The organism is Deinococcus piscis (genome assembly GCF_014653275.1).
Lineage (GTDB): Bacteria > Deinococcota > Deinococci > Deinococcales > Deinococcaceae > Deinococcus > Deinococcus piscis.
The window spans coordinates 1-54165 of sequence record NZ_BNAL01000018.1 but is presented as its reverse complement, the minus strand read 5'-3'; the positions used below and the strand labels follow the sequence as shown (position 1 = coordinate 54165).

The 54165-nt window shown below is 66.1% G+C and carries 58 protein-coding genes and 3 tRNA genes (1 of these 61 only partly in view); 36 read left to right on the top strand and 25 right to left on the bottom strand.

The window, feature by feature from the left end:
• Positions 1–699: the 5' end (the start) of a polyribonucleotide nucleotidyltransferase gene (pnp, locus tag IE158_RS08130; RefSeq protein WP_189643158.1), read on the bottom strand. 1686 nt of this gene lie to the left of the window's left edge; the window shows 699 of its 2385 coding nt (coding positions 1–699); it begins with the start codon at positions 697–699; its stop codon lies beyond the left edge, outside the window.
• A 41-nt stretch (positions 700–740) separates the two neighbouring features.
• Between pnp and IE158_RS08125 the strand changes: the two genes are divergently transcribed.
• Positions 741–1604, top strand: coding sequence for an isoprenyl transferase (locus IE158_RS08125; RefSeq protein ID WP_189643157.1), 864 nt, complete (start codon positions 741–743; stop codon positions 1602–1604).
• Positions 1605–1856: 252 nt separating this feature from the next.
• On the opposite strand, the gene IE158_RS08120 is transcribed toward IE158_RS08125, so the two are convergent.
• Entirely contained in the window at positions 1857–2327 is a 471-nt protein-coding gene (locus tag IE158_RS08120) for an EVE domain-containing protein (RefSeq protein ID WP_189643156.1), read from the bottom strand.
• A gap of 56 nt (positions 2328–2383) precedes the next feature.
• On the opposite strand from IE158_RS08120, the gene IE158_RS08115 reads away from it, so the two are divergent.
• Genes IE158_RS08115 through IE158_RS08100 form a run of 4 tightly spaced genes read left to right on the top strand, consistent with a single transcriptional unit; the run spans position 2384 to position 6308 of the window.
• Positions 2384–4435, top strand: coding sequence for a molybdopterin oxidoreductase family protein (locus IE158_RS08115; protein WP_189643155.1), 2052 nt, complete (start codon positions 2384–2386; stop codon positions 4433–4435).
• 28 nt (positions 4436–4463) lie between these two features.
• Positions 4464–4940 (top strand): GNAT family N-acetyltransferase, encoded by a 477-nt coding sequence (locus IE158_RS08110; RefSeq protein WP_268248068.1) that lies wholly within the window; start codon positions 4464–4466, stop codon positions 4938–4940.
• Between the two features lie 4 nt (positions 4941–4944).
• Entirely contained in the window at positions 4945–5481 is a 537-nt protein-coding gene (locus IE158_RS08105) for an NUDIX hydrolase (RefSeq protein ID WP_189643153.1), read from the top strand.
• Complete coding sequence (locus IE158_RS08100) at positions 5460–6308, top strand: serine hydrolase (protein ID WP_373295833.1); 849 nt, start codon at positions 5460–5462, stop codon at positions 6306–6308. The genes IE158_RS08105 and IE158_RS08100 overlap by 22 nt, the downstream gene beginning before the upstream one ends.
• A gap of 49 nt (positions 6309–6357) precedes the next feature.
• Here IE158_RS08100 and IE158_RS08095 read toward each other — a convergent pair whose 3' ends face one another.
• A complete protein-coding gene (locus IE158_RS08095; protein ID WP_189643152.1) occupies positions 6358–7428 on the bottom strand; it encodes a M42 family metallopeptidase in 1071 nt (356 codons plus the stop codon).
• A 41-nt stretch (positions 7429–7469) separates the two neighbouring features.
• On the opposite strand from IE158_RS08095, the gene apaG reads away from it, so the two are divergent.
• The 3 genes from apaG (at position 7470) to IE158_RS08080 (ending at position 9389) form a co-directional block, all read left to right on the top strand.
• Positions 7470–7877 carry a Co2+/Mg2+ efflux facilitator ApaG/CorD gene (gene apaG / locus IE158_RS08090; RefSeq protein ID WP_189643151.1) on the top strand — a complete coding sequence of 136 codons (408 nt, stop codon included), beginning with the start codon at positions 7470–7472 and terminating at the stop codon, positions 7875–7877.
• Between the two features lie 84 nt (positions 7878–7961).
• Complete coding sequence (locus IE158_RS08085; protein ID WP_229839002.1) at positions 7962–8588, top strand: single-stranded DNA-binding protein; 627 nt, start codon at positions 7962–7964, stop codon at positions 8586–8588.
• A gap of 6 nt (positions 8589–8594) precedes the next feature.
• Positions 8595–9389 carry a metallophosphoesterase gene (locus tag IE158_RS08080; RefSeq protein WP_189643150.1) on the top strand — a complete coding sequence of 265 codons (795 nt, stop codon included), beginning with the start codon at positions 8595–8597 and terminating at the stop codon, positions 9387–9389.
• 62 nt (positions 9390–9451) lie between these two features.
• On the opposite strand, the gene IE158_RS08075 is transcribed toward IE158_RS08080, so the two are convergent.
• Positions 9452–10171, bottom strand: coding sequence for a metal-dependent transcriptional regulator (locus tag IE158_RS08075; protein WP_189643149.1), 720 nt, complete (start codon positions 10169–10171; stop codon positions 9452–9454).
• Positions 10172–10243: 72 nt separating this feature from the next.
• Here IE158_RS08075 and IE158_RS08070 point away from each other — a divergent pair, with 72 nt between their 5' ends.
• The 6 genes from IE158_RS08070 (at position 10244) to purK (ending at position 14771) form a co-directional block, all read left to right on the top strand.
• Positions 10244–11434 carry a glutamate ligase domain-containing protein gene (locus IE158_RS08070; RefSeq protein ID WP_189643148.1) on the top strand — a complete coding sequence of 397 codons (1191 nt, stop codon included), beginning with the start codon at positions 10244–10246 and terminating at the stop codon, positions 11432–11434.
• A gap of 220 nt (positions 11435–11654) precedes the next feature.
• Positions 11655–11729 (top strand) — tRNA-Gln (locus tag IE158_RS08065).
• 25 nt (positions 11730–11754) lie between these two features.
• Positions 11755–11829: transfer RNA gene (locus IE158_RS08060), tRNA-Gln, on the top strand.
• A gap of 88 nt (positions 11830–11917) precedes the next feature.
• Positions 11918–13027, top strand: coding sequence for a M20/M25/M40 family metallo-hydrolase (locus IE158_RS08055; RefSeq protein WP_189643147.1), 1110 nt, complete (start codon positions 11918–11920; stop codon positions 13025–13027).
• 89 nt (positions 13028–13116) lie between these two features.
• Positions 13117–13647: a 5-(carboxyamino)imidazole ribonucleotide mutase gene (purE, locus tag IE158_RS08050; RefSeq protein WP_189643146.1), complete on the top strand. Its 531-nt coding sequence runs from the start codon at positions 13117–13119 to the stop codon at positions 13645–13647.
• Positions 13644–14771: a 5-(carboxyamino)imidazole ribonucleotide synthase gene (gene purK, locus IE158_RS08045; RefSeq protein ID WP_189643145.1), complete on the top strand. Its 1128-nt coding sequence runs from the start codon at positions 13644–13646 to the stop codon at positions 14769–14771. The genes purE and purK overlap by 4 nt, the downstream gene beginning before the upstream one ends.
• Before the next feature lie 20 nt (positions 14772–14791).
• On the opposite strand, the gene IE158_RS08040 is transcribed toward purK, so the two are convergent.
• Complete coding sequence (locus IE158_RS08040) at positions 14792–15670, bottom strand: PH domain-containing protein (RefSeq protein ID WP_229839001.1); 879 nt, start codon at positions 15668–15670, stop codon at positions 14792–14794.
• A gap of 127 nt (positions 15671–15797) precedes the next feature.
• Here IE158_RS08040 and IE158_RS08035 point away from each other — a divergent pair, with 127 nt between their 5' ends.
• Positions 15798–17273, top strand: coding sequence for an alanine/glycine:cation symporter family protein (locus tag IE158_RS08035; RefSeq protein ID WP_229839000.1), 1476 nt, complete (start codon positions 15798–15800; stop codon positions 17271–17273).
• A 148-nt stretch (positions 17274–17421) separates the two neighbouring features.
• Positions 17422–17970 carry a GNAT family N-acetyltransferase gene (locus tag IE158_RS08030; RefSeq protein WP_189643144.1) on the top strand — a complete coding sequence of 183 codons (549 nt, stop codon included), beginning with the start codon at positions 17422–17424 and terminating at the stop codon, positions 17968–17970.
• On the opposite strand, the gene IE158_RS08025 is transcribed toward IE158_RS08030, so the two are convergent.
• Both IE158_RS08025 and IE158_RS08020 read right to left on the bottom strand, forming a co-directional pair.
• Entirely contained in the window at positions 17906–18445 is a 540-nt protein-coding gene (locus IE158_RS08025; RefSeq protein WP_189643143.1) for a hypothetical protein, read from the bottom strand. The genes IE158_RS08030 and IE158_RS08025 overlap by 65 nt on opposite strands.
• A gap of 68 nt (positions 18446–18513) precedes the next feature.
• Positions 18514–19206, bottom strand: coding sequence for a hypothetical protein (locus tag IE158_RS08020; protein ID WP_189643142.1), 693 nt, complete (start codon positions 19204–19206; stop codon positions 18514–18516).
• Positions 19207–19334: 128 nt separating this feature from the next.
• Here IE158_RS08020 and xseB point away from each other — a divergent pair, with 128 nt between their 5' ends.
• The 7 genes from xseB (at position 19335) to IE158_RS07985 (ending at position 24154) form a co-directional block, all read left to right on the top strand.
• Positions 19335–19574, top strand: coding sequence for an exodeoxyribonuclease VII small subunit (gene xseB, locus IE158_RS08015; RefSeq protein ID WP_189643141.1), 240 nt, complete (start codon positions 19335–19337; stop codon positions 19572–19574).
• Between the two features lie 72 nt (positions 19575–19646).
• Entirely contained in the window at positions 19647–20279 is a 633-nt protein-coding gene (locus tag IE158_RS08010) for a lysophospholipid acyltransferase family protein (RefSeq protein WP_229838999.1), read from the top strand.
• A complete protein-coding gene (locus tag IE158_RS08005) occupies positions 20270–21253 on the top strand; it encodes a FecCD family ABC transporter permease (protein ID WP_189643140.1) in 984 nt (327 codons plus the stop codon). Before IE158_RS08010 ends, IE158_RS08005 begins: the two co-directional genes overlap by 10 nt.
• Positions 21250–22032 carry an ABC transporter ATP-binding protein gene (locus IE158_RS08000; RefSeq protein WP_189643139.1) on the top strand — a complete coding sequence of 261 codons (783 nt, stop codon included), beginning with the start codon at positions 21250–21252 and terminating at the stop codon, positions 22030–22032. The genes IE158_RS08005 and IE158_RS08000 overlap by 4 nt, the downstream gene beginning before the upstream one ends.
• A 53-nt stretch (positions 22033–22085) precedes the next feature.
• On the top strand, positions 22086–22448 hold the full coding sequence (locus tag IE158_RS07995) for a (2Fe-2S) ferredoxin domain-containing protein (protein ID WP_189643138.1): 363 nt from the start codon (positions 22086–22088) through the stop codon (positions 22446–22448).
• Positions 22449–22505: 57 nt separating this feature from the next.
• On the top strand, positions 22506–23417 hold the full coding sequence (locus IE158_RS07990; RefSeq protein WP_189643137.1) for an SDR family oxidoreductase: 912 nt from the start codon (positions 22506–22508) through the stop codon (positions 23415–23417).
• A gap of 125 nt (positions 23418–23542) precedes the next feature.
• The gene (locus IE158_RS07985; protein WP_229838998.1) at positions 23543–24154 is read left to right on the top strand and encodes a 1-acyl-sn-glycerol-3-phosphate acyltransferase; all 612 of its coding nucleotides are present in this window, start codon (positions 23543–23545) and stop codon (positions 24152–24154) included.
• Positions 24155–24160: 6 nt separating this feature from the next.
• Here the strand turns inward: IE158_RS07985 and nrdR are convergent, their stop codons facing one another.
• The 3 genes from nrdR to IE158_RS07970 form a co-directional block, all read right to left on the bottom strand.
• On the bottom strand, positions 24161–24640 hold the full coding sequence (gene nrdR, locus IE158_RS07980; RefSeq protein WP_189643136.1) for a transcriptional regulator NrdR: 480 nt from the start codon (positions 24638–24640) through the stop codon (positions 24161–24163).
• A 31-nt stretch (positions 24641–24671) separates the two neighbouring features.
• Positions 24672–25475, bottom strand: a complete 804-nt coding sequence (locus IE158_RS07975; protein WP_189643135.1) for an SDR family NAD(P)-dependent oxidoreductase — start codon at positions 25473–25475, stop codon at positions 24672–24674.
• A gap of 83 nt (positions 25476–25558) precedes the next feature.
• Complete coding sequence (locus IE158_RS07970) at positions 25559–26425, bottom strand: hypothetical protein (protein WP_189643134.1); 867 nt, start codon at positions 26423–26425, stop codon at positions 25559–25561.
• A 289-nt stretch (positions 26426–26714) separates the two neighbouring features.
• On the opposite strand from IE158_RS07970, the gene glpX reads away from it, so the two are divergent.
• A complete protein-coding gene (glpX, locus tag IE158_RS07965; protein ID WP_189643133.1) occupies positions 26715–27719 on the top strand; it encodes a class II fructose-bisphosphatase in 1005 nt (334 codons plus the stop codon).
• Positions 27720–27825: 106 nt separating this feature from the next.
• Here the strand turns inward: glpX and IE158_RS07960 are convergent, their stop codons facing one another.
• Positions 27826–29982, bottom strand: a complete 2157-nt coding sequence (locus tag IE158_RS07960) for a coiled-coil domain-containing protein (protein WP_229838997.1) — start codon at positions 29980–29982, stop codon at positions 27826–27828.
• A gap of 214 nt (positions 29983–30196) precedes the next feature.
• Here IE158_RS07960 and IE158_RS07955 point away from each other — a divergent pair, with 214 nt between their 5' ends.
• Positions 30197–31240, top strand: a complete 1044-nt coding sequence (locus IE158_RS07955; RefSeq protein ID WP_189643131.1) for a Glu/Leu/Phe/Val dehydrogenase family protein — start codon at positions 30197–30199, stop codon at positions 31238–31240.
• A gap of 80 nt (positions 31241–31320) precedes the next feature.
• Here the strand turns inward: IE158_RS07955 and IE158_RS07950 are convergent.
• Positions 31321–31395 (bottom strand) — tRNA-Asn (locus IE158_RS07950).
• Positions 31396–31541: 146 nt separating this feature from the next.
• On the opposite strand from IE158_RS07950, the gene IE158_RS07945 reads away from it, so the two are divergent.
• The 3 genes from IE158_RS07945 to IE158_RS07935 are packed head-to-tail and all read left to right on the top strand — an operon-like array spanning position 31542 to position 33136.
• Positions 31542–32318, top strand: coding sequence for a phosphodiester glycosidase family protein (locus IE158_RS07945; protein ID WP_229838996.1), 777 nt, complete (start codon positions 31542–31544; stop codon positions 32316–32318).
• A 45-nt stretch (positions 32319–32363) separates the two neighbouring features.
• Complete coding sequence (locus tag IE158_RS07940) at positions 32364–32801, top strand: putative dsRNA-binding protein (RefSeq protein ID WP_189643129.1); 438 nt, start codon at positions 32364–32366, stop codon at positions 32799–32801.
• On the top strand, positions 32798–33136 hold the full coding sequence (locus tag IE158_RS07935) for a YraN family protein (RefSeq protein ID WP_189643128.1): 339 nt from the start codon (positions 32798–32800) through the stop codon (positions 33134–33136). The genes IE158_RS07940 and IE158_RS07935 overlap by 4 nt, the downstream gene beginning before the upstream one ends.
• Positions 33137–33215: 79 nt before the next feature.
• Here IE158_RS07935 and IE158_RS07930 read toward each other — a convergent pair whose 3' ends face one another.
• The 3 genes from IE158_RS07930 to IE158_RS07920 form a co-directional block, all read right to left on the bottom strand.
• Positions 33216–34304: a M20/M25/M40 family metallo-hydrolase gene (locus IE158_RS07930; protein ID WP_189643127.1), complete on the bottom strand. Its 1089-nt coding sequence runs from the start codon at positions 34302–34304 to the stop codon at positions 33216–33218.
• A 150-nt stretch (positions 34305–34454) separates the two neighbouring features.
• Positions 34455–34937 (bottom strand): hypothetical protein, encoded by a 483-nt coding sequence (locus IE158_RS07925; protein WP_189643126.1) that lies wholly within the window; start codon positions 34935–34937, stop codon positions 34455–34457.
• Positions 34938–35062: 125 nt separating this feature from the next.
• Complete coding sequence (locus tag IE158_RS07920) at positions 35063–35626, bottom strand: DUF2179 domain-containing protein (RefSeq protein WP_189643125.1); 564 nt, start codon at positions 35624–35626, stop codon at positions 35063–35065.
• Between the two features lie 92 nt (positions 35627–35718).
• On the opposite strand from IE158_RS07920, the gene IE158_RS07915 reads away from it, so the two are divergent.
• Together IE158_RS07915 and IE158_RS07910 are read left to right on the top strand one after the other, a co-directional pair.
• Positions 35719–36549, top strand: coding sequence for a VC0807 family protein (locus tag IE158_RS07915; protein ID WP_189643124.1), 831 nt, complete (start codon positions 35719–35721; stop codon positions 36547–36549).
• 1 nt (position 36550) lies between these two features.
• Entirely contained in the window at positions 36551–37558 is a 1008-nt protein-coding gene (locus tag IE158_RS07910; protein WP_189643123.1) for a multidrug resistance efflux transporter family protein, read from the top strand.
• A gap of 49 nt (positions 37559–37607) precedes the next feature.
• On the opposite strand, the gene IE158_RS07905 is transcribed toward IE158_RS07910, so the two are convergent.
• The 4 genes from IE158_RS07905 to IE158_RS07890 form a co-directional block, all read right to left on the bottom strand.
• On the bottom strand, positions 37608–38342 hold the full coding sequence (locus IE158_RS07905; protein ID WP_189643122.1) for a metallophosphoesterase family protein: 735 nt from the start codon (positions 38340–38342) through the stop codon (positions 37608–37610).
• A 33-nt stretch (positions 38343–38375) separates the two neighbouring features.
• Positions 38376–38882 carry a flavin reductase family protein gene (locus tag IE158_RS07900; RefSeq protein ID WP_189643121.1) on the bottom strand — a complete coding sequence of 169 codons (507 nt, stop codon included), beginning with the start codon at positions 38880–38882 and terminating at the stop codon, positions 38376–38378.
• Between the two features lie 101 nt (positions 38883–38983).
• Positions 38984–40771 carry a glycoside hydrolase family 10-like protein gene (locus tag IE158_RS07895; RefSeq protein WP_229838995.1) on the bottom strand — a complete coding sequence of 596 codons (1788 nt, stop codon included), beginning with the start codon at positions 40769–40771 and terminating at the stop codon, positions 38984–38986.
• Positions 40772–40890: 119 nt separating this feature from the next.
• Positions 40891–42177, bottom strand: coding sequence for a cation:proton antiporter (locus tag IE158_RS07890; RefSeq protein WP_229838994.1), 1287 nt, complete (start codon positions 42175–42177; stop codon positions 40891–40893).
• A gap of 48 nt (positions 42178–42225) precedes the next feature.
• Here IE158_RS07890 and nadE point away from each other — a divergent pair, with 48 nt between their 5' ends.
• The 5 genes from nadE (at position 42226) to IE158_RS07865 (ending at position 47553) form a co-directional block, all read left to right on the top strand.
• Entirely contained in the window at positions 42226–43083 is an 858-nt protein-coding gene (gene nadE / locus IE158_RS07885; RefSeq protein WP_229838993.1) for an NAD(+) synthase, read from the top strand.
• Positions 43080–43967, top strand: coding sequence for an alkaline phosphatase family protein (locus IE158_RS07880; RefSeq protein WP_189643119.1), 888 nt, complete (start codon positions 43080–43082; stop codon positions 43965–43967). The genes nadE and IE158_RS07880 overlap by 4 nt, the downstream gene beginning before the upstream one ends.
• A 587-nt stretch (positions 43968–44554) precedes the next feature.
• The gene (pdhA, locus tag IE158_RS07875) at positions 44555–45721 is read left to right on the top strand and encodes a pyruvate dehydrogenase (acetyl-transferring) E1 component subunit alpha (protein WP_189643118.1); all 1167 of its coding nucleotides are present in this window, start codon (positions 44555–44557) and stop codon (positions 45719–45721) included.
• Positions 45718–46755, top strand: coding sequence for an alpha-ketoacid dehydrogenase subunit beta (locus tag IE158_RS07870; RefSeq protein WP_189643117.1), 1038 nt, complete (start codon positions 45718–45720; stop codon positions 46753–46755). Before pdhA ends, IE158_RS07870 begins: the two co-directional genes overlap by 4 nt.
• A 204-nt stretch (positions 46756–46959) precedes the next feature.
• A complete protein-coding gene (locus tag IE158_RS07865; RefSeq protein WP_189643116.1) occupies positions 46960–47553 on the top strand; it encodes a hypothetical protein in 594 nt (197 codons plus the stop codon).
• Here IE158_RS07865 and IE158_RS07860 read toward each other — a convergent pair.
• The gene (locus IE158_RS07860; protein ID WP_189643115.1) at positions 47543–47926 is read right to left on the bottom strand and encodes a diacylglycerol kinase; all 384 of its coding nucleotides are present in this window, start codon (positions 47924–47926) and stop codon (positions 47543–47545) included. The two genes, IE158_RS07865 and IE158_RS07860, sit on opposite strands and share 11 nt — an antisense overlap.
• The gene (gene ybeY / locus IE158_RS07855; RefSeq protein ID WP_189643114.1) at positions 47919–48386 is read right to left on the bottom strand and encodes an rRNA maturation RNase YbeY; all 468 of its coding nucleotides are present in this window, start codon (positions 48384–48386) and stop codon (positions 47919–47921) included. The genes IE158_RS07860 and ybeY overlap by 8 nt, the downstream gene beginning before the upstream one ends.
• A 104-nt stretch (positions 48387–48490) precedes the next feature.
• Here ybeY and IE158_RS07850 point away from each other — a divergent pair, with 104 nt between their 5' ends.
• A complete protein-coding gene (locus IE158_RS07850; RefSeq protein WP_189643113.1) occupies positions 48491–50467 on the top strand; it encodes a WD40 repeat domain-containing protein in 1977 nt (658 codons plus the stop codon).
• A 21-nt stretch (positions 50468–50488) separates the two neighbouring features.
• Here the strand turns inward: IE158_RS07850 and IE158_RS07845 are convergent, their stop codons facing one another.
• The 4 genes from IE158_RS07845 to IE158_RS07830 form a co-directional block, all read right to left on the bottom strand.
• On the bottom strand, positions 50489–51022 hold the full coding sequence (locus IE158_RS07845) for a GNAT family N-acetyltransferase (protein ID WP_229838992.1): 534 nt from the start codon (positions 51020–51022) through the stop codon (positions 50489–50491).
• Between the two features lie 4 nt (positions 51023–51026).
• Complete coding sequence (locus IE158_RS07840; protein ID WP_189643111.1) at positions 51027–51515, bottom strand: GNAT family N-acetyltransferase; 489 nt, start codon at positions 51513–51515, stop codon at positions 51027–51029.
• Positions 51516–51586: 71 nt separating this feature from the next.
• Positions 51587–53320 (bottom strand): S8 family serine peptidase, encoded by a 1734-nt coding sequence (locus IE158_RS07835; protein WP_189643110.1) that lies wholly within the window; start codon positions 53318–53320, stop codon positions 51587–51589.
• A gap of 241 nt (positions 53321–53561) precedes the next feature.
• Positions 53562–53951 (bottom strand): alpha/beta fold hydrolase, encoded by a 390-nt coding sequence (locus tag IE158_RS07830; RefSeq protein ID WP_189643109.1) that lies wholly within the window; start codon positions 53949–53951, stop codon positions 53562–53564.
• Between the last annotated feature and the right edge of the window lie 214 nt (positions 53952–54165).

Below are 54165 nucleotides of genomic sequence, written 5' to 3'. Positions count from 1 at the left end.
GGCGAGGTAGTTGAACTTCTCCTGGCCCAACTCGGCGCGCATGGTTTCGATCAGGTCAATCACACCCTGCATCTCGGCGTGCGCGAACTCGATGGCGTCCACCAGTTCGTCTTCGGCCACGATCTGCGCGCCGGCTTCGACCATCATCACAGCGTCGCGGGTGCCAGCCACGACCAGGTCCAGGTCCGAGGTGGTCAGCTGCGCGCTCGTCGGGTTGATAACGAACTCGCCGTTGACCCGGCCTACCCGCACGCAGGCGGTGGGGCCGTTCCAGGGAATATCGGAGATGCTCAGCGCGGCGGCAGCACCGATAGGTCCCAGCACGTCGGGGGCATTTTGCTGGTCGGCGCTCAGCACCGTGATGATGACCTGGGTTTCGTGCCGGTAGCCCTTAGGAAACAGCGGGCGAATCTGCCGGTCTGTGATGCGCGCACTCAGGATGGCCCGCTCTCCGGGGCGGCCTTCGCGGCGCTGAAAGGAGCCAGGGATTTTGCCTACGGCGTAGTGTTTCTCTTCAAATTCCACCGTGAGTGGCAGGAAATCCAGGGTGCTTTTTTCCTGCCGGGCCTGGGCGGTGACCAGCAGCAGGGTGTCGCCGTAGCGCAGCGTGACCGAGCCGCTCGCCAGCTTGGCCAGCCGTCCCGTTTCGAGGGTCAGTTCACGGCCGCCCAGCACCGTCTTGTAAGTCTTTCCTAACATTCCCGCAGTGTAGCCCGCAGGGCGCTGCTAAACTGCGGAACGTGACTCCGAATGACCCCGCTGCCGCACAGAGCTCCAAGACGCAGGTGGCGGCCCGCTGGCTGAGGACCGGCCAACAGGTCAAGGACTCGGTGCGCGGCGCTCTGCTGAGCGGCTATGAGGCGCGCCTGGCCGCGCAGGTACGGGCGCACGGCGCAGTGCCGCAGCACCTGGGCCTGATTCTGGACGGCAACCGCCGCTTTGCCAAGGCTGCCGGGTTGCAGCGTGAGATGGGCCATTCCATCGGTGCGGACAAGGCCCACGAAGTGCTGGAATGGTGCCTGGAGCTGGGCATTCCTGCCGTCACCATCTGGGTGCTCAGCACCGACAATGCAGGCCGCGACCCGGATGAGCTGGGGCATATCCTGGGCTTGCTGCGCCGGGAAGCCACGCAATTGGCTGTTGACCCGCGTATTCACGGGAACCGGGTCAAGGTGCAAGTGATTGGACAGCACGACTCGTTCCCGCCCGATGTGCTGCGTGCACTGAAGAATCTCGAAGAGAGCACCGCTCACCATGACGGCATGCGGCTGAATATCGCGGTGGGCTACGGCGGGCGCGAGGAGATTGTGAACGCGGTGAAGTGCCACTTGCGTGAGCAGGCCGCAGATGGCAAGACAGTAGACGAGGTGGCCGCCAGTCTGCACTCTGCTGATATCAGCCGTCACCTGTACACGGCGGGCATTCCCGACCCGGACTTCATCATCCGCACCAGCGGCGAGGTGCGGCTCTCAGGCTTCATGCTGTGGCAGAGCGTGTACTCCGAGTACTACTTCTGCGACGTGTACTGGCCGGGCTTCCGGCGGGTAGATTTCCTGCGGGCGCTGCGCGACTTCCAGGGCCGCAGCCGCCGCTTTGGTCGTTAGAGCGCCGTCTGCCGTCCCCAGCAAAAAACCCACCGCGGCGGGTGGGTCAGCTTCAGGCCAGCAGTCGGCCAGGGGTATTGGTTATTCCGCTGAGTTGCAGGTGGGCTCGGCGCCCGTGAAAGGGCGGAGAGCCGCGACCACCAAAAATGCCACGGTAAGCAGACCAACAAGCAGAAATTCCATCCCGAACATTATGACTCTCTAAAGATGATGATTCTGTGAAGGTTGCTTCACTGTGACACTGGAAGCCGGTCAATCAACGGACTGCGCGGGCTGGCCCGCCCGCAGTGCCGCTCGGAACTCTGCCTCGCTGACCGGCATCACGCTCAGGCGGTTGCCCCGGCGCACCAGCGGCGACTCGGCCCACTCCGGCAGGGCGCGCAGGTCGTCCAGGGTCACGGGCAGGGCGAAAGCAGCCACCGGCTCCACGTCCACCATGCTCCAGCGGGGGGCCTCGGTGCTGGAGCGGGGGTCGTAATAGTCGCTGGCGGCGACAAATTGCAGGTCGTCGGGATACGGTTCGCTCACGACCCGCAGCACCCCGGCAATGTGCGGCGGCTGGGTGTTGGAGTGGTAGAACAGGCCCAGGTCGCCGGGACACATCTGCCGCAGGAAATTGCGCGCCTGATAATTGCGGATGCCATTCCAGGGTTCACGGCCTGCCGCTTGTAGGTCCGCGAAACTGAAGACATCGGGTTCGGATTTCAGCAGCCAGTAGGCCATAGTTCCAGTGTAATAAAGCCCAGGTGCAAAGCGCCCCAGTCGCTAGAATCCTTGCTATGACCCGTGACGCGCTGCTGACCTGCCCGCTTGACTGCCCGGATGCCTGCCGGCTCAAGGTGACGTTCGCGCCGGATGAGGCGGGGCGCGAGCGGCTGGTCAAAGTGACCGGCGACCCGCAGCACCCCTACACGCGCGGCTTTGCCTGCGCCAAAACGGTGCACTACCCGGCGCGGCAAAACCACCCGCAGCGCCCGCTCACGCCGCTAAAGCGTCTGAATCCCAAGAGTGACCCTCAGCCGCAGTGGCAGGCCGTGAGCTGGGACGAGGCACTGGATGAGATTGCAGGGCAGCTGCGCGGCATCATCGCAGAGCGGGGGGCGCAGGCCATCTTGCCCTACCACTACGCGGGCACGATGGGCCTGATGGAAGGCAGCCATGTGCATACGCTGTGGCGGGCGCTGGGCACAGCCGAAATTGAGGAAACCATCTGCGCTTCGGCGGGCAGCGCGGCCTGGGCGCTGGGCTACGGCCCCCGGATGGTGCCCGACCCGCTGGATGTGCCGGAGGCCCGCCTCATCGTGCTGTGGGGCATCAACAGCCTGAGTACCCACACCCACCTGACCCCGCAGCTCACGGCGGCCCGCAAGAACGGTGCCCGCATCGTGTGCGTGGACCCCTACCGCAACCGCACCGCTGCTTTTGCCGATACCCACTATCAGCTGAAGCCCGGCACCGACGCGGCGCTGGCGCTGGGCATCATGCACGGGCTGTTTGTGAACGGCTGGACCGACGAAGCGTACATCGCTGGGATGACCGAAGGCGTAGAGGAACTGCGGACTGAGGCGCGGGAGTGGGACGCGGCCCGCACCGCTGCCGTCACCGGCCTGAGCGAAGCCGAAGTGCTGGAACTGACCCGCCTGATCGGCACGACTCGGCCCACTTATATCCGGGTGGGCTACGGCATGACCCGCCACGAGTTCGGCGGCGCAGGCCTGCGGGCGGTCTCGCTGCTGCCCGCGCTGACCGGCGACTGGCTCTACCAAGGCGGGGGCGCGGCGCTGAGCAGCGGCGGAGCTTTTGCCCTCAACAAACGGCGGCTCGGCGGGGCACACCTGCTGCGAGAGGGCGTGCGCACCATCAATATGAACTGCCTGGCAGACGCTCTGGCACCGGGCCAGCCTCCAGAAGAGAGTTTTGCGGCCACGGTGATTTACAACTGCAACCCGGCCACCGTGGCCCCCGATTCGGACCGGGTGCGCTCCGGGCTGATGCGGGACGACCTGCTGGTGGTGGTGCTGGAGCAGGCCATGACCGAGACGGCGCACTTGGCCGACTGGGTGCTGCCCGCTGCCACCTTTGTAGAGCATGAGGACGTATTCACCAGTTACGGGCACCACTGGATCGGCTACAACCGCGCTGAGCTGCCCCCGCTGGGCGAGGCCCGGCCCAACACCTGGGTGATGCAGGAACTGGGCCGCCGCCTGGGCGTGAGTGCGCCGGAGCTGTACTGGACGGTAGACGACTTGCTGACCGAGCTGCTGGACTCGGACCATCCGCACTTGGCGGGCATTACCCCGGAGCGGTTGAAGGCCGAGGGCACGCTACGTCTGAATCTGCCGGAGCAGTGGCTGCCTTACGCCGAGGGTGCGCCCACAGACACGGGCCGGGTCAAGTTTACGCCGGTGCCGCTTCAGCAAGAACCGCAGGCCCGCCTGACCCCCGACTATCCGCTGCGCCTGCTGACACCGCCCGCGCACCACTTCCTGAACTCTACCTACGGCCTGCTGGACCGCCTCAACCGCGCTGAAGGCACCGAGCCGCATGTGATGGTTCACCCGGCGGACGCGGCAGCTTACGCCCTGACCGACGGCGAGTACGCCCGCCTGAGCAGCGAACAGGGCGAGGTGCAGCGCCGGGTACGCGTGACTGACACGGCCCAGCCTGGCGTGGCGGTCATTGAGGGCATCTGGTGGGGCAGCGAGGCCCCCGACGGCAAGAGCATCAATTCCCTGACCGCGCAGACGCTGACCGACCTAGGAGGCGGCAGCACCTTTCACAACACGCGCATCCGGATAGAGCCACTGACACAGATTCAGTCTGCCGACTGACCGCTGCTCTCAACCAGGAGATACTCCCATGCCTGTCACCCTGCGCCCCATGACTACTGAGGAATTCGCCGCCTACGCTGAAGCGGGCGCCCGCGAGTACGCCACCGAGAACGTGCGGGCGGGGCGCTGGCCGGCGGAGGGTGCAGACGAACGCGCCGCCGCCGAGTACGCTCAGCTGCTACCGCGAGGCCCTCAGACACCGGGTCACTCTGTCAACACTATTCTGGATGGGGCGGGGCAGCGTGCTGGGGTGCTGTGGTACGCCGAGCGCGAAGGCGAGTGGTTCATCTACGACTTTTCTATTTCCCCGCAAGTTCAGGGGCAGGGCTATGGCCGTGAGGCGCTGGCCGCCCTTCAGGCCCTGGCTCAGGCGCAGGGTGTGGGGCACATCGGGCTGCATGTGTTCGGTCACAACGGGCGCGCCCGCGAGCTGTACCGCCGGGCTGGTTTTCAGGAAGTCAGCGTGCTAATGCGGCTGGACGTGGCGGAGCCTCCCCTAAACTAGAACGATGTTCCCCACAAAAGACGGCTCAGAAATAGAGTGGCTGGATGAGGTTGATGGGCAGGACCAGGTGGTGGGCCGCGTGGAGCGCCAGGACCACTGGAATGCGCCGCAGCCGGGCCGCTTTGTGCGGGTGGTCAATGCCTTCGTGGTGAATTCAGCCGGGGAGCTGTGGATTCCGCGCCGCACCCTGACCAAGCGGGTGTTTCCTGGCTGCCTAGACATGAGTGTGGGCGGCCATGTGGACGCGGGCGAGAGCTATGAAGCTGCCTTTTGCCGCGAGACGCAGGAGGAGCTGAACTGGAATCTGGACGGGCTGGACTGGCGCGAGGTGGCCTATTTTTCGCCGCTGAAGACTTCACTCAGCTGCTTTATGCGGGTGTATGTGATTCGCAGTGATGTGGCCCCGCCCTACAACCCTGCCGACTTTAGCGGAGCCGAGTGGCTGACCCCCGCCGAGCTGCTGGCCCGGATAGATGCGGGCGACCCGGCCAAAGGAGACCTGCGTGAGCTGGTCCGCCTGTGCGCGGAGCGGCTGCGATGAATGCCAAGGGGTTTGGGCAGCGGCTGCGGGCCAGTGGCTTTGGCGGCACGGTGGGCCTGCTGATTCAGGATGAAGCAGGCCGGGACCTGTGCAGCCTGAACGCGGACGGGGTATTTCCGGCGGCCAGCCTCATCAAGCTGCCGCTGCTGGTGCTGGGCTTGCGGGCCGCGCAGCGCGCAGACCCGGCCTTGACCGAGCGCCTGCCCCTCCCTGCCGCCGAGCGTGTCCCCGGGGCCGGAGTCCTGCACGAGCTGGACGCTGGCCTGGCGCTGACCTGGCGCGACCTGCTCACGCTGATGATCGTGGTGAGCGACAACACCGCCACCAACCTGGTGATAGAGCGCTTGGGCTTGGAAGAGGTGCAGGCGGCGCTGCCCGGCCTGGGCCTGACCCACACCCGCTTGGTGGGCAAGTTGCAGCAACCCCCGGAGCGGCAAAACGCCGCCCAGCGGCGCGGTGAGCGCAACCAGACCACGCCCCGCGACGTGCTGCGGCTCTTCCAGGGACTACGGCGCGGCGAGTATCTGGACCCGGCGCACACGGCCCTTGCACTGGACATCTTGGGCCGCCAGCAGCTGCGCGACCTGATAGGGCGGCGGGTGCCGTGCGGCCCGGACGGTGAACCGCTGTACCGGGTGCTGAGCAAGAGCGGCGAGCTGCAAGGCGTCCACCACGACGCCGGCTGGCTGCTAACCCCGCGCCCGCTGGCGGTGGCCTGCCTCAGCATGGACGGTGAAGACCCCCGCGAGCATCCCGAAAACCGTGATGTCCTGCGGTTGGCAGACGCGCTGTGGCCGCTGCTGGCAGGGCTGGGCGGAGCAGACTAGAAAAAAAGCCCGGCGTACCAACGCACCGGGCCTCCTTTGCTGGCGCAGCTCAGCGCTGGTAGTCGCTGCCTTCTTCCAGGCCCTCGACCCAGGCGGCCAGCAGGTCAATCACGGCCTGAAGGTCGCGGGCGTCAATCATTTCGCTGGGCGAGTGCATGTAGCGGTTGGGAATGCTCAGCACGGCGCTGGGTACGCCTTCCCGGCTGAGGGTCAGAGCGTCGCCGTCGGTGAAGGTGTAGCGGCCAGTGGCGCTCAGGGTGTAGGGAATGCCTTTTTTGCCTGCGGCGTCCATCAGCTGACGGTTCACCACCGGGCTGCTCATCGGGCCAACCGCCAGGCTGGCACCGGAGCCGAAGGGGCTCAGGCCGTACTTCTTGGGTTCCACGCCAATCTGGGTGGTTTCGTGGGTCACGTCCACCGCCACGCCAGCCACCGGGCGGGTCTTGAAGGCGCTGATGATGGCCCCAAACGTACCGATTTCTTCCTGGCTGTTGCCGATGGCAATCACGCGGTGTTTCAGCTGGCGGCCACCTTCATGCACCTGGCGCAGCGCTTCGAGCACGGCGAACGAGCCAGCGCGGTTGTCCAGTGCCCGCGCCACGATGCGCTCACCCACCACCAGCGGACCCTGCTCAATCACACCGTAGGTGCCCACCGGCACGGCGGCGCGGGTGTCGTCAGCATCTAGGCCGATATCAATCCACAGATCTTCAAGCTTGCTGGCTTTTTCACGGTCTTCGGGTGTCATCACGTGGATGGCCTTTTTGCCGATGACGCCCACGATGTCGCCGCCGGGGGCCATCAGGCGAATGCGCTGGCCCACCAACACCTGCGGGTCCCAGCCGCCGACGGGCAAGAAATAGATGAAGCCCTGGTCGCTGATATGCGACACGATCAGGCCGATTTCGTCCAGGTGGCCCATCAGTACCACGGCGGGCGCGTCCTCGGGGCCGATTTCGGCATACACGTTGCCGTAGTGGTCCTCACTCACGCGGGCGAAAGTGGCGGCTTCTTTTTTCCAGACATCGGCGGCGCGGCGCTCGTACCCGCTGGGACCGGCAGCGCGCAGCAGCTCAAAGAGGAAGTCCTGACGTTTGATAACCGTTTCTTTAAGGGACATGCCCCCAGTCTAAGCCGCCCGCCCGTTAGGGTGGAAATCAAATGCCAACTGCCGCCGAATCATCCGCCTTCTCTCCGTTGCCGGTGCGGGTCAAAATCAGTGTCGAAGCCCATCATTTGCCGCAGTTCAGCCGCCCTGAGGCGCAGACGTTCGCTTATGTTGTGCGGCTGGACAACGAAGACGACCAGACCTGGAAGCTGCTGCGGCGCTTTTGGCTGGTCGTGGACGCGCAGGGCCAGCGCACCGAAGTCGAAGGAGAAGGCGTGGTGGGGCAGCAACCCCTGCTGACCCCCGGCACCGTGTTTGTCTACGATTCGTTCGTGACTGTATCGGGTGCGCCCGCGTGGATGTCCGGGTACTACACGCTGGAAAATGCCTGGGGCGAGCAGCGGCAGGTGGCCATTCCAGAGTTTCAACTGGTGACCGGCAGCGTGCGCCTGATGAACTGAAGGCCTGTGTTCGGCCCGCTGAGAGCCTGAACTACAGCCTAAATTGCCCTTCTCACGCGGGGCAAATACTCTAGACTGCCGCACATGAATCAGGAACGCCGGGTCAGGCTGGATGGGGTCAGAGAAGCGCTGCGGGTCAGCATGACAGATTGGGCCACCCTGGAAGTGCGTGACGATCAGGCGCGGGTGGTGCCCGCCCCACAGCTGGCGCTGCTGGTGGGCCAGCTGGACCAGGCCGATCCCGACTGGTCGCTGCACTGGGCCTGCGACAGCATGCAGCCTCCGGTGGTGCGGGCGCGGCTGTGTGCCGCTGGCCTGGAACGGGAGGGCCTCGCCAGCGGCTATACCCTGGAAGACGCCAAGCTGGCCGCCCTGGCCGACGCTGCCCGGCTGTACGGTGTCGCGTCGCTGGGCGAAGGAGAAGTGCACTGGGTGGACTATGACCCCGACGAGGGCGCGGACACCACCCTGCTCGAAACTGGAGCAGAAGGGGCGGCGCTGACTCCTCGCCCCAGCCTGCCGCCGGAGCCGCCACGCGACCCCCAGATGGAAAAGGCCCGTGGGCACATTGACGACCTGATCGCGCAGATTCGCGCCGCTGGACGTGGCAAGGAAATCGCGCCGGTGCTGATGCGCGGCTATGGCAACACCCTGGAAGAAAGTCGGCAAATCTACAAGGAGTTGCAGGCGGTCCTGCGGGACGCCGAGTAAAGCGTCATGACGGACCCTTCGCCCAGAGCTTCCTCAGCGGGGCTACGCAAATTCATCGTGGTCGGTGATGTCCATGCCGACTTTGCCGGATTGTGGGGGGCGCTGCGCTCAGCTGGTTGCGTCACACCGGGCGGTCAGCCTACCCCCCCGGTTCGCAGCGGGCTGTATCAGGTGGTGCTGCTGGGTGACCTGGTTCACCCTAAAAGCCAGCGAGCCTACGACGAGCTGCTGGGTGCGCCCTATGACCGCCACAACCCAGAGCACCAAAGGCAGGTGGCCGAGCTGCAAATGGCGGGGCTGCGGGCTGTGCGCGACTATCAGGCGCAGGCACCGGGATCAGTACACATCATCCTGGGCAACCACGACGATGTGTTGGTACAGCCGCAGTTTGTGCTGGGTACGGGTGGGGGCCTGCGCCACACCGAGTTCGACCCACGTCACGGTGGCGTGGTGCTGCCCGCAGACCTGAGCGCCTGGGTGGGCACTTTCCTGCGCGAGTTGCGGGTGGGGCAGGTCCAGTTCGCCCACGTGGGGCCGCTGCCTGCCCACGCCTGCTACGACGAGTGGTTTTACAGTGACCCGTCAAGCAAGCGCTGGTTTCTGGATACGCCAGAGTATGTGGAGCTGGCTGGGTTGGCCTTCGGGGTGTACGGGCACACCCAGATGGAGCGGGGCATCGCAGTGCATGAAGGCCACCGCTTCGCCCTGGCCGACGCGCTGCACCGCCGCGAATACCTGGAGTTGATGCTGGACCCTGGCCGCGAAGACCCGCTGCACAACTGGCGGGTGGTGCAGTTCTGACGGCGCAGTCCTGATGAGCCCCAAGGACGGCGGCCTCAACCCTTTGACCGTCGGGGCCGCGTCTACTCGGAAGCGGTGAGCTCGCCTGCCTCTTCGCCGTACACCTGAATCTGTCCTGCGACGGACTGTGGCAGTGTCAGCGGGGTCCAGACGGTACTCTGGCTGCCGGCTGGCGGCGCAATCAGGAGCCTGACAGCGCTGAGTTCGTGGTCATAACCAGACAGCTCCACCTCGGCTTCGGGGCGCAGGCCCGACTCCAGCAGTTGCCGCAGTTGCTCAGTCGGCTGGTCGGGCACCCGCGACACCCGCGCCCGCTCGCCTGCGGTTAGGGTGGTCAGGCTGCGCTCGGCCCGCAGTGGCAAGTCACCGCTGGGCGAGGGAATAGGGTCGCCGTGCGGGTCAAAGCTGGGTTCGCCCAGCCAGGCGGCCATGCGGGCTTCGAGCCGCTCCGAGAGCGCATGCTCCAGGGCTTCGGCTTCCTCATGCACCTCTTCGAGTGGGACGCCCAGCGACCGGTACAAGAACAGTTCCAGCAGGCGGTGATGGCGCAGCACCTTGAGGGCTGCCTGCTCACCTTCCGGGGTCAGCTGCGCTCCCCGGTAGGGGGCGTGGACCACCAGGCCCTGCTCGGTCAGTTTGTGCAGCATGCCAGTCACACTGGCGGGGGCAACGGCCAGTGCCAGCGCCAGTGCCTGGGTGGAGACCCGTCCTTGCTGCCCCAGCAGATACAGCTGCTTGAGGTAATCCTCGGTGGCAGGGGAGAGTGCAGCAGTCCGGCCCATGCGTCCAGCATGAAGGGCTTGGGCGCCGCCGGTCAAGCGCAGCCCGTCGCTGCTGGGCGCTAGCCTGTCAAGATGACTCAAGGCCCTGACCCTGACTACGACTGGCTGTTTTCCCGGACCCGCGCCGCCGGTCAGGTCCGCAGTGCGGGTCCGGCCCGCGCCCTGCTGGACCGTTTGGGCGCTCCCGACACGCAGTTCCGCAGCCTGCGGGTGGTGGGCACCAACGGCAAAGGCAGCACCTGCGCCATGCTGGAAGCGGGGCTGTTGGCCGCTGGGGTGCGGGCCGGGCGCTTTACCAGTCCGCACCTGCACCACTTCGAGGAGCGGATTCGTCTTCTGGGCGAAGAATTGGACCCTGCCCGCACACGCGACTTTGTGCGCTGGGCGCAGCAGGAGGCACCTGACGCCGCCTTTTTTGACCTGGCGCTGGCGCTGGCGGCGCAGACTTTCGCGCAGAGTGGGGTCGAGCTGGCCGTGATGGAGGCAGGCGTTGGCGGGCAAAGCGACGCCACCCACGCGCTGGCGAACGTGGACGCCGTGCTGCTGACCAACGTGGGCCTGGACCATACCGCTGCTCTGGGCGGCACCGTGGCCGAGATTGCTACCGACAAGGCCCGCGCTGCCCGGCCTGGTGTGCCGCTGCTCACCACGGCCTCCGGCGAAGCGCTGGAAGTCGTGGCCGCTACCGCGCAGGAGTTGGGCGCTCCGCTGCATACGCCAGCCAGCCACCCAGAGCTGTTTGCGTTGCCCCGGCCCCCAGCGCTTCCCGGCGAGCATCAGCGGCAAAATGCGGCGCTGGCCCTGGCCGCTTTGCGTCTGCTCGGTTATGACGACGGCTTGGAAGCAGCGCTGGACGCTTCCTGGCCTGGGCGGCTGGAACGCATTGCCTGTCAGGGACGAACCGTGCTGCTGGACGGTGCCCACAACCCCGCTGCTGCTCAGGCCCTGGCGGCCAGCCTCAGCAGGGTGGATGTGCTGCTGTTTGGCAGCTTTGCCCGCAAAGACACAGCCCAGACGTTGGCTCCCCTGCTGCCGCTCGCCCCTCAGCGGGTCTTCACTGCACCGGGTGAAGCGGCCACCTCGCCACTTGACCTGGCTGCCGGGTGGGGCGGGGAAGGCTTTGCAGACCCGCAGCGTGCCCTGGAGCGTGCCCTGGCCCTGACTCCGCCGGGCGGCACCCTGTTGGTGGCAGGCAGTCTGTATCTGGTCGGTCTGGCACGGACCTGGGCGCTGGCCCGCTCGGGACCGCCTGCATCACCTTGACGAATACTGCATACCGCGCTAGAGTATTGAACATAACCGCTCGGAACCTTCTTGTAAGGCGAGCGGGTTTTTTATTGCAGGTCTACCCGTTTGATTGTGGGTCCGCCCGTGTAGATTGCTGTGCTGCCCGTGTGGTGGGTCTCTGCCCATGCTTGACGGGATAGGTGGACCCCGCTATACTTCTCCTCGCTCATCTTGAGCCTTCCCAGGTTGGTGCCATAGGGATATGGTGTAATTGGCAACACAGCAGATTCTGGTTCTGTTATTCAGGGTTCGAGTCCTTGTATCCCTGCCAGAGTCGCCCGCTGGGAAGAATCCATAGGGATATGGTGTAATTGGCAACACAGCAGATTTTGGTTCTGTTATTCAGGGTTCGAGTCCTTGTATCCCTGCCAAAGAGGCGAAGCTTAAGCGGCTTCGCCTTTTTTTCGTTGGGCCTGTGGCCAGGTTTGTTTTTGAGAAGCAGTGTTGTCTTATGGGGTCATGTTTCCTGACCCCGAAGCCCTGCGGCGCGACCTGCTCACCCTGGCGGAGATGGAGTCTCCGTCGTCGGACCCAGTGGCTGTGGCCCGCGTGCTGGACACGGTAGAAGGCTGGGCCTGTGACCTGGGTGCCGAGGTGCAGCTCCTTTCTGGAGGCACGCGGCGCTTTGCTTTTGGGGTGGATGGCACGCGCTCGCCCCTGCTGATCCTGGCTCACGCCGATACAGTCTGGCCGCACGGCACCCTGGCGGACATGCCGCTGCGGGTTGAAGGTGAGCGGCTATATGGCCCTGGCGTCTATGACATGAAAGCGGGCCTGGTCGGAGCCATTCATGCGCTGCGGGCGCTGGCCGGGCAGTGGCCCGCAGGCGGCATCGTGCTGCTGGTCACGCCCGACGAGGAAATCGGTAGTCCCTCCAGCCGCGCCCACATTGAGCATGAAGCGGGGGCCGCCCGCGCCGCCCTGGTGCCGGAGCCGCCGGTTGGCGCAGCGGATACGGCCCACGCCCACGCCCTCAAGACAGGCCGCAAAGGGGTGATTGACGCGGCCCTGACCCTGACTGGGCAAGCGGCCCACGCGGGCAACGAGCCGGAGCGCGGTGCCAGTGCCATTGCCGCCGCTGCCGGGCTGATTCCCCAGATTGAGGCACTGGCCCGCCCGGAACTGGGTACTACCGTGCTGGTCACGCAGATTGCTGGGGGAACGGCCAGCAATGTGGTGCCTGCGGGCTGCCGCTTGGGGCTGGATGTGCGGGTGGCGCAGGCGGGGGAGGACGAGCGGGTCATGCGTGAGCTGGCCGCCCTGACCCCAGCCGACGGGCGGGTGCAGGCCGAGTGGGCGCTGACCCTGAACCGCCCGCCCTTTCCGCGCAGCCCAGAAACGCTGGCCCTGTTCGCGCGGGCCCAGGCCGCCGCGCAGGACCTGGGCTTCAAATTGAGTGAGACGGCGGTGGGGGGCGGCAGCGACGGCAATTTCACTGCGCCACTGTGCCCCACCCTGGACGGTCTGGGTGCGCCGGGCGACGGGGCACACGCGGCCCACGAGCATATCCGGCTGGACCTGTGGCCGGAGAGGGTGGCGCTGCTGGCAGAGTTGCTGCGGCGGGTGTAGCGGCGGCAGCTTTGTGGGGCACGGTGAGGCTGCTTGTCTGTCCGCCCTGGGGTGGCCTCTTCACCTGCTGACCTGCCATCATGGGCCTCATGACCGCACAGGCCTCTTCCCAAGCTCCCCGAGTCGGCGTCGTGATGGGCAGCCGCTCCGATTTTGAAACCATGCAGGGCGCGTTGGACCTGCTGGCGCAATTGGGCGTCCCCTATGAGGTTCGCGTGCTGTCGGCGCACCGGACACCGCACCTGTTGCCCAGCTACGCGGCGCGGGCCGAGCGGTTAGGGCTGGCCTGCATCATCGCCGGGGCGGGCGGCGCGGCGCACCTGCCGGGGATGCTGGCGGCCTTTACCCGCGTGCCGGTGCTGGGGGTGCCGGTGCAGAGCCGCTCTCTCAGTGGCCAGGACAGCCTGCTGAGCATCGTGCAGATGCCGGCGGGCGTGCCGGTGGCGACCTTTGCGATAGGGCAGGCGGGGGCCAAAAATGCGGCCCTGTTTGCGGCGGCCATGCTGGCGACGACAGATGAGGCGGTACGCTCGGCGCTGGACAGCTTCCGCCAGGCCCAAACCCAGACCGTGCTGGACGACCCTTACTTTGAGGGCCACCCGCAGGGGGGTGCCGAATGAAGTGGGAGGGCCAAGAACGCAGAACACTGTCGCTGGGCATTCTGGGCGGCGGGCAGCTGGCGCAGATGCTGGCGCTGGACGCCATCCCCCTGGGCGTGCGGGTGGTGGCGCTGGAGCCGGACCCGCAGGCGGGAGCGCGGCTGTGCGCCGAGCACCTTCAGGCCCCGTACACCGACCCGCAGGGATTGGCGCGGCTGGCCGAATGCGACGCCGTCACCCTGGAGTTCGAGAATGTGCCGGTAGAAGCGCTGGAATATCTGGAAGGGCGCGTGCCTGTGCGCCCCGGCGCGGGGCTGCTGGCGCACTCCAAGCACCGTGCCCGCGAGAAGGAAGCCCTGCGGGCCGCAGGTGCAGGCACCGCCGACTTTGCAGTGATTGAGTCAGAAAGTGACCTGGACGGTGCGCTGGCGCGTGTGGGCGGCCAGGGCATTCTCAAGACCTCCGAGCTGGGCTACGACGGCAAGGGCCAGCGCCGGGTGAGGAGCGAAGCCGAGCTGCGAGCTGCCTGGGATGACCTGGGCCGCGTGCCGTGTGTGCTCGAAGGGCTGGTGCCGTTCGTGCGTGAGGTGAGCCTGGGCGTGGCCCGCACAGCGCAGGGCGAACTGGCCTTCGGACCGCTGGTGGAAAATGTCCACCGCAGCGGCATCCTGCGGACTTCGGTGTACGCCGGCGCTGACCAGAAAGCCGCCGCCCAGGCCCGTGAGCTGGCCCGCCGGGTGGCTGAGGCCTGGGGCCTCGAAGGGCTGATGACATTGGAATTCTTTGAGCTGCCGAACGGCGAATTGCTGGTCAACGAAGTGGCCCCCCGTGTCCACAACTCCGGGCATCTGACCCAGGACGGCGGTGGCATCAGCCAGTTCGGGGCGCAGGTGCGGGCCGTGCTGGGCCTGCCGCTGAGCGACTGGAAGCCGCTGCACGCAGTAGCAATGGTGAACTGGGTCGGCGTGGAAGACGAAACCGCCCAGCCCGACTGGGACGCCATTGACGCCCTGCCCGGCACCCACATTCACCTCTACCACAAGGCGTGGCGGAGCGGGCGCAAGCTGGGCCATGTGAACCTGACCGCCCCCGACGCAGAAACGCTGCGGGCACGGCTGGAGCAGCTGGAAGCGCTGATTCCCTGAGTGGTGGGTGGGCGTAAGCCTTATCCTCCGTCTTTCGGCCTATGCCCGAACCACCCCGCCACCACCTCCGGGTCACTCGGGGTCAGGTAGTAGGTCTTGCCACCGTGGGTCAGCAGCAGCGCCTGCGGTGGCTTGGCGCTGGTGGCAGCGGCCTGCACACGGCCTGCGGACACTGCCGCGCCTGCAATGGAAAAGGTGCCAGTGTAATAGCCGGGTAGACCTGTGCCCAGCAGCCGCACGCCCAGTCCGTAGGAGGTCAGGCGGGCTTCTGTACTGGTGAGTGGCAGGCGGGTTTGGGAAGCTCCAGTGTGGATGACCAGCGCGCCACCGTCTGCGCCGCTGCGGTCCAGTTCGTAGCGAATGGGCTTACGTGGGGCCAGCAGCAGGGCCAGGATGGGAAGGATCAGCAGCGTGCTTCCGAGGGAAAGCAGGTCGTAGCCCGCCCGCCGCGCTGGGGCAAAAGTGGCGCTGTCCCCGCGCCTCCAGGTGGTCAGTAGCGTGTCCGGGTGGGCGGGCGTCAGCAGTGTGGGCCGGGGCTGGGTGGCGAACAGCAGCGCGTCTGCACCCTGGCTGCCGTCGCTGTACACGTTCAGCGTGCCGTATTCGCTGCCGAAGCGGCCCACCACGTACCCGTCGGCATTGCTGCCTACTAGCTTGCCCCTGAGCGTAACCGGCCCGCGCTGCACCGGCGTGTCCTGCTCTATTCGCACGGTAGACCCCAGCGAACGGGCCACAACCGTGCCCGCCTGCACCTCGTAGCGTGGCAGTCCGAGCAGCGGCGGCAACAACAGCAGCGTGGGCAAGGTGAGCAAGGCCATCACCATGAGCGGGAGCAGCCAGCGCCAGAGGCGGGGCGTGGGTTCACGCAGAGGGGCCAGAGGGTCAGGGAGCGCGGACATAACACTTCTACGCACCCGCTGGCACGCGGGTTTCTCTCTGGCCTGACCCTCGCAGCTGTCACTTTTCGTTCGCCTTGTTCGGACACGTATAGCGGCCCCCTAAACCGGATGCACTAAGCTACGCTCCGTGAATCTCCTGACTTTGTTTTCCCTGCTGGGAGTGACTGAAGCGCCCAAGCCGCTGTTTGACCAGTTTCTGGACCGGAGCAACGGTCTGCTGTGGGGCTCGGTCCTGATTTATCTGCTGGTGGGCGCAGGGCTGTACTTCACGGTGCGGACCGGCGCCGCGCAGCTGCGCTTGCTGGGCCATGCCTGGAAAGTGGTAATGGGCAGCCGGGATAGTGGCCCCACAATGGACGGTGGGCGCGGCGGCATCACTTCGTTTCAGGCTTTCGCTACGGGCCTGGCGAGCCGGGTCGGCACCGGCAACATCGCCGGGGTCGCCATCGCCATTTCGCTGGGTGGTCCAGGCGCGGTGTTCTGGATGTGGATGACCGCGCTGATCGGCATGAGCACGGCCCTGATTGAGGCCAGCTTGGCGCAGGCTTACAAGGTTCGGGATGAGGAACACGGTTTCCGGGGCGGCCCGGCCTACTACATCCGCCAGGGCCTGGGGCAAAGCTGGATGGGCAGCCTGTTTGCCATTTTCCTGATCATCGCCTTTGGGCTGGTGTTCAACGCCGTGCAGAGCAACTCTATCGTGGCTGCTGTGAGCAGCTACGGCTTCGGTGCCCTGCCGGTGGGACTGGTACTGGCGCTGCTGACGGCCCCGATCATCTTCGGGGGCATCAAGCGGGTATCAAAGGTGGCCGAGGTGGTCGTGCCGATCATGGCGGCGCTGTATCTGCTGATCGCTGTCTACGTGATCCTGACCAATCTGGGCGAGCTGCCGGGCATGTTCGCCAGCATCTTCCAGGGTGCTTTTGGGCTGCAAGCCGCGGCGGGCGGCGTGGCCGGCGGTATCGCGGCAGCGCTGCTCAACGGTGTCAAGCGCGGTCTCTTTAGCAACGAAGCTGGTATGGGCTCGGCCCCCAATGCGGCGGCGGCGGCCAGCGTCAATCACCCGGTGCAGCAGGGGCTGGTGCAGATGCTGGGCGTGTTTGTAGATACCATCATGGTCTGTACGGCGACAGCAGCCATCATTTTGCTCTCGGGCGTGAACCTGGGCGGCACCGAAACTGGCGTGCAGCTGACCCAGGCGGCCCTGACCGAGCATGTGGGAAGCTGGGGCAACGACTTCCTGGCCGTGGCGATTTTCCTGTTTGCGTTTACCAGCATCATCGGCAATTACGCCTACGCCGAGAGCAACGTGCAGTATCTGAGCCGCAACCGCACCTTGCTGCTGCTGTTCCGGCTGCTAGTGCTGGGGATGGTGGTGTTCGGTGCTGTGCGCGACGTGCCCACCGTATGGAACATGGCCGACCTCAGCATGGGCCTGATGGCGATCACCAACCTGGTCGCGTTGTTGCTGCTTAGCCCGGTGGCGCTCAGGCTGCTGCGGGACTATGACCGCCAGCGCCGCGCCGGAACTGCCGAGCCGGTATTTGACCGCCGCGCTGACCCCGTGCTGAACGACAGATTGCCAGCCGAAGTCTGGAAGTAACGGCGGCGAAAGCACCGATAACCACAGAACATCATGAACAACCACAGGTTCGGCCCTGTGGTTGTTTTTTGTCGCTGGTCACTGGATGAAGCAGGTGGGACTGCTGCCGCCTGAGCCTGATTCTCCCGAGTCCCACTACACTGCCCCCATGTCCTTTCTGTTTCAGGTGATACCTGTCACCCCTGCGACCCCTGACGGCGTGCCCCGGCTTCAGGCCATCGGGCGCGAAACATTTGTGCAGACCTTCGCCCAGAACAACGACCCGGACGAGCTGGCGCGCTACGTGGCCGAAGCTTTCGCAGCGGAGCAGGTACAGGCGGAACTGGCGAACCCTGACAGCTTCTTTTATCTGCTGACGGACGGGGCGGGCACGGACCTGGGCTATCTCAAGGTGAATCTGGCCCCGGCTTTCACGGAGGCGGTGGACCTGGAAAACGCTCTAGAGGTGCAGCGCATCTACCTGCTGCGGGCGGCCCAGGGCCAGGGCGCAGGCCGCCTGCTGATGGATCAGGCACTGGCCGCAGCGCGTGAACACGGGCTTTCACAGCTCTGGTTGGGTGTGTGGGAACACAACCTGGGTGCCCTGGAGTTCTACCGGCGCAGCGGATTTGTCCCGTTTGGGCGGCACACTTTCATGTTTGGGCAAGAGGCTCAGACCGATGTGCTGATGCGCCGCGACCTGGGGCCGCAGGAGTAAAGCACGGAGCGCCCTGGCCTCCCGGCACCTGCCACAGCAGGGCGCTCAGGCCGTGCTCGCCTTCCAGCCACCTGTGCCAGTGCGGCACGCTGCAGCGAATGGGCGGCGGCAAGCGGTACGCCGCCAGTTGCTGCTCCCGCCAGTCCTGCCCCAGCGTCTGCACCACCCAGGCTTCGTGCTCCAGCAGGTGAGGCCGAATGCGCTGTACCCCTTCGGCGGTGGGATAGGGGAGGCCGCCCAGCAAGAAGCGGTGGGGCCTGCGCTGATAGGCGAGCTGGCCCTGCGGCGTCTCCAGCCACAGACCCGACGAGTGCAGCGTCAGCCCGCCCAGCGTGTACAAGCTGCTGCCCGGCAGGCCGGAAGGACGTGTGCGCTCAAAGCCGCGCTGGGCCAGCAGCCCTGAGCGGGCATCCAGCCCCAGCAGCCAGAACTGGACTGGCAGCGGAGAAGGGGGCAAAACGGTAAAGCGTGCCATAAAAATAAATGATAAACGATTATCATCCATCGGTATTGGGGAAGTGAAGGGGGGCTGGTGGCTTGGCTTCAGGCGTCGTCCCAGTCCCAGTCGCGCCAATCGCTGGGTTTGGCCTCTCTGCCGGTGGGTTTGGTCGCTGAGGCGGCCTTGCTCTTGCCTGCTTCCTTGCCCTGATTCGCCTGCCGGTCAGGGTGGGGATACCACTCATACGTCGCCGACAGCGCCAGGTAAAGGCGGTAGAGCAGCGCGGCACGTAGGGCTTTTTCCTCGCCGCCCTTCAGGCCACCCAGCTCGCGGGCCAGCGCTTCTAGCGTGCGCTCCAGCTGCGGCAGGTACGGCTCGCGCGCCTTCTTGACCGCGCCCTTGCGAATCTCCAGCCGCTGCACGCGGGGCACGTAGCTCTCGGCGGCGCTGTGCAGCAGTTGCGCCCGCTCCCGCTCGCGGCGCTCACGCGCGGCCTGGCGCTTTTCGCGGGCGTCCTCGGCCCGGCTGCGGGCCATCAGAAAGTCCTCGTCGGCCTCGGCTGCTTCTACGCGGTCCTCGCGGTACAGCTTGACCGGTGGCAAGCGGCGGCGGCCCATTTTCAGGCCGTTGGGCCGCTCAGAGTCGTGTTCGCCCAGGTAGCGCTCAATCAGGCGCACTGTCCAGCCACGCTCCTTGAGGTCGTGTGTGGCGAGAAATCCGGCGGGCGTCTCTACTTTCTCGCGGGTGCGCCGGGGCTTGGCAGTGCTGTGCTTGGCGGGGCTGGAGCGGCGGGCCATGCCCCTAATCTAAACGCCTGCCTCCAAACGCCGCACACAGGGCACGACGCCTGACTTCTGGCCTGGCTCCGTGCGGAGACAGACGCAGTGGCAACGGGGTTCCGGGCCTAGCCTTTACACTGGGGCCTATGCCCAGAGCCAAAGCTGCCCAAGAGCCTTCCTACCGCGAAGCCTACGCGACCCTCAGCCGCATCGTGGGCGAGCTGGAAAGCGGCGAGACGGACCTGGACCGGGTGCTGCCGCTGCTCGAAGAAGCCTGCACCGCCTATGAGGTGTGCCAGGGCCGCATTGCCGCCGTGGCGCAGGCGGTGAGCAGCGCGGAGTGGCTGGAAGACAGCGCCGATGAAGCGGACGCTGAAGAAGAGTAGGTAACGCAGCCCGGCTTAGGCCGCGTTCCAGACTTCGGCGCACCAATGCAGCCCGGCGGTATGCTGGGCTTTATGTCAGACGCTGCGCCGCAGCCCGCCCAGTCGCCTGTGGCGGAGCAGACCCCTGTGGTGGACCCCTTTGTGTACAGTCTGGTGCTCCAGGCCACCTACCTGCCGATTTTGCTGGGCGGCGGCCACCTGGAAGTGCATGGGCGTGAACACATCCCGCCCGCTGGCACCCCACTGATTCTGGCGGCCAACCACCGCCACGGCCTGGACCCCTTCGTGCTGGCGCGGGGGGTGCCGCCCGAGTCGGGGCGGCGGGTGCAGTTCATGGCCAAGCGCGAGCTGTTTGTGCCGGGGCTGGGGGCCTTGCTGCGCCGGGGCGGAACCTTTCCGGTAGACCGTGACAGCCAGGACGTGGGCTCGGTGCGCACGGCCCTGCGGGTCTTGCAGGCGGGCGGCACCCTGGGCATCTTTCCTGAAGGCAGCCGTTCCGGCGGGCAGATGCACGGCGGCGTGGCGCTGCTGGCACTCAAGGGCCGCGCCCCAGTTGTTCCGGCGGGCATCTGGCACAGTGGGCCGCGCTGGGTCTTGCGGTTGGGCGAGCCCCTGCTCCCCGCACGCGGAGCCAAAGCCCTGCTGAGCGAACTGGAGCGTGAGATCAGCCGGCTGTCGCAGCCGTTCGGCCAGACATGGGGCTGAACTCTGGCGGGCTGGCGTTGCTGGTCACGCTGGTTCTGGCCCTGATGGGGGCGGTGGTGCTGGGCGTGGCCGTGGGCAGCGTGCCGATTCCCCCAGGCGAGGTGCTGGACACGGTGCTGCGCGGCCTGAGCGGAAATCTGCGCGAGGAAGACGTGATCATCTGGGACATCCGGCTGCCCCGCGTGGTCATGGCGGTGCTGGTGGGGGCCTGTCTTTCGGTGTGCGGCGGGGCCTTTCAGGGGGTGTTCCGCAATCCGCTGGCCGACCCTTATCTGCTGGGGGTTGCCAGTGGAGCGGCGGTGGGGGCCACAGCGGGGCTGCTGCTGGACCTGCCACGCGGCCTGATTCCGCTGCTGGCCATGCTCACGGCACTTGGTGCAGTGGCGGTCACGCTGCTGCTGGGGCGCTCGGGGCGGCGCTACCCACCCACCCGGCTGATTCTGGCCGGGGTGGTGGTGGGCAGCTTTCTGAGTGCTGTGACCACGTTCCTGATCATGCGCGGCGAGGACCGGGCCCGCGAAGTGCTGGCCTACACCCTGGGGGACCTCAGCTTCGCCAGCTGGGCCGATATCGCTCAGGTGCTGCCCTACGCCCTGCTGGGCTGCGGCGCCTTGCTCGCCCTGGGCCGGGCCCTGGACCTGCTGCAACTGGGCGACCTGACCGCGGCCAGCCTGGGCTTGCCCGTTGAGAAACTGCGGCTGCTGGTCATTGTGGCCGCCAGTCTGGCAACAGCGGCGGCAGTGTCCTATACAGGGATTATCGGCTTTGTGGGGTTGATTGTGCCGCACACCGTGCGCCTGATTTGGGGGCCCAGCTACCGCACGCTGCTGCCCATCTCGGCGCTGGCGGGCGGCCTGCTGCTGGTGCTGGCCGACCTGCTGGCCCGCACCACCCCGCTCTATCAGGTGGGCATCGTGACCACGCTGCTGGGGGGGCCCTTTTTTCTGTATCTGCTGCGGCGGGTACGGGTATGAGCCAGACCTTCGCGGCGCAGGGGCTCAATGCCTACGCGGGCGATGCTCACGCCGTGCAGGATGTGTCGGTGTCGTTCGCTGCGGGGCAGCTCAGCGCTGTGATTGGCCCCAACGGTGCAGGCAAATCCACCCTGCTGCGCGCCATGCTGGGCCTGACGCCCCCCCACAGCGGCGCAGTGGAGCTGCTGGGGCAGCCGCTCGCGGCCTGGACCCGCACCGAGCGGGCGCGGCAACTGGCGTATCTGGCCCAAACCGAGGCCCTACCGCTCGACGCCCAGGTGCGCGACATTGTGGCCCTGGGACGTGGCGCGGGCGAGTGGAAATGGGGCCTTTTTCCCGTCCGGCCCTGGTCTGAGGAGGACGAGGCCGCTGTGCTGGACGCCATGACGCGTACCGACACTCTGGCCTTTGCGGAGCGCCGCATCAGCGAGCTGTCGGGCGGCGAGGCGCAGCGGGCAGCGCTGGCCCGCGCCCTGGCCGCCCGCCCCCATTTCCTGATTCTGGACGAGCCCACCAACCACCTGGACCTGGCCTACGCGCTGGATGTGATGCGCTACCTGCGCGCCGAAGTGGACCGGGGAGTGGGGGTGATTGCCGTGCTACACGACCTGAATCTGGCAGCCCGCGCCGACCATCTGGTGCTGCTGCACGGGGGCCGGGTGCTGGCCGCTGGCACGCCAGCGCAGGTGCTGACTCCGCAGAACCTACAGGCCGCCTATGGGGTGCGGGTGGAGGTGGTGCAGGCCGGAGAGCGGCTGGTCATCGTGCCAGTGGAATAGGAATAGGGCTGCGCTGGCCGCTGTTCGCCCCCGACTGCATTACCCTGAAGGCCATGACCCCTGCTGGCCCCAAATACTTCCCCACCGCCGGGCACCTGCTGGTCTGCCAGGGCCAAAGCTGTCAGGCCCGTGGCTCGCGGCTGCTGTATCAGGCGCTGTGGCAAGCGCTGGACCGCGAGCATCTGGCCTACTACAAGTCGGGCGGGCGGGTGCGGCTGACCGAGAGCGGCTGCCTGGGGGCCTGCTCCTATGGCCCTACGGTGTGCGTATACCGTGAGCGGGAAGGCACGCTGGAGCAGGGGTGGTACGCCGCCATGACTTTTCCGAAGGCGCTGGCCCTGGCCCACGCGGTGCAGGCGGGCCGCGATTTGCCCGCCGAGCACCGCTACGGCCCAGCCGAACCACTCACCCCGTAAAGATTCTCTAACGTGCCTGGGCATGGCCCGCTGCAGTGCAGGCGGGATACTGGACCTATGAGCCACCCCAAAAACGATGTGCAGAGCCAGTTCGAGCCGCGTGATCCCCTCACGCAGTATCCCCAGCCCCCCTTTCCGCGCCAGCCGCAGGAAGCGCCCGGCCTGGCCTCGGCCATGCAGCCGCAGCCAGACCACGGCGAGCAGAGTTACCGGGGCTTTGGCCGGCTTCAGGGTCGCCGGGCGCTGATTACCGGGGGAGACTCTGGCATCGGGCGGGCGGTGGCCATCGCCTACGCCCGCGAAGGCGCGGACGTGGCTATCAATTACCTGCCCGCAGAAGAGAGCGACGCGCAGGAAGTGGTGCGCCTGATTGAAGCCGAGGGCCGCCGCGCCGTGGCCCTGCCCGGCGACCTGCGGCAGCGTGAATTTTGCGACGACCTCGTGGCCCGCACGGTCCACGAGCTGGGCGGGCTGGACATCCTGGTCATCAATGCAGGCAAGCAGGTCAGCCAAGACAGCATCGCCGACATCACCGACCAGCAGTTCGATGACACCATGAAGGTGAATGTATACGCCATGTTCTGGCTGTGCCGCGCCGCTGCGCCGCATCTGGAGCCAGGGGCCAGCATCATCGTCACGTCTAGCATTCAGGCGTCCAAGCCGTCCAAGAATCTGCTGGATTACGCGGCGACCAAGGCGGCAGAAGTGGCGTTTGCACAGGCACTGTCAGGGCAGCTGGCCGAGCGCGGGGTCCGGGTCAATGTGGTGGCCCCAGGGCCGGTCTGGACGCCGCTGCAACCGAGCGGCGGGCAGCCGCAGAGCAAGGTGCAGCAGTTTGGCGAGTCGGTGCCGCTGGGCCGCCCTGGTCAGCCCGCCGAGCTGGCAAGCGTGTATGTGCTGCTGGCCTCGCAGGAAAGCAGCTACATGACCGGCGCTGTGATTCCGGTGACGGGCGGCACCCTATTTTGAGATTTTGAGGTGACGGGTGTTGAGGCAGGAGGTTTTGAAACGGGGGAGCCTGAGGCAGCCTGACTGCGGGTGTTTGCTGGGCGTGTCAGCGGCTTGCCAGAACATGACCGCTATACTGCCGCCCGATGGCTCTGCGCTCCCCAACCTGGATGAACCGCCCCCATACCCTCACTTCGCGGTTGGCCTCGGCGGCGCTGCGGCTGGCGGGCTGGCAGATTGTGCTGGTGCCCCCGCCCGGTCCCAAAGTGGTGGCGGCGGCTGCGCCCCACACGGCCAATGCGGACTTTTGGCCCGGTATTTTCTGGCGCTGGGCCACCCGGAGTCCGGCGCGCTGGGTTGCCAAACACAGCCTGTTTCGGCCACCGCTGGGCTGGTTGCTGCGCTGGTGGGGTGGAGTTCCGGTGGACCGCCGACGCGCCGGGGGCAACTTTGTGGACGCGGTGGTGCAGATCATTCGGGAATCGGACGAAATCATGCTGACCATCGCTCCCGAAGGCACCCGCACCCGCACCGAGTACTGGAAAACCGGCTTTTATTACATGGCGCTGGAAGCCGAAGTGCCGATTGCCGTGACGGTGGTGGACTGGGGCCGCAAACGCTTTGGCATCGTGGGCTATGTGCAGCCGACGGGCGATATAGAAGCCGATTTTGCCGCCATCCGCGAACTGCTGCGCGGCGTGCAGGGCCACACCCCAGAGAATATGGGCCCGGTCATTCCCCGGCCAGCTGCCAACTAAAGCGAATCAGGGCGCGTCGCTGTCTGTAGCGCTGCTCTCGCCGTCACTGCGGCGCAGGCCCTGAATTTCTTCCAGAAAATTCTCGACGGAATCGAAGTCACGGTACACGCTGGCAAAGCGGATATAGGCCACGTCGTCCAGCGGGCGCAGGAACGCCATCGCCCGGCGGCCTATGTCCTCCGAGCTGATCTCTGTCCGGCTTACTTCGTCCTCAAAGGAGTAGGCGAAGGCCCGCAGCGCCGCTTCCTCCACCGGGCGCTTTTCAGCGGCCAGCAGCAGCCCACGCAGCAGCTTGTCGGGGTTAAAGGCCTGGCGGACCCCGCCGCGCTTGACCACCATCAGCGGTTCCAGCTGGGTGCGCTCGTAGGTGGTAAAGCGCCTGCTGCAGCTGCCACACTCGCGGCGGCGGCGAATGCTGGCCCCTTCATCACTGGGGCGCGAGTTGATCACGCGGGTATCGGGCGCGGAGCAGTACGGGCAATTCATACGCTGACCTTTGCGGACATGAGCAGGAGCATCAGCGGCGGTTGCCCTGAGGGGGCTGCCCCTGAGTGGATGGGTTCTGGGGCGCTGGGGGCAGTCTGAAGTTGGCGCGCTGCTCCGGCGAGAGTTGGTCCAGTTCCGAGCGCTGAATGGCAGGCAGCGGCACGTCAATGCACAGGCCAGTCAGGTGAATCAGGGCCGGTGAGGCGAGGGCGGTAACAGCATTGACCAGGCCCATGTCCAGCTGGTCCTCCCCGCTGGGCGAGCGGCTGGGCAGCAGCAGGTTGATGCGCAGGGGTTCGTCACGGGCGCTGTCCACCAGCCCGCGCAGGCCCCCGCGCAGGGTGTGGCCCTGCAACCCGCCTTCATCCAGATGCGGCCCCACGATGGTCAGCCACGACTGCGGCAGGTGCTGGCGCATGGTCTGGGCGATGCCCACGCTGCTTTTCATGTTGGCCTGGAACAGGTCCATCCACTCGTTCTCGCTGAGCAGGGTAAGGGAAGGGTGCGCCCGTTTGTCGGCAGAATGCACCACGCCCTGAAGCGCGCCAAAAATCTCCAAGATGCGCCGCTGGACCTTGATCCAGTCAAGCGGCACCGACACGTCGGCCTGCATGGGAATGGCGGTAGCGCCGCTGCGCTCGATCAGGCTGGCGAGGCCGGCCAACTGTTCGCCCTGTTTGCCGATCAGGACCAGCGTGGCCCCGGCGTCCGCCAGGCCCTGGGCCATCACCCGCCCAAAGCCCCGGTCAGCCCCGGTCACGGCAATCGTTTGCCCTTCCAGAAACCGGGACGTGGGGTCGGGGGTGGGGAGCACCTGGGTCACGCCGCCCAGCATAGCGCAGAGCCGGGCAGCACAGAAAAAGCAGCGTAGGGCCGCTTCCTGACCGGAGGCGGCTCTGCGGGCAGGGAACGCGGGGTTCAGCGCAGAGTGTTCAGGCCCAGGGGAAGGGCGCTGCCCGGGCCTTCTGCGCCCTGGGGCAGCACGGGCAGCATCCAGGCGGCGGGCAATTTCTCGCTGACCAGGCTGAGCGTGGCATTGGCACTGAAGAGCGGCGGGGTGCCGCTTTGCTGCTGGCCCTGACCCTGCCCACGCACCACCACCGAATTCCAGCCGCGCTTGAGGTTCAGATTGACGCTATAGGTAAAGCGCACGTCGTCGGCACTGGTGTCGCTGTCCGAGGTGTTATAGGTGCAGCTTACCGTGCTGCGGACTGTGGTAGCGCGGTCAGCGTACATCACCGTGCCAGCCTGCGCCGAGCCGCTGAACTTCAGGTTCTCGTAGGTGAACACCGGCTCCGGGCCAGCCAGCAGCAGTCCCTGCGGCTGGGTTCCGACCAGCAGTGTGCCCAGGCCGACCTGCGCTGCCGGGTCGCTCACAGTGGGCTGATTGCCAGTGCAGTTGCTGCCCAGCATGTTGTCCCAGCCGCTTGCATCGGTCCACAGGTTGCCGGACAGCAGCCCCGCGTCCACCGTCTGGGGCAGCTTGAGCGACAGCTGTCCACCCGCGCTCACCGTGCCGGTTGCCACAGGAGCCAGTGCTGTGTCGGTGTTGCTGAGGTCGGTCTTGTCACTCAGGAGGGCCAGATTTACCTGCTGTTCGCCCAAGTTCCAGGCGACTTTTTCAAGCTTGACCTTCTCGCCATCTGGCTGCACCTTGAGCAAGCTGACCGTGCCGCTCAGTTCACTGGGTTGAGGACTCTCCGGCACGCGCGCACCTGGACCTGGGCAAGCGGTCAGAGTAGCGGTCATCGCGGCGGCGACTACTGCCAAGCTCACTTTTTTCATGACATGAGTTTAGGCTTTGGTCGGCTCACCGTTTGCCCATCTGAGGCGATGACCGAGCCAGAGCCTTGAGCGAATCTTCATCACACTGGCCTACCATGGAGGCATGTCCGAATGGCTCAATGATTGGTGGCGCCTCCTCAAACTGACCGTGCTTTCGCTGGCGGTGCCGGTGCTGCTATGGGCACTGTTGGTCTGGGCTGGCATCCTGCATTAAGTGGCGCAGTGCTCCGCGGCGATGGGCGAAGTGATGGGGCATTTTCACGCTGTTGTGGCGTGCTAATTTTGAAGTATGAACAACAATCCGAGCGAGGCGGAACTCCGCTCTCAGAAGTTTGAGCATGCCCTGGTGTTGGAGACGGCCCGCGTGACGGAGGCAGCGGCGCTGGCGGCCAGCAGCTGGGTGGGCATGGGCGACAAGAACGCGGTTGACGGTGCGGGGACCACCGCCATGCGCGAGGTGCTGGGCAGCCTGAACATCCGGGGCACCGTTGTCATTGGCGAAGGCGAGATGGACGAAGCGCCGATGCTGTATATCGGTGAGAAGCTGGGCCAGGGCGAGTATGAAGTGGATATCGCTGTGGACCCTGTCGAGGGCACCACTGTGACGGCCAAGGGCCTGCCCAACGGCATCGCCGTGATTGCCCTGAGCGAGAAGGGCGGCCTGATGCACGCGCCCGACTGCTACATGGAGAAACTGGTGGTGCCCCCACCTGCCGCCAACAAAGTCAGCTTGGACTACTCCATTGCTGAGAACCTGCGAATCATTGCCGAGTCGCTGGAGCGCGATGTGGATGACCTGCTGGTCACCATTCTGGACCGTGAGCGGCACGCCGACCACATCCGTCAGATTCGTGAAGCTGGTGCCCGCGTCAAGTTGATTGGTGACGGCGACGTGATTGCCAGCCTGGCGGTGGCGGTGCGGGGCAGCGGCGTACACTGCCTGATGGGCTCGGGCGGCGCTCCTGAAGGTGTGCTAAGCGCCGCAGCCATGAAGTGCCTGGGCGGCCACATTCAGGGCAAATTCATTGCGGAGGATGACGCTCAGCGTGAGCGCTTCCGGCAGATGGGCGTGGAAGAAGGCCGGATTTATAAGACCCACGAGCTGGCTCCCGGCAACGAAATCGTCTTCAGCGCCACCGGCATTACCAGCGGAGACCTGCTGTATGGGGTGCGCCGCTTCGGCGGTGGGGCCCGCACTCACACCCTGGTGATGGGACACGCCACGCGTGTAGTGCGGTTTATTGACACGGTTCACCTCGAAGATGACGGTGCCCGCGTGACGGTGCGTATCTGAGGGCTGCAACCGCACTCCATATGAGCTGACGCCAGCAGGCATCTGAACGGCAAGCAGCGCGTGACTCCCCCGTGCGGAGTCCGCGCTGCCCGTGTTGGGAATGAACTCAGTCCTGCTTGAGCCAGGCTCCGTGGTTCAGCTCTAGCGTGGCTGCGTCGGCGGCGCGCGCCAGCCGCCAGGTGCCTGCGGCGCTGCGGCGCGCACTCCAGCTCCAGTCGCTGTCCTCAAAGCGGAGCCGGGTGATGCCCAGCTCAGCGGCACTTTCCAGCAGCGGAGCCAGCCGCTCGGCAGTGTAGTCCGGTGAGCCTGCCTGCCGTTGGCCGTGGGTTATCAGCCAGGCGTGCTCTGGCAGGTGCTCTGGCTCAGTCATGGGGGGCTCAGTGATGGACATAGCTGGGGAGGAGTCGTCCGCCTCTGCGTGCAAGGCGGCTTTGCTGGACGTGTCCTCAGCGGGGGCGGCACCCGGCAAAAAAGCGAAGGGGTTAAAGCCGCTTTCTGCGGCGTTGGCTGGGGCGTCGCTGGCTGACGTCTCGCTGGGCGCTGTGACCTGCGAATGTTCATCAACCAGAAGGTCGCTGCCCGGCTCGGGTTCATTGGCGTCTATCTCGAACAGGTCGCTGGCGGCGCTGTCTTCGGTGCCTTCCAGGTCAAAGATGCCCAGAAGGTCGCTCAGTGCGTCCTCGCCAAAGCTGGCGGTGACTTCCTGGGCGGCCTGGTGCTCGGCGTGGGCCTCATCCAACAGGGCCTCGGCTTCGGTGAGCGTCTGCACGTAGCGTTCGCGGGCCTGGGCGGAAAGCTGTCCCAAGCGGCGCTGGGCCCGCAGTGTGTCCGCCAGGCGGCCCAGTTTCTGAATGGTTTCGCCTGCCAGGTCACGCACAGTGTCGTATTCCTGCACCACATGGTCAGCGCGGGCGTTCAGTTCCTCGCGTTCCTGCGCAGCCTGTCCCATGCGGCGCTCCAGCACGCTGTACAGGCTGTCAATATCCACGTCTTCGCCGCGCATCAGGGCCTCGCGGGCTTGGGAGATCTGAGGGGCCAGTTCTTCAGCGGCACCGGCCACAGCGCGTGCGCTGCGCTCCAACTCGGACAGCTCGCGCTGCTGGCGCAGGGTTTCGCTGGCTCCGCCTGGCGAGCTTTGCAGGGCCTGCACCGTCAGGTCGAGGTCGCGCAGCTCGCTGACGGCCAGGCCGCCTTCTTCCAGGGTGTGCCGTGCCAGGCCCAGCATCACGCGGGCCTTGTCGGTTTCCTCGCCGGGTGGCAGCTGGGAGAGCTGGGACTCCAGTTCTCCCAGCTGTGCCAGCTGTTCCTCACGCAGCTGCGAGCGCTGGTCGTTCAGACTCTGCTGCCATTCGGCCACGGCCTGCTCGGTCAGGGCGCCGGAGGCCAGCGCGTCACTCAGCGCAGCGGCGTGGGCTTCCAGTTCAGGGCGGACACTGATCAGGGGGCCAAATTCGGCCAGCACATCGCCCAGGCGGCGGCCCATATGCTCCAGTTCCAACGCACGAATTTTGGCTTCGGCAGCGGGGTCGGGGGTGGTTTCACCAGGATTGCTCTGTACCACCGACGATTCCACCTGACGGCGCAGCTTCAGGCTGATGGTACGGGCTCGCTCGACTTCGCCGGGCAGCAGCATGCCCTGCTTCTGGGCGTCTGCGACCTGTTCCAGCAGGGTTTCCAGTCGGCGCACCTCGCGCCCGCCCACTGCACTGATCCGCTCGAAAGAGGCTTGTAGCTCGGCCAAATCCTGGCCTTGGAGCACCAGCCCTTCGGCCAGGCGTCGGTCCATTTGCTCAATCAGGCTTTCGCCTTCTTGCAGCAGGGCCGACACGTCGTTCCCCACCGATTCTTCCTGGCGGGCCATGCTCAGCACGCCGCGCAGGCGCTGCGACTCGGGCCAGTCAAAGTACAGCGTAAAGCGGCGGACACCTTCTTCCAGTCCGCTGAGGTCCACCGGCACGTAATCTACAGTGCCGACCTCGGCAGCTACCCGCTGCACTTCGGCCAGCACATCCAGCACTCGCTTTTTGGCCATCTGGGCGGGCATGGTCGTCTGAAGGCGGCGGTAGATTTCTTTTTTCAGAACGCTCTCTAGCGCCTGGGCGTCCAGCTGCGCCGGATGAATGCGCCGCTCCTGCGCAGCGTCTTGGATGATGCGTTCCAGGGCACGTGTAGAAAGCACGTCCCCAAGCATCTTGACCGGAATTCGGGACAGAACTGGATTCATCTTGACCTCGGAGCAGCGGCCTGACTGGGAGCCGCGCATAACTATGGTGGACTGAGAACATGAACTGGCGGGGCGGAAGACTGGCAAGTGCTGGAGCCCAGCTGCGGGAGCGGAGCGCTGGCCGCTGCTGCGCGTGGAGAGCCGCACTCCGCCTGGCACCAGGACCTGGACACCTATTAGGTTCTTAGCGGGCAGTATATCTTGCCTCTATGACGTGCCTCTCACACCCCCACTTCTGCAAGGGCGCAGTGCCATGCTGATTTTCGACGAACTTCAGACCCGTGGCCACGAATCGCTGTCGCTGATTCAGCACCCCCTGACTGGCCTACGGGCCGTGCTGGCCGTGCACTCCACTGTGCTCGGCCCAGCCATCGCGGGCGTGCGCCTGCGTCAGCTGGATGAGGAATCCCTGGTGCGCTCAGCCCTGGACCTCAGCGAGAGCCTGACGCTCAAATCGGCGCTGGCAGGACTCAATTATGGTGGCGGCGCCTGCGTCATCATGCCCGGTGACGGTGACCTGCTCATTTCCAAGACGGAGCCGCACGCCCGCGAAGCGCTGTTCCGTGCTCTGGGCCGCGAACTGCGTCCGCTGAGCAGCCGGGTGATTCTGACCGAAGACATCGGTGTGACTGCGCGCGATATTTCGTTCGTGGCGCAGGAAACCCCTGGCACGCTGGGGCAGCATACCGACACCAGCCGCGTGACCGGCTATGGCGTGTACCGGGGCATGAAAGCCGCCGCCAAATACGTGCTGGACAACGAAAGCCTGCGTGGGGTACGGATCGCCATCTATGGGCTAGGCGCGATGGGCCGCGAACTGGCCGAACATCTGCACCGCGAAGGGGCCCGCCTGATTGTGGCGGACCCCCGCCCCGCCGTGGTGCAGGAACTGGTCGAGGATTTCGGAGCCACCGCGATGGAGCCAGCCGATATTCTGGAAGCGCCATGCGACATTTTTGCGCCCTGTTCGGGTGGCAGCAGCATTGCCCTTCAGGCGGTGCCCCGCTTGCAGTGCCGCATGATTGCCGGGGGCGAGCATCACCCGCTGACCCGTGCAGGTGAGAATGCCGTGCGCGAGGCTGGCATCGTATACATTCCCGATTTCGCCATCAACAGTGCGGGCCTGATTGCAGCGGCCCACAGCTGCGGCAAAGAAGAAGCGGCGGAGCAGGTGTATCAGAATGTCTCGCGCATCTGTGAAGTGGCGCGGCACTCGGCGCAGCCGGTCCATACTGTGGCCCGCATGATGGCGGAGCAGCGCATCTCGCTGATTGGTGGGCTGGGGCGGCGCGACTGAGTCTGGCCTGCGCAGGTCTAGCCGGCATAAAGCCGTAGAACCAATGAAAAAGCCCCCGCCGAAGCAGGGGCTTTCTTTGATGGCTCGGCAGGTTGGGGTCGAACCAACGACCGTCCGATTAACAGTCGGATGCTCTGCCACTGAGCTACTGCCGAATATGTGGCCGGCCTTTGCAGGCGCGAAAGGAATAGTAACACAGCCCCCCGCAGCGTGCAAGCCCCGACCAGAGGCCATAACCGCCACCCTCACGTCACTTTCATGTCCTGTTCCGCCGCTGCCTGTCATGATGAACCCAATGCAAATGAGACGACCACTCCAGCAGGCCTCGGCTCTGGCCCGGGGGCTCTCTGGTGCCCTGGCTGTGGGCCTGCTTCTCAGTTCCCCCGCGCAGGCGCTGACGTTGCAGCAGATTCGCGGCGGCCTGAGCACCTACACCGTGGCAACGGTGGACCTGAGCCGCGACACCCTGCGGCTGCACTGGATCAACCCGACCACGGGGCAGCCGTACCAGACATTCGGGCAATTGCGTGAGCGCCTGCGCAAAGAAGGGGACCGCGCCCTGTTTCTGACCAACAGTGGCATCTACGCGCCGGGCTACAAGCCGCTGGGCCTGCATGTGGAAGGTGGCCGGGCACTGGTGCCGCTGAACTTTGCTCGTACAGGCGGCAACTTTGCCCTGCTGCCCAACGGTGTGTTCTGGGTGAGTGGCACCAAAGCCGGGGTCAGCGAGACAGGCGAATACGTGGCCCAGAAGCTGAACCCCCAGTACGCCACGCAGTCAGGGCCATTGCTGCTGCGGCGCGGCCAGGTTCATCCCTCGTTTGACCCCAAGAGCACCTCGTTCAAGCTGCGCAGCGGCGTAGGCGTGTGCAGTGATGGCCGGGTGCGGTTCGCAATCAGCAACGCGCCCGTGAATTTTTACGCGTTTGCGGTCTTTTTCCGCGACACCCTGCGCTGCCCCGACGCGCTGTACCTGGACGGCAGTATCAGCGCCTACGCCACGCCGGGGACTGACACCCAGCTGGCGAATTTCGCCGGAATGTGGAGCGTGTCCATGCCGGCTTCCGCCCCTAACTGAAGCGAATCCGGTGGTCATGTAGGCGGGGGCCGGTATCCTGAGCCTATGGCCGATAACCCCAAAGGCGAGCTGATTGCCGCGTTGGCTGCGCAGCACCTGAATCCTGAGTTCCGCGTGGACGGCAGCGGCCCCGCCCACGCGCCCAGCTTCATGGCAGAGGTCTGGTGTGATGGGCAGCGGCTGGGCTACGGCGAGGGCCGCAGCCGCCGGGAGGCAGAGCGCCGCGCCGCCCAGCAGGCCCTGCAGGAAGTGATGCCGGGGCAGCCGCCCACACCGGGCCTGACCAGTGAGGAATCCGCCACGGCTCCCTGGCCGCTGCACCCCGCAGTCCTGGCCGAAGCGCTGGCGGTGGCTGACAGCCGCTTGCCGCAGGGAACGCCGCTGTCTGAAGTTGGGCGGCAGGGGGCGGCACTTTACCGCATGGTGCTCAGAGAATTGGGGCACGCGCCTGCCCCGGCGCAGCAACCGCAGGACGGGCCGTGAAGGGCGCAGACGCTGAGGAGCGGGCCGCCCAGTTTTTGGCTGCGCAGGGCCGCGAGGTCCTCAGCCGCAACTACCGCATTCCCGGAGGCGAGATTGACCTGGTCACGCGCGACGGCACCACGCTGGTCTTTACCGAGGTGCGCCACCGCCGAGCGGACCGCTATGGCAGCGCTGCCGAGAGTGTCACCCCACGCAAACTGGCCCTGATGCACCGCGCCGCCCTGGAGTATTTGACCCGCGAGTTGGGCCGCGACGACCTGCCGTGCCGCCTGGAAGTGCTGACCATTGATGGAGACGTGCAGACCGGCGACCTGAATGTGATTCCGCTGACCTGAAAGCTGCCCTGCTCAGCATGTGGCCCTCATTCTGCGGGCGCAGCTGTACCAGCCCGCATCATAGCCAGATGCCCCCCGCCTAGCGCTGGTAGTTCGCGACGAGGCCCTGCAAGAAAGCCAGCCCCTGGGCGTGGCTGCGGGGGTCCACCCATTCGTCCTCGCGGTGGGCGTGGCCGCCCCGGTAGACCCCTACGGCCAGGGCAGGCAGGCCGTAGGGAGCCGCTGCGTTGGCGTCGGTGGAGCTGGCGGCAGTGCGCAGGTCTAGCCCTACCGCCTGGGCTGCCGCTTGGGCCATCGGCAGCAGCTCGGCTGTATTCAGGGTGCCTCCGGGCCGGTCCCCCACCCGCTCCAGGTCCAGGCGGACGCCGACTTGCTGCGCCGCTGCGTGCAGGGCATCAACGGCTTGGCGGTCCAGTTGCTCCAGCTCTGTGCTGCCCAAGGAGCGCAGGTCCAGCAGCAGTGAAGCCGTGGCTGCGATGGAGTTGACGGTGCTTCCACCCTCAATCACGCCCACATTTAGCGTGGTGCGGGGCCGGGACGGCAGCGGGAGGGCGTACAGGGCAGTGATGGCGGTGCCCAACGCATGTACCGCGCTGGGTACCGCCTCGCCCCAGGAGTGGCCTCCCGGACCACTGAAGTGCGCCTGATAACGCCGCACGCCCACCGCCTGCGTGACCGCTGACCCCAGGTAGCCGTCCACCGCCACGAACGCGCCCAGTTCATGCGCATGCTGGGCCAGCAGGTGCTTGGCCCCACGCAGATCGCCCAGGCCCTCTTCGGCCACGTTGGCCGCCACCCACAGGGGCGCAGTCAGTGCTGACGGGTCCAGGTCGCGCAGCAGGGCCGTCAGCACAGCGAGGCTGGAGGAATTGTCACCCAGGCCAGGGCCGAACCAGCGGCCTGGCCCGGTCCGGACTTGAACATCAGTTTGGGGCGGAAACACCGTGTCCAGGTGCGAGGCCAGCAGCAGCGGCCTGCGCGCGTCCAAACCAGGGTGGTCCAGAGCCGGGCTGCGCGGGGCAATGCGGACCAGCACGTTGCCCACTTCATCGCGCACGGGGGCGTAGCCCAACTCGCTCCAGAGCCGGGCCATCAGGTCGGCCCGCGCACCTTCTTGAAAGGTGGGGGCCGGAGTCTGGGCAATCTGCGTGAGGAACTCGAGCGGCATCTGTGTCCTGAGTGTACTCTGCTTCGCTTCGCTGGTCCTGCGCTGCAAACACCAAAAAGGAGCCACCAGAGAAGATGGACCAGAACAAGAACCACAAAAAAGCCCCGCACGCTGAGGCGCAGGGCTGTGCAAGCGGGGAGACGCTACAGCTTAGCGGCGTCCGCCTTGCAGCACGGAGGAGCCGATAACGGCAGCCAGGCCCACCAGGCCAGCTTTGGCGAGCGGGCTGCTCAATGCGCCACCTTCAGCGAAAGCGGCTTCCAGCGGGCTTTTGCCGTTCTGGTCGGGAGCCTGAGCTGCTTTGGTGTAGGCATCAATCAGGTCGCGGTCATCGTCAGCGTTCACTTGCTGCACGGGGTTGCTGGGGCTCCGCACAATGGCGTCACCCATCTGACGGCGGTCTTCGGGGGACAGCTGGCCCACGTAGCCCTTCATCAGACGCTCGCGCTCTTCGGGGCTGGCGCTCTGCAGGTAGTCACGCACATAGGCGGCGGCTTCCTGGGCACTGACCACGCCGTCGTTGTTGGTGTCGCGGGGATCATGACCCTGGCCCGACTGGGCAGTGCCACTCTGGGCAGCAGAGTTCAGGGACGCCATTTTTTCGTGCAGTTCTCGCTTCAGTTCTTCAAACATAGTGATTCCTCCTTGGGGTGATGTGCCTTCAGACTAGGCGGCTTCCCGCAGAGGCGGGTGAAAGGAGGCCCGGTAGAGATTGAGAAAAGGCTGACCTTTCAGGGGGGGCAGCCGGCAGCCAAGCTCTATTTGCGGTTCATGCGAAAGCGGCGTGCCATGCGTTCTTGGCGCACCGAAGCTTCTTGCAAGTCGGCGGTGCTGACCTCCTCAATCGTCACGAACGCCTTGGGGTAGACCTCTTCAATCAGGCGCAGCACCTTGCCTGAGGCCCGGCGCGGAATCACGCTAAACAGAATGCGCACGTCGCCGTCGCGGCCTGAGCCGTTCAGTGCCGTGACATAGTACCCAGCGCTTCTGAGCGCCCCTGCCACATCTGGGGCATTCACCGGCACGAAGGCGCGCAGCACCACCTTGCCCACGGCCAGCCACTGCTCAATCCAGGCCCCGACCAGCGTGCCCGCTGCGTAGCCGCCCGCGTAGGCTATGAACTGCACCGGACTTTCCAGGTTGCCGAGCACCTGCGCCGCTGCCGTGAGCCAGATCAGCGACTCGAAGAAGCTGAGCACGGCGGCCAGGTTGCGGCGCCCGCGCACGATCATGCCAATACGCAGCGTGCCCAGCGACACATCCAGAATGCGCAGACCGAAAATCATTAGGGCGTTGAGCAGCAGAGCAGGGGTGAGGTCCATAGCGCCCCCAGGCTAACGCGGCGGCTATCACCAGAGTCAGACTCTGGCAGGCCAGATTCCTCAGGCACGCCGTGGCATAGTGGGGTCCAATCATGCCCCAGCCCTCCTCCGTGCCTTTACCGCCCCAGCCGCCTTCTGCCGCTCGCAAGCCCGGTCAGGGTGCGGTGCCGCAGACCATCCGCGATCTGATTTTTACGCTGCTGATTCCAATTGCCGTGTTGAGCCCTGACCTGCTGGGCAGCGGCTTTTCGGTGGCGGACCAGTTGGGTGGGGGCACGCAGGGCAACATCCGCGCTTACCTGGCTGCCGCGCTGATTCCGGTGGTGTACGTGGCCTGGGACCTGCTCAAGAACCGCAATGTCAGTCCGGTGGCGCTGCTGGGCGGCGTGGGCGCACTGGTGGGCGGTGCGCTGGCGTTTTGGTACGTGGACGGCTTCTGGTACGCGGTCAAGGACAGCGCCCGCTCGTACCTGCTGGGCCTGGCCTTTCTGATCAGTGCAGGCACCCGGATGCCGCTGTTCCGCATTTTTATGGACACGGCCAGCCTGAGCGAGACCCCCGAGAAGCGTTCGCTGATGCAGCGCGCCCTGGGTGATCCGGCCATTCACCGCGCCATTGCGAACGCCACGGTGGTGTTTGCGCTCGTAGACATCGTGAGTGGGCTGGTGAACTCCTTTGTCAACTATCAGCGGGTGACGGCCACGTTTGGCAGCGACGCGTTCAATGCTCAGGTGGCCGAAGTCAACGCCCTGATGCGCCTGCCCAGCATGGGCATCAGCCTGCTGGGGGTAGGCATCGCTTTTTGGCTGCTGCACCGCGCGACGGTGGCCCGCTTTGGTCCGGGAGCCAGCCTGTTCGACCCTGGCACCCTGGCAGGGCGGGTGGAGGGGACAGCGGCTCCTGTGACGGGCAAGGCCACCTAAAATGCTGCGCCTGCTGGGCATTGGTCTGCTCGCCAGCGTATTTTTCAGTGCCACTTTTGTGCTGAACGAACAGATGAGTGCCCAGGGCGGACATTGGTTTTGGACCGCCAGCTTGCGTTACTTCTTCGTGCTGCTGATGCTGAGTGCCGTGCTGCTCGCGCAGGGTGGACTGGCACGGCTCAGGGCGCTCTGGGGGGTGTTCTGGGAGCATCCGCTGTTTTGGACGCTGGCGGGCAGTGTGGGATTTGGGGTCTTTTACGCCCTGCTGTGCTTCAGTGCCGCCTACGCCAGCGGCTGGGTGGTCGCGGCCACGTTCCAGTTCACCGTGGTGGCCAGCCTCATTGTGCTGGCGGCGTTCGGGCAGCCTTTCTCGCGCCAGGTGACCGGCGCGTCGCTGCTGGTCTTTTTGGGCGTGTGCCTGACCAACCTGGGTCAGCCGCACGGGGGCGAGCAGGCCGCGCAGCCCCTGGGGCAAGCCCTGCTGTATGGGGCGCTCCCGGCGTTGCTCGCGGCGTTTTGCTATCCGCTGGGCAATCAGCTGGTGTGGCAGGCGGCCCGCCCTCCGGGAGCTGGGGAGGCAGCGCGGCGGCCCGCTTGGGTGGGCTGGGTGCCTGCCATCACGACCCCGCTGCTGAACTTTTCACTCCACCGAATCTGGCTGATGACGCTGGGCTCCATGCCGCTGTGGCTGATTTTGGGGTTGTTGCTGTTGCCGAGTGCGCCGCAGCAGGCCCAGGTCTTTAGTACAGCGCTGGTGGCGCTGCTGTCGGGCGTGATTGCCACTGGCCTCTTTTTGCAGGCACGCGGCGACGCCAAGACCCCAGGTGAAGTGGCCGCCGTGGACGCCACCCAGGCGAGCGAGGTGCTCTTTGCGCTGCTGGGTGGGGTGTTGCTGCTGGGCACGCCACTTCCAGGGGCGCTGGCCTGGGCTGGGCTGGTGGTGATGCTGCTGGGACTGGCCTTGTTCCTACAGGCTGGTCGCCCCAAAGCGCGCGCGCAGGCCCGCTGAGACCATTCACACAGCCAGAAGTTTGCCCCGAATGGTCTCAGCAAAGGCCCTAATCCTCTTCCAAGTTCTTGGCGCGGCGCTTCTGGTAGGCCCCGGTCATCAGTTCGGCCACATACTCACGCGCAAAAGGCATGCCGCTTTCCTCAGCGGCGCGGACCTCGGCGGCGCGGTCATACGCCACCCGCACAAAGGTGGCCGCGTAGCCAGGGGCGCTGAAATCCAGAATCAGGTAGCTGGGCAGCACGCTGTCCAGAGGATTGCCCACCGAGCCGCAGTTCAGCAGTGGGCGGCCTTCGACATCCAGCAGAAGTGTTTCGTGAATGTCCCCAAACACCAGGGCGTCGGCGTAGTTCATCAGGCCCTGCGAGGGCTGCGGGGCGAAATTGTCCAGCTGCTCAGACAGGCTGGAGTGCGGGTACAGCTTGTGAAATACGCCTCTGCTGCTGGCATGCACAAAGCGCCAGCACAGTCCGCCAAACGCTTCTTCAATCCCAAAGGGGAGGGTTTCGAGGTACTTCAGGTCGGCGGGGCGCAGCTGAGAGCGCGGCCACAGGTCCTGCGGGCGGTGACTGGCCCCAGCCACGCGGGCGTCCCAGTTGCCCTGAATCACCCGCGCCGCGTGCGCCTGCACCCAGTCCACCACCGCTTGCGGGCGCGGCCCCTTGCCCACCAGGTCGCCCAGCACCCAGATCTCCCCGATGCCGCGCCGCTGAATATCGGCGTGCACGGCCAACGTGGCTTCCAGGTTGGCGTGCAGGTCGGCGATGATGGCGAGGCGGGTCATGGGCAACAGTCTAGAACAGGGCCATGTCTCGGCTCAGAGAAGAGGGTCGCCCGCCAGCGCCCCGTACTTGCCACTGAAATACAGCAGTGGGGGCCTGTCCGAGTACTCGGTGGACGTGATAAGGCCCACGAACAGGGTGTGGTCACCGCCGTCCAGCATCTGGTATTTGCGGCAGACCAAAGAGGCCACGGTGCCGCCCAGCACCGGGAAGCCCGCTTGTTCGCGCCAGGGCACCGCTTCTTCGGGGCCGGGCCGACCTGCGAAGTGGTTGCTGAGGTGTGCCTGGTCCTGCGCCAAGATATTCACCGCGAACTGCTCGGTGCTTTCCGCAAGCAGCGTGGCATGCATGTGGGCGCGGCGGTCCACCGAGACCAGAATCAGCGGCGGATTGAGGCTCACCGACACAAAAGCGCTGGCGGTCATGCCATGTACAGTGCCGTCTGCTTCCCGCGCCGTGATGACGGTCACGCCGCTGGCAAAGCGCCCCAGTGTGGCGCGGAAATCCTCAGGGCCGATGCCTTCTGGGCGGGGCTGTGTCATGTGGTCAGTGTAGAGGCTTTGGCGGCGCAGGGTTGGCCCAAAAAAGCCTCCCGCGCTGGGGAGACCTGGGAAGCTGGAGAGGGGATGCGGATAGGCGAGCTTCAGCCGGGCGTCTCGCTGCCGCGCTGGAGTTCCTGCGGGGTAGGCGGGGCCAGGTTGGGGGCACCGGGCGTGCCGGGGGCGGGCGCAGTGCTGGGCGTGGGTGCGCTGGCCGGGGACAGCCGGCGAATCACCAGGTTGGGCACCTGCGCGACGCCCCGCTGCGGCACCGTGGTTTTCCAGGCTTGTCCACTGACCCGGATACGGGTTTCGCCCGCTGGAATGCTCATGAACCCGTAGAAGCCGCCGCCGTCGGTCACGCTGGTCGCCACGACCTTTTCGCCTTGCAGCAGCTCGACTTTCAGGCCACCCAGGCGGTCTTGGCCGGCCACGGTGCCCATCAGGCCACGGGTGTGGGGTGGGGGGCCGCTAAAGCGCACGGCCTTTGCTAGGTCGGTCTTGGCGAGGGCCTGACGCACGGCCTCGCGGCCTGCTTCGGCTTTTTGCTTGTCCTCGTACACGGCCAGGGTCGGGGTGCGGTAGGAGTAGCCCACCCAGCCCACGCCCGCTTGCAACGCCCGCTGCGCCTGCGCTGCCGAGTCCTGCGGAGTATTCAGGTAGATGCTGGAGCCGCTGGCGGTCAGACCCCGGCCCTGGACACTGCGGCCAAAGCGGTTCCAGCCGTCATACCACTGCACCTGCTGCGGCACCGTTTCGCGCTTGTAGTTCATGGGCATGTTGATGTCCAGCAGGCCCTCATTCATCCACCGGGGCCAGTCCTGCATCACATTGCGGTAAGCCGCCGTGCTCTGAAAGGCCTTGACGTCGCCGGGAGCAGGTGGGCTGCCGTAGACGATGGTCGCCGCGCTGACCCACAGCTCGGGCCGGATGGCTTTGGCCTGCACCGTGATGCGGCGGACCAGTCCGGTCACCTGGTCACGCTTCCAGGCTTTGAAGTATTCATCGCCCGCGCCCGGCTTGCCCCTGCGGCCCGTTTCCAGGGCGTAGCGGGCAAGCGACTGGGCCGAGTAGCCCCAGTCGCCGCTGTCGGGATAGCGAATGCGGTCCAGCTGAATACCGTCCACGTCGTAGTTCTTGACCACGCTCAGCAGCCCGTCGCTGATGTACTTGGCGGCGGCTGGAATAGCCGGGTCCAGCCAGGCGTCGTTGCCTTCTTGCCAGGTGCCGTCCGAGCGGACCGCTAGCCAGGGGTCCTTGCTCTGGGGGCCGTGAAGTTTGTAGACGTGCTGCGGGTTGGTGTTCAGGTTGCTGAGGTTGCCGATGCCGGTCACGCTGGCCCAGGCAATCACTTTGATCCCCTTGGGCTTGGCGAGCCGGATGACCTCGGCCAGTGGGTCAAAGCCTGGTTGCAGGTCTTTGTCGGTCACGGCAGGCAAGCTGGACTTGAGGCAAAAGCAGTCGGCGCGGCGCACCGTCTGCACCAGCAGCACGTTGATGTTCATTCGCTCGGCGTCGTCCACCATCTGCTTTACTTGGGCCGCCGTCTTGAGGCCGGGGCCAAAGCCGTCCACCCACAGGCCCCGGATTTGGGTGGAATCGGGAGTGTTGGCCGCTGCCGGAGCTGCGGCTGGGGCCAGGGCGGGCGCCGCCAGCGTGGGTTGGCCCAGCAGCGGCGTCCCGAGCGACTGCGGCACCGGAGTGGCGCTCAGCGACAGGTTGGGCGTGGGCCCAGCCGGTGCCTGAGTCGCTGGTGCCTGAGCTGCTGGTGTCTGTGGAGCCGGGGTGAGGCTGAACTGGGCACCCGCCGTGCCGAGCCCCAGGCTCAGGCTGAGCAGCAGGGCCGGGCGCAGGTGGGCCAGTGGCAGATAGACAGAAGGTTGCTGTGTCACGTTGCGGCCAGCTTAACCCAGCACTGGGAGCGGGTGATGGGAGCATCTGACGCAGTCCTCATGTGGCGTGTCGTGGGGAGCGCCGTATTTTCCTCTGGTCAGGGGCCTCAGACGCCAGATCAGTGTGAAGGGCGCTCCGCCACCGGGCCGCCAGCTTCAGCGGCCCGCCGCGCCAGGCCGCTCATGGTCAGCCCCTGCACCACGATAGAAAAGATCACCACGCAGTAGGTCATGACCAAGAAGAGGTCGCGGCCTTCGCTGGCGGGCAGGGTAAAGGCCAGCGCCACGCTGATGGCCCCGCGCATCCCGCCCCAGATCAGCACGCGCCGCGTAAAGGGCGTGAACTGGGCAGCGCGTTGCAGCAGGGCGTAAGGCAGCTGCACGCTGATGGCCCGCGAGAGCAGCACCAGGGGAATGGCAAGCACCCCCAGCGTCAGCGCCTGCGGGCTGAAGTTAAGCACCACGATTTCCAGCGCCAGCATAAAAAACAGAAACACGTTGAGCAGTTCGTCGATCAGGTGCCAAAAGGCGTCAAAGCGCTCACGCGAGCTGAGTGCGCCGGGTTGCCGGTCGGTGAGCGACCCCACCAGCAACCCGGCGGCCACCGCAGCCAGCGGAGCCGAAACGTGCAGGTGCCCTCCCAGCGCCGTGCAGGTCATGACAATCGCCAGCGAGACGAGCACTTCGGTGGTGAAGTCGTGCTGTGACTTCAGGCCCAGCCAGCCCAGGTAGCCGAGCGCTGCGCCCAGGGCCAGCCCGCCCAGCGCTTCTTGCCCAAAGAAGCTCAGCACCCCAGCCGCGCTCAGCTCTGGTCCGTGCCCAGCGTGTGCCCCAGTCGCTGCCGCCAGCCCCGCCAGGATGCTGAACAGCACCACGCCCACGCCGTCGTTGAACAGCGATTCGCCCGCCACCACCGTTTCCATTTTCTCGGGGACTTTGGCTTGCTTGAGGAGGGCCAGGACCGCCACCGGGTCGGTGGGGGAGATCAGCGCCCCGAACAGCAGGCACAGCAGCAGCGGCAGGTGCAGGCCGAACAGGCTGAGCAGGCCGTAGACCAATCCCCCCACCAAGAAGGTAGACAGCACCGTAGACAGCAGCGCGAAGGTCAGCACCGGGCCGCGCAGCCGCCACAGCGCATGCGAGTTGAGGCCCATCGCTCCGGCAAACAGCAAAAAGGACAGCACGCCCTCAAAGACGAATTCGTCGAAATCCACGGTGCGCAGAACATCCACCGCTTCACGTGCCGCGGGGACGCCCGCTGCCACCAGGCCCAGCATGAGCAGGCTGAACAGCAGGCCGACCACCGTGACGCCGATAGACGAAGGCAACCGGAAATACCAGACATTCAGCAGCGACGCCAGCGCCGTAACGACGACCAGGGCAGTGACGATTTCGAGGAGGCCCATGCAGCGCATTGTAGGGGGAAGGCCGCCGGGCCCGCCTACAATGCCTGCATGACCCACGACGCTTCTCACACCAGCGACATGCAGCGCCGCATCATTCACGAGCTGGAGGCGCAGCCTGACGTCGTCCCTGCCGACGAAATCGAGCGCCGCACAGCCTTTTTGGCCCAGTACCTGCGGGAGTCGGGCGCAAAAGGGCTGGTGCTGGGCATCAGCGGGGGGCAGGACTCTACGCTGGCGGGCCGCCTGTGCCAGCTGGCCTGCGAGCGGGTACGGGCAGAGGGCGGGGAAGCGCAGTTCTACGCCATGCGCCTGCCCTACGGCGTGCAGTTCGATGAAGCCGACGCCCAGACCGCTCTGGACTTTATCCGCCCCGATGTGCGGCTGACAGTGAACATCAAGCCCGCCACCGACGCGATGGAAGCGGCCTGCGAGGCGGCGCTGCACGCGGCTGGGGCGGGGGCGGGTGACCCCATCGGGGACTTTACCAAGGGCAACATCAAAGCCCGTCAGCGCATGATTGCCCAGTACACCGTGGCCGGGCAGCTGGGCTTGCTGGTGGTGGGCACCGACCACGCCGCCGAGGCCATCACCGGATTTTTTACCAAGTTCGGAGACGGCGCGGCTGACCTGATGCCGCTGAACGGCCTGAACAAGCGCCAGGGCGCGGCGCTGCTGCGCGAGCTGGGTGCGCCCGCGTCCACCTGGGAAAAGGTGCCCACCGCCGACCTGGAAGAGGACCGCCCGGCCCTGCCCGATGAAGTGGCCCTGGGCCTGCGCTACCGCGACATAGACGACTATCTGGAAGGCAAAGCGGTGGACGCTGAAGTGGCCGCGAAGCTGGAAGGGTATTTTCGCCGCTCGGCGCACAAGCGGGCGCTGCCAGCGGTGCCGCCTGCGGCTCAGTGACCCGTTCCCCCCTGATCTGGTTGGCCCTTGACGGGGTAGGGCACCCGCTGGATGCCCCGCCGGACTCGGTGTGGGACACCGAACTGCCCATCCTGCGCCCCTTGATTGACGCTGGGCTGGCGCTGGACGCCACGCTAGGCGTGCCAGGCCTGCCGCAGTCGGCCACTGGGCAAAGCTGCTGGCTGACAGGCCAGGACGCCGTAGCGTACATGGGGGAGCACTTCGGGCCACAGCCGGGGCCGACGCTGCGCCGGCTGCTGGACCAGGCGGCCTTGCCGGTGGGGCTTATACGGGCGGGCGGGCGAGCAGCCCTCGCGAACCTCTACCCGCCCGGCTACTTCGCGGCGCAGGAGCGGTATGCGGAGCGTGGTCGGCCCCGCCACGGCTGCTTTCCCTACTCGGTGCTGAGGGCGGGGCTACCGCTCAACCCACCGGAGTTGCCCGCTGTGCCGCCCACGCTGGGGCTGGATTACAGCGCACCCTGGACGCCTCAGCAATCGTGTGACACCTTGGTCGGCCTGGGGGAGAGGCTGGCATGGGCAGCGCAGGCACATGGACACGACCTGGTGATACTGGACCTGTGGCTGAGCGACGCCATCGGTCACCTGCGGGGCCAACCGGGGCGGGCGGCGGCCCTGACCGCAGGGCGTGAGTACCTGCACCGGGTCGATGCGCTGCTGGCGGGCCTCCTGGCAGGCGGCGCAGCCGCTGTGATTACCAGCGACCACGGCAACCTGGAAGACCTGAGCACGGCTTCGCATACGCGGGCGCGGGTGCCGCTGGCCTGGTCGGAACGAGTGGCCCCGCCACCTCTGGCCGACATAGCGCAGGGTGGCCGCTGGCTGCGTGGACAGCTGGGATTGCCCTCGCCGGGCGACCTTTAGCAAACGTCCATCTTTGCCGAGACTGTGGTGCCTGCCTGGCCCAAAGTTATCCACAGGGACGCCAAATTGGGGGCCAGTGCATCCCGACGGGGCCATTCTGTAGGTTGCAGAATCAAGCTCCTCTACTCATAAATGACGTCAGGGACAGTGTTTCACGCGCCGTTCTCATGGATTTGCTTCTCCAGACGCTCTGCATAGAGTTATCCACAGTGAAACCCTGGCCTGTGGATAACTTTGCGGAAGGCCATTTTCATGTTCTCATTTGGGCCGAGGTGGAGCCTTTATACCCGGTATATCCGGGCTGGAGCTGACCTGGCTCTGAAAGGCGTGCTGTCTACTTGGGGCTCCCCGCTTGACCGCGCCGTCCGTGAAACATCCTCTGCATGGGGCTGCACATTTTTCCCCGGCAGCATTTCTTCTATGATGGGCAGGCATCTTCTTTTTCTAGGCCCAGTTCTCCGGCTTTAGCGCCCGGACCAGACCTTTGCCCCCAGCGGCTCTGGCTGCGTCCCGTCCTGCGTGTCTGCCGTGGGCCACTCACCTATCCGCGCCGAACCTGCGCGGAGCCGACAGGAGGCATCTTCCTTATGTCCAAAACCAGTACCGAGGTGGCCGCGTCCGCTGGGACGCTGCCCGCCGCTCAGGCCGCCATGGCGGCTTCCGTGCTCCAACCCGCCGCCGAGGGGCAGCCGGAAGTGCCCATGCTCCAGTTCATTACCCCGCAGGGCACCCTGAATGCGGGCGAGCAACCATTGCCAGATGTGCCGCTGCCCGACCCCGAAACCCAGCTGTGGCTGTACCGCCAGATGCGCCGCATTCGCCACTTTGACGAGCGGGCCTGGGTGCTGTACCGCCAGGGCAAGATGGGCGTCTTTCCGCCCTACGGGGGCATGGAAGCCTCGCAGGCAGGTACGGCGGCGGCGCTGACCACGCAGGATTGGCTCTTTCCCACCTACCGTGACACCGGCGCGGCGCTCACCTATGGCCTGCCGATTGCGCAGACGGTGGCCTACTGGCGCTCCAGCCCGCATGGCTGGTACATGCCCGAAGACCTGAAAATCACGCCTTTTTATATTCCGATTGCCACCCAGTACCCGCAGGCGGTGGGCGCGGCGCTGGCTGAGCGGAAAAGGGGCACCCGCAATGTGGCGATGGCCTTTATTGGGGACGGCGGCAGCAGTGAGGGCGACTTCCACGAGGGCCTGAACTTCGCCGGAGCGCTGAATGCCCCGTGTGTCTTTATCCTCCAGAACAACGGCTGGGCCATCAGTGTGCCCACTGCTGCCCAGACCCGCGCCCGCGACCTCTCGCGCCGCGCCGAGGGCTACGGCGTGCCCGGCCTACGGGTGGACGGCAACGACATTTTGGCGGTGTACGCCGTGACCAAAGCGGCGGTGGAGCGTGCCCGGGGCGGCGAAGGCCCCACCCTGATCGAAACCGTAACTTTCCGCATCAAGCCGCACACGGTGGCCGATGACCCCACGCGCTACCGCACCGACGAGATGACCGCTGGCTGGGACACCAAAGACCCGGTACTGCGCCTGCGCGAGTATCTGCTGGCTCAGGGCACACTGACGGAGGAGGGCGAAGCCGCCATGCTGGACGAAATCAGCGCCGAGTTTGAAGAAGCGGTGGCCGCCGCCGACGCGCTGCCGGACCCCACGCCCGCCGAAATCGTGGACCACGTATTTGCCCAGCCCACCCCGCAGCTGCGGGCGCAGCGCGCCGAAATTATGGAGGAGGACTCAGCATGACCGCCGTTGGAGACAAGAAACAGACGCTCGCTGCTGCGCCGCAGCGTGACGCCAGCAAGCCCATCACGATGGTGGCCGCCATCAACGAAGCGCTGGATATGGCCCTGACCCGCGACCCCGACGTGTACATCTTCGGGGAAGACGTGGGCGTGATGGGCGGCGTGTTTCGCGCCACCGACGGCCTGCAGGCCCGCCACGGCGTGGAGCGCGTGTTCGACACCCCTTTGGCCGAGGCGGGCATCATGGGCCTGGGCATCGGCATGGGCCTGGCGGGCCTGAAGCCCGTGGCCGAGATGCAGTTTGCGGGCTTTCTATACCCCGCGCTGGACCAGATCATGAGCCACCTGGGCCGCTACCGCCACCGCACCCGCAGCCGGTTTACGCTGCCGGTGGTCGTGCGTGCGCCCTATGGCGGCGGCGTACATACCCCCGAGCAGCACGCCGACAGCCCCGAGGCGGTCATCGCCCATGTGCCGGGCGTGAAGGTGGTGATTCCCAGCAATCCGCAGGATGCCAAGGGCCTGCTGCTGGCCGCCATTGCAGACCCGGACCCAGTGTTTTTCTTTGAGAGCATCAAGATGTACCGCTCCCTCAAGGCTGAAGTGGACCCCGGCTACTACACCGTGCCTATCGGCCAGGCCCGCATCCACCGCGCAGGCGACGACCTGACCATCATCTGCTACGGCGGCATGGTGGAAGTGTGTGACCGGGCCGCCGAAGCTGCCGCAGGAGCTGGAATCAGTGCAGAAATCATTGACCTGCGGACCATCTCTCCGCTGGACACGGCCACCGTCTTGGAGAGTGTCCGCAAGACAGGCCGCGCCGTGATTGTCACCGAAGCCCCGCGCACCGCTGGCTTTCATTCTGAAGTGGCCGCCGTCATTGCCGAAGAAGCGATTGATTCGCTGCTGGCTCCCGTGGTCCGCGTGACCGGCTTTGACGCGCCCTACCCGCCGTTTACGGCCATTGAGGACAGCTACCGGCCCACGCCCACCCGCGTGGCGAAGGCGATCCGCCGGGTAATGGAGTACTAATCTTGGGGGCGGAAAGCTGCGGCCAGGAGGTGCTGAGCCGCAGCGTTTTGGCCCAATTCTGGTGGCAAGCCCCGTCAGGTCATCCAATCCGGGCAGAGCGAAAGAGACGGGGATTTCGCGGTCTGGGGCCGCCATCGGGGTTGGGAGTGCAGCCCGTCCTCTCTCCCTCATGCCCGCGTCAGCCCACATCCTCACAATGGGGGCATGACGTTCTCCTCTCCACCGCCCACGCCCACTGAGATCGTCCATCTGGGGAGCGAAGCCATCACCGTGACTGGTCCAACCAACGCTGACAAAGTGGGGATGGACGTGGGTCTATGGGCGCATGAGGAAACGCTGTACTCGCCGCGCAGCGACTTCGCAGCGGTGCGCTTTTGCTGGGACGCAGTCAAATACCACGGCTGCCGGGTGTATCTGGCGCGGCCCGGCGCTCAGGTCACGGAACTAAAAAACAGCAATGTGGAGCGGCTGCTCTGGACCCAGGACGGTGAATATCTGCTGGGAGCCGGGGCCAATACGCTGCGGCTGTGGAACCTGTCGGGCGGAATGAGGAGCGCCATGTATCAGACGGCGACAGGCAGGAGCACCCAGCGCATCCAGGAGTGGTGGCTGGTGCTCAACGGACGCGGACGCACGGACTTGTGCGTGTCGGCGCAGGACGGCTTCCGCCTTGAAAAAAATGCCGCAATTTATACCCTGAGTACGGCCCGCTACCGTCTGCCCACCCTGGAGCGGTTGGGACTGAATACCGTGCAGACAGAGGCGGGTGAAGCCGCTTGCCCAGACCCTAGCCGCTGACCAGCGCCCACAGCCTCGGCCCCAGCACGCTCAGGCCCACCAGCAACGCGAAAAAGGCCGCCACGTACACCGCCCCGGCGGCGGCGTCCTTCGCCACTTTGGCGAGCGGGTGCGGGTCCGGGCTGATCAGGTCCACCACCGCTTCCACGGCGCTGTTGAGCAGTTCCAGGCTCAGCACCAGGGCGCAGGTGAGCAGGATGGGGGCCAGCGGTGCGTCAAGCACCAGGGTCAGGCCCAGTGCCAGCGCAGCCGCCCAGACCTCGATGCGGAAGTTGGCCTCGCTGCGGTACACCGCCCGCACGCCCGCCCAGGCGTAGCCTGCGGAGCGGAGCCAGCGGCGGGGGCTCAGGGGCGAGCCGACATTTTTAGACATCTGCGGGCAGGGCGCTCTGGGCGGCAGCCCACGCCCCGTGAAAGACCTGCCACTCCTCGCCCGCCGCGCCTTCCTCGAAGCCCAGGCCCTCGGCGTGGGGGTGGTCATGGCCGACGAGGTGGGTCATGCCGTGGCTGGCGAGCAGCGCCACCTCGCGGGTCAGGCTGTGGCCCCGGCTCTCGGCCTGCCGCGCCGCCGTATCCAGGCTGATGATGATGTCGCCCAGGTGAGGCGGCACAAACGGGTCGCCCGGTTCCCACGCCGGGAAGCTCAGCACGTCGGTGGCGGCGTCCTCGCCCCAGTGCTCCAGCTTGAGTGCCTGAATGGTGGGGTCGTCTACCAGCACCACCGTCACCTCACGGTCCGCTACCCCAAAGTGCCGCATCACCGCTGCCAGGCTGCGTTCCAGGGCGGCGGGGAGCCCGGCGGGCGGGTCGTATTCGATGACGAGGTCTATCATGCCCCGGAGGATAGCGGATAGGTAGAGCTGGTCAAGCAGCGTTGTCCCCATCTCCCGGAGCATCTCCCAAGGCAGCGTCAGCTTGTCCGCCGCAGAATGACCCTATGCGAACCTTCCTGACGGCCCTGCTGCTGGCGCTGCCCTCCGCTACGGCGGCCACGCTGAATGCCGTCACACCCATTCCCGGCCACGCGGCGGACAGCTTTGGCCTCAGTGAGGAGATGGGACCGTTGTCGGGCGGCGTCGCCTGGTCCGCCGACAGCACTGCGGTCTGGACGCTTGACACGATCCGCGAGCTGAAGCGTTGGCGTGTCTCGGACGGAGCCTTGCTGCGCGGGCAGCGGCTGGCCCCCCCGGCGGCACTGCCGGACACGCGGCCTGACTTTCCGAACGCTGAACTCACCCTCAGCGGCGTGGCTACGGCTTCGGGCTTGTCCATCACCGCACGCGGCTACCGGGGTAGTGAGCCTGTGCAGCTCAGCTACCGCCTCAACACCGGCACCGGTCAGGAAACGCGGCAGCCAGACTGCCCGCCGAGCATGACGGGCAGCAGAGTCTGCACCCCGGACGGCTCAGTGCGGGCCTGGGCAGCAGGTGGCGAATTGCAGTGGCAGCGCGGCGAGCGGGTCGAGCGTCTCCGCCTCCCCGCCGGCCTGTCTCTGAAGCCGGAGGGTGGCCCGCCCTCGTTCAGCCTGGGCCTCAGTCCGGATGGGCGGCGGCTGGCTCTGCTGCTTCTGAGTGGCAAGGACAGTTATTCCGGAGGGAAAGGCACCCTGCTAACTTGGACATGGAACGCGGACGGCGCGGTTCAGGCTCCTCAGCAGGCTCTGCTGGGAGATGTGCTGCTGCATCCCGGCGCACAGCTGGGCTGGGTGGGCGAACGGGTGCTGCTCGCGTCCAACGTGTACAACACGGGCGACAAGTACGGCAGCGGTGGAGCCCGCGTCGGCCAGCTGCTGGCCCTGGTCACGCCCGGTAAGGGACCAGTCTGGACGCTGAGCGCGGACGCCAATCTGCGCGGGGCTTCCCCTTCGCCGGATGGCCGCCTGTTCGTGACGGTGCGTGAAGGCAGCGTGCCTGAAGTGCGCCGCGTGGCCGATGGCAGCTTTGTGCGCTCGCTGGGTGCGGCGGTGCGGGACGCGGTGCCCCTGAGCGGTGGCCGCACGCTGCTGGCGGTGCAGGACGGCGCCGGTTTTGGGCGCATCGTGCGGCATGAGCCGGGGCGGCTAATTACCCTGTACCGGGGGCCAAAGGTGCCGGAGCATCTGGCGGTGAACGCAGATGGCTCGCGCATTGCTGCGGTGAGCGGAGATGATGGGCGCACCCTGCGGCTGCTGGACGCTTCTGGACGCGTGCTGCGCGAGTGGCGGGCACGCGAGCGTGTCAGCGACCTGGCCTTCAGCCCTGATGGTCTGGTGCTGAGCGCCGCGCTGGGCTGGTGGAGTGACGGTGGGGTGCAGGCCTGGCGCGTGGCCGACGGCACCCCCTACCCTTTGCCGCAGGGCACGCAGTTTCCGGTGTCGCAAGTGGTGATTCGTCCTCAGAATGGACAGAAAGGCCCCCTCGTTGCAGGGGAGCGGGGGACAAATACGGTGCTCTGGAACTTGCCCGAAAAAGCCAGCGTCCGGTACGCGGTTCCCTCGCCCGATGGCGCATGGCTGGTCGGCACAGGGCTGACCCCAGCGTCTACCGAGCAGATTCCGCCCAACCAGGAACGCGGCACCGTGAACCGCTTTGCCCGCGTGGACGCCCGCACCGGCAAAAGTGGCCCGGTGCTGAACGTGCCCGTTGCTCACCCGGAGGACGTATACGCGGGGTGGGGCATCGCTGCCTTTGACGGGCAGCGCGTACTCCTCTCGGAAAGCAGTGGCGACGGCTGCGGCGGTTTCTTGTACGGGTACCGGCTCGCTGACCTCGCTGCTGGGCACACGCTGAACACCCCGGCGCAGCTGAGCGGCGGCTACGCCCGGCTGATGGGCTGCGGCCACTTTGCCCCTCGTCCCGAAGCTGATTTCGCCCCTGACGGACGACTGCTCATCCGCGACGGCAACCGCCTGGACTGGTGGACGCTGGCAAAGTAGGGCTGGAGCAGCGGCGCGGGTTTAAGACCACTCGCGCCGCAGTGCTGCCAGTCGCACACTGTCCCACCGCTGTCCCTGCCACAGCCGCGCTTCTGGGATACGGGCGCACTCGCGGTAGCCGCAGCGTTCGGCGGCCCGGACCATGCGTTCATCGCCGCTCCAAGTGGTCAGCGTAATAACGTGCGCGTCCGCCTCAGCAAAGGTGGCTTGGGTCCACAGACGCAAGGCCTGCTTGCCCAGGCCGCCGCCCCAGTGCTTTGGGTCGTAGATGACCATTCCCAGTTCCCACCATCCCCCGCCCACAGGGGCTTCCTCGGAGCGGGTCACCATGCCGATACACTCGCCGTCCAGCGCGATGATTCGGCGGTGTGGTTGAGGCTGTGGTGGGTGTTCTGCCAGTCGCCGTGAGTAGTCTTCCCAGCTGACCGGCTGCGGCTTGTCCAGAAAGTACGGCCCATCCCAGCGCCGCCATTGGGGGTCTGTTTCGCCGTACAGCCAGCGCCAGACCGTGTGGTCATCGGCTGACAGCCGCTCGCGCAGAGTCAAAGTCTTCAAAGGGCTACCTCTTTTCCTGGTCCAACTCGCGCCGCAGCACCCACTGCGGGCCGTGTTCGCCGCCGTCCCGCACGAACCAGTCGGTAAAGCCTGCTTTGTCGTACACGCGCCGGGCATGCGCGTTGCGCTGATTCACCACCAAAAAGAGATAGGTGGCCTGCGGAAAATGCTGCCGGGCCACCTCTGCCGCCTGCATCATTGCTGCCGTACCGATGCCGCGCCCCTGGCAGCGCTCGTCAATGCTCAGCGCCCGGATCGCCACACCTGCCGGGTCCGGTGCGGGCAGGTACTTGTCTCTCTGCGCCCCCGCTGACAGGACGAAATACCCCACCACATCCTCCCCATCCAGAATGCTGACGCCCAGGCTATCCGGGTCGGCTTCCGCCGCAGGAATCAGGTCTGCGGGGTAAGCGGTGAAGCTTTCCTGCGCGGGCGGCAACTGGAGGGCCGAGAGGGCAGCGAAGTGGGCTGGGAGGTAGGGAAGAAGGGGCATGGCCCAAGTATTGATCATGAGCAAGGAGGCCCCCAGCCAATTGCGCCGGGGGCCTTGCTTTCCTGCTCGCTTTAGTTCTGAATGGCCCGCAGCGGCTGCACCAGTCCGTAACCGGTGTTGTTGTCTTTGCCAGCGGCATCAATGTCGCGGGCGGTGTTTTTCAGCAGGGTTTCCAGTTGCGCGTTGGTCAGGCTCGGCTTGGCGGCCCAGACCACGGCGGCGGCGGCAGCCACATGCGGGGTCGCCATGCTGGTGCCGTTCCAGCTGTCATAGTCGGCACTGCCCACGCTGACCGTGGCGGTGCTCTGAGCGGTCAGGCTCTGTCCGGTGGCCTGCGTCACGCCCACCACCGGAATGCTGTAGCTGTTGGTCAGGCTCAGGCCCAGTGCGCCGTCCACGTTGTTGGAAATAATCACGGCGGTGGCTCCGCTGCCAGCCGCATTGGCCACCTTTTCCTCAAAGGAGCAGGTGCCGCGTGCAATCAGGGCGATGTTGCCCTGTAGTGCGGCGTTGCGGGTGCCTACGCCACAGAACTCGTTGTTGGTTCCGCCGGCCTGGACCAGCGTGCCAGTGACGCTGCCCTGCCCGGACTTGTCGGCACCAGAGACATCTGGATAAGCAACGCCGCCGCTTACCACACTGGCCGCGCTGCCGCTGCCCAGGGGCACGGCGCTCAGCACGGCCACGCCGGGACCAGCCAGGTCCACACTGCTGCCGAAGTTGCTGAAGTCGGCTTTTTTCAGGTCGCTGTCCACGGCGGCCACGGCCAGCACGTTGTCATAGGCGGCTGGATAGGACACAGCGGTGCTTTCGTTGCCCGTGGCGGCCACCGTCAGCACGCCCTTGTTAAAGGCGCTGGTGTAGGCCCGCTGCTCGGTCAGGCTCTTGCGTCCGCCGCCCAGTGACAGGTTGACCACCACTTTGTTCTCGGTGCCGCCCTGCGACTTGAGCTGCGAGGCGCACCAGTTCAGCCCGTTGATGATCGCACTGCTGCTGCCTGAGCCGCTGTCGCCCAGCACGCGGGCCATGTACAGGTTCACGTCACTCGCCACGCCGCCCACACCATTTGGGTCCATGCCAGCGAGCAGGCCAGGAGCGCCAGTACCCGCTCCATACTGCGCGAACACCGTGCCTGCCACGTGGGTGCCGTGCTGACCCACATCATTCAGCTGATAGGGGTCGTTGCGGTTCGGCTCGGTGGTCACGAAGTTGCGAAAGCCCTTCAGTCGGCGCGCAAATTCGGGGTGGTTGCCATCAATCCCAGTGTCCCCGATACAGACTGCTACGCCCTGGCCGGTGTAGCCCTGACTGCGGAGCGTAGGCACGTCCAATGCTGCATCGCCCCAGGTGGTTTCGCCACTGGCGGTATAGAGCGCCTGGGTGCTCAGGCCGCTGCTTGCTGCTGGAGCACTGGTCCCCCCGTCCCTGGCCTGACCGACAGCGGGGCCGCCCAGCGCCCGGCGCACCAGGTCAGGCTCGATGTATTCCACCAGGGGGCTACTTTGCAGCCGGGCCAGGGCTTCGGGGCTCAGCTGCACAGCGGCGGCGCTGATGTCAGCCCACTGGCTGGTCAACACGCCGCCCGCTGCTTCAATGGTCTGCGCCTGGAGCGCCGCCTGCTGCTGCAAGGACTGCGCCGAGAGGTCGTCGCTGTGCTGGAAGCCCACCAGATAGGCGCCTTCAATCACTTCGCTGCCCTGCGACGGGGTTTCGGGTGCGGGGGCAGGGGCACTGCTCTGGGGCTGTCCGCAGGCAGCGAGTGAGAGGGCGAGGGTGGCGGCCAGCAGGGAACGGGTGTAGGTCATGGAGAGACTCCTTTAGTGGATTCTGAGAACTGAAAAGAGCGCTCACCTGCCCGAAAAAGGCGTGCTGGCGAGCGGTGAAGCCGTTGAACCAAGTTCAAACCTCATTGAACGTGAGGGGGAGGTTATCAGAAGTATTCGCCTACTGCAACTGCCATTTGAAATCTGAACTCAACTTTATTTTGACGATTGTTTTCCGAGGTAGTTGGCCTGTACGGTCCCGCTGCTCCCTGGCTATCACAACTCAAGAAACCGGTATCAGTTCCTGCTCCACGCGGTCCAACCAATCGCTGACTAACGCTGCAAAAAGGTGTTGCTGCCTTGCCTCAGGCAGCGGCCATTCGTGCCCAGCCTGGTCCAGCACGGCGAAGGAAGCGCGGGGGTAGTGGTCCAGCAGCGTCCAGCTATCGCGGTAGCCCGTAACGGTATCCTGCCTGCCCGTCACAATCAAAGTTGGTCCAGAAAATGGGCGCTGTTCTGGAACCTGACTCAAGCTGTAGCGGTACGGGTCATTCCGAATAGCGTCTAAAAAAGCGGTGTCGCAGGCCTGCAAAGCGGGCTGCACCAACGTCCGCTCCTTTTCGGCCAGAGCGGCCTCTTCGCTGGGCCGACGAAGTGTCGGTGCAGGCGGCAAATCACGCGGTTGCCACTCTGGATTACGCGTGGCACGCGGAGCATCAGCCCGGCCACCTGCCGAGGCCGCTGGGCGGCGACTCCCCGCGCCAGATACCCGCCTGCCGAAGTTCCAGACAGGGCAAAGGGCTGTCCTCTGGTCTGCTCATCTAGAGCATTTGACATAATAAGAGGATGAAACGTGTTGGGGCGGCTGGGTATGGGAATGACTTGCG

Bases quoted from the DNA above. Each gene is read 5' to 3' on its own strand.
- IE158_RS08120 (WP_189643156.1), bottom strand. From the start codon at position 2,327: ATGGCCTACTGGCTGCTGAAATCCGAACCCGATGTCTTCAGTTTCGCG.
- IE158_RS08115 (WP_189643155.1), top strand. From the start codon at position 2,384: ATGACCCGTGACGCGCTGCTGACCTGCCCGCTTGACTGCCCGGATGCC.
- IE158_RS08110 (WP_268248068.1), top strand. From the start codon at position 4,464: ATGCCTGTCACCCTGCGCCCCATGACTACTGAGGAATTCGCCGCCTAC.
- IE158_RS08105 (WP_189643153.1), top strand. From the start codon at position 4,945: ATGTTCCCCACAAAAGACGGCTCAGAAATAGAGTGGCTGGATGAGGTT.
- IE158_RS08095 (WP_189643152.1), bottom strand. From the start codon at position 7,428: ATGTCCCTTAAAGAAACGGTTATCAAACGTCAGGACTTCCTCTTTGAG.
- apaG (WP_189643151.1), top strand. From the start codon at position 7,470: ATGCCAACTGCCGCCGAATCATCCGCCTTCTCTCCGTTGCCGGTGCGG.
- IE158_RS08085 (WP_229839002.1), top strand. From the start codon at position 7,962: ATGAATCAGGAACGCCGGGTCAGGCTGGATGGGGTCAGAGAAGCGCTG.
- IE158_RS08080 (WP_189643150.1), top strand. From the start codon at position 8,595: ATGACGGACCCTTCGCCCAGAGCTTCCTCAGCGGGGCTACGCAAATTC.
- IE158_RS08075 (WP_189643149.1), bottom strand. From the start codon at position 10,171: ATGGGCCGGACTGCTGCACTCTCCCCTGCCACCGAGGATTACCTCAAG.
- IE158_RS08070 (WP_189643148.1), top strand. From the start codon at position 10,244: ATGACTCAAGGCCCTGACCCTGACTACGACTGGCTGTTTTCCCGGACC.
- IE158_RS08055 (WP_189643147.1), top strand. From the start codon at position 11,918: ATGTTTCCTGACCCCGAAGCCCTGCGGCGCGACCTGCTCACCCTGGCG.
- purE (WP_189643146.1), top strand. From the start codon at position 13,117: ATGACCGCACAGGCCTCTTCCCAAGCTCCCCGAGTCGGCGTCGTGATG.
- purK (WP_189643145.1), top strand. From the start codon at position 13,644: ATGAAGTGGGAGGGCCAAGAACGCAGAACACTGTCGCTGGGCATTCTG.
- IE158_RS08040 (WP_229839001.1), bottom strand. From the start codon at position 15,670: ATGTCCGCGCTCCCTGACCCTCTGGCCCCTCTGCGTGAACCCACGCCC.
- IE158_RS08030 (WP_189643144.1), top strand. From the start codon at position 17,422: ATGTCCTTTCTGTTTCAGGTGATACCTGTCACCCCTGCGACCCCTGAC.
- IE158_RS08025 (WP_189643143.1), bottom strand. From the start codon at position 18,445: ATGGCACGCTTTACCGTTTTGCCCCCTTCTCCGCTGCCAGTCCAGTTC.
- IE158_RS08020 (WP_189643142.1), bottom strand. From the start codon at position 19,206: ATGGCCCGCCGCTCCAGCCCCGCCAAGCACAGCACTGCCAAGCCCCGG.
- xseB (WP_189643141.1), top strand. From the start codon at position 19,335: ATGCCCAGAGCCAAAGCTGCCCAAGAGCCTTCCTACCGCGAAGCCTAC.
- IE158_RS08010 (WP_229838999.1), top strand. From the start codon at position 19,647: ATGTCAGACGCTGCGCCGCAGCCCGCCCAGTCGCCTGTGGCGGAGCAG.
- IE158_RS08005 (WP_189643140.1), top strand. From the start codon at position 20,270: ATGGGGCTGAACTCTGGCGGGCTGGCGTTGCTGGTCACGCTGGTTCTG.
- IE158_RS08000 (WP_189643139.1), top strand. From the start codon at position 21,250: ATGAGCCAGACCTTCGCGGCGCAGGGGCTCAATGCCTACGCGGGCGAT.
- IE158_RS07995 (WP_189643138.1), top strand. From the start codon at position 22,086: ATGACCCCTGCTGGCCCCAAATACTTCCCCACCGCCGGGCACCTGCTG.
- IE158_RS07990 (WP_189643137.1), top strand. From the start codon at position 22,506: ATGAGCCACCCCAAAAACGATGTGCAGAGCCAGTTCGAGCCGCGTGAT.
- IE158_RS07985 (WP_229838998.1), top strand. From the start codon at position 23,543: ATGGCTCTGCGCTCCCCAACCTGGATGAACCGCCCCCATACCCTCACT.
- nrdR (WP_189643136.1), bottom strand. From the start codon at position 24,640: ATGAATTGCCCGTACTGCTCCGCGCCCGATACCCGCGTGATCAACTCG.
- IE158_RS07975 (WP_189643135.1), bottom strand. From the start codon at position 25,475: ATGCTGGGCGGCGTGACCCAGGTGCTCCCCACCCCCGACCCCACGTCC.
- IE158_RS07970 (WP_189643134.1), bottom strand. From the start codon at position 26,425: ATGAAAAAAGTGAGCTTGGCAGTAGTCGCCGCCGCGATGACCGCTACT.
- glpX (WP_189643133.1), top strand. From the start codon at position 26,715: ATGAACAACAATCCGAGCGAGGCGGAACTCCGCTCTCAGAAGTTTGAG.
- IE158_RS07960 (WP_229838997.1), bottom strand. From the start codon at position 29,982: ATGCGCGGCTCCCAGTCAGGCCGCTGCTCCGAGGTCAAGATGAATCCA.
- IE158_RS07955 (WP_189643131.1), top strand. From the start codon at position 30,197: ATGCTGATTTTCGACGAACTTCAGACCCGTGGCCACGAATCGCTGTCG.
- IE158_RS07945 (WP_229838996.1), top strand. From the start codon at position 31,542: ATGAGACGACCACTCCAGCAGGCCTCGGCTCTGGCCCGGGGGCTCTCT.
- IE158_RS07940 (WP_189643129.1), top strand. From the start codon at position 32,364: ATGGCCGATAACCCCAAAGGCGAGCTGATTGCCGCGTTGGCTGCGCAG.
- IE158_RS07930 (WP_189643127.1), bottom strand. From the start codon at position 34,304: ATGCCGCTCGAGTTCCTCACGCAGATTGCCCAGACTCCGGCCCCCACC.
- IE158_RS07925 (WP_189643126.1), bottom strand. From the start codon at position 34,937: ATGTTTGAAGAACTGAAGCGAGAACTGCACGAAAAAATGGCGTCCCTG.
- IE158_RS07920 (WP_189643125.1), bottom strand. From the start codon at position 35,626: ATGGACCTCACCCCTGCTCTGCTGCTCAACGCCCTAATGATTTTCGGT.
- IE158_RS07915 (WP_189643124.1), top strand. From the start codon at position 35,719: ATGCCCCAGCCCTCCTCCGTGCCTTTACCGCCCCAGCCGCCTTCTGCC.
- IE158_RS07910 (WP_189643123.1), top strand. From the start codon at position 36,551: ATGCTGCGCCTGCTGGGCATTGGTCTGCTCGCCAGCGTATTTTTCAGT.
- IE158_RS07905 (WP_189643122.1), bottom strand. From the start codon at position 38,342: ATGACCCGCCTCGCCATCATCGCCGACCTGCACGCCAACCTGGAAGCC.
- IE158_RS07900 (WP_189643121.1), bottom strand. From the start codon at position 38,882: ATGACACAGCCCCGCCCAGAAGGCATCGGCCCTGAGGATTTCCGCGCC.
- IE158_RS07890 (WP_229838994.1), bottom strand. From the start codon at position 42,177: ATGGGCCTCCTCGAAATCGTCACTGCCCTGGTCGTCGTTACGGCGCTG.
- nadE (WP_229838993.1), top strand. From the start codon at position 42,226: ATGACCCACGACGCTTCTCACACCAGCGACATGCAGCGCCGCATCATT.
- pdhA (WP_189643118.1), top strand. From the start codon at position 44,555: ATGTCCAAAACCAGTACCGAGGTGGCCGCGTCCGCTGGGACGCTGCCC.
- IE158_RS07870 (WP_189643117.1), top strand. From the start codon at position 45,718: ATGACCGCCGTTGGAGACAAGAAACAGACGCTCGCTGCTGCGCCGCAG.
- IE158_RS07865 (WP_189643116.1), top strand. From the start codon at position 46,960: ATGACGTTCTCCTCTCCACCGCCCACGCCCACTGAGATCGTCCATCTG.
- IE158_RS07860 (WP_189643115.1), bottom strand. From the start codon at position 47,926: ATGTCTAAAAATGTCGGCTCGCCCCTGAGCCCCCGCCGCTGGCTCCGC.
- ybeY (WP_189643114.1), bottom strand. From the start codon at position 48,386: ATGATAGACCTCGTCATCGAATACGACCCGCCCGCCGGGCTCCCCGCC.
- IE158_RS07850 (WP_189643113.1), top strand. From the start codon at position 48,491: ATGCGAACCTTCCTGACGGCCCTGCTGCTGGCGCTGCCCTCCGCTACG.
- IE158_RS07840 (WP_189643111.1), bottom strand. From the start codon at position 51,515: ATGCCCCTTCTTCCCTACCTCCCAGCCCACTTCGCTGCCCTCTCGGCC.
- IE158_RS07835 (WP_189643110.1), bottom strand. From the start codon at position 53,320: ATGACCTACACCCGTTCCCTGCTGGCCGCCACCCTCGCCCTCTCACTC.